General features: G+C 66.0%; 33 protein-coding genes. 17 read left to right on the forward strand and 16 right to left on the reverse strand.

Going from position 1 to position 41,461, the window contains the following annotated elements; all coding sequences use genetic code 11:
* From AC07VI_RS28435 to AC07VI_RS28460, 6 genes are all read right to left on the reverse strand, one after another.
* A partial coding sequence (locus AC07VI_RS28435) for a sensor histidine kinase (protein WP_494808832.1) occupies positions 1-1,796 on the reverse strand: 1,796 nt, incomplete at its 3' end.
* Entirely contained in the window at positions 1,793-2,155 is a 363-nt protein-coding gene (locus AC07VI_RS28440; RefSeq protein WP_086148540.1) for an Hpt domain-containing protein, read from the reverse strand. The genes AC07VI_RS28440 and AC07VI_RS28435, both read right to left, overlap by 4 nt.
* 27 nt (positions 2,156-2,182) lie before the next feature.
* The gene (locus AC07VI_RS28445; RefSeq protein WP_086148541.1) at positions 2,183-2,809 is read right to left on the reverse strand and encodes a response regulator; all 627 of its coding nucleotides are present in this window, start codon (positions 2,807-2,809) and stop codon (positions 2,183-2,185) included.
* Positions 2,810-2,882: 73 nt separating this feature from the next.
* Positions 2,883-3,797 carry an HDOD domain-containing protein gene (locus AC07VI_RS28450; RefSeq protein ID WP_099375412.1) on the reverse strand — a complete coding sequence of 305 codons (915 nt, stop codon included), beginning with the start codon at positions 3,795-3,797 and terminating at the stop codon, positions 2,883-2,885.
* On the reverse strand, positions 3,794-4,435 hold the full coding sequence (locus AC07VI_RS28455) for a hypothetical protein (protein ID WP_086148573.1): 642 nt from the start codon (positions 4,433-4,435) through the stop codon (positions 3,794-3,796). Before AC07VI_RS28455 ends, AC07VI_RS28450 begins: the two co-directional genes overlap by 4 nt.
* A 58-nt stretch (positions 4,436-4,493) precedes the next feature.
* Positions 4,494-6,203, reverse strand: coding sequence for a methyl-accepting chemotaxis protein (locus tag AC07VI_RS28460; protein ID WP_492993901.1), 1,710 nt, complete (start codon positions 6,201-6,203; stop codon positions 4,494-4,496).
* Between AC07VI_RS28460 and AC07VI_RS28465 the strand changes: the two genes are divergently transcribed.
* Positions 6,202-6,480, forward strand: coding sequence for a hypothetical protein (locus AC07VI_RS28465; RefSeq protein ID WP_099375414.1), 279 nt, complete (start codon positions 6,202-6,204; stop codon positions 6,478-6,480). The genes AC07VI_RS28460 and AC07VI_RS28465 overlap by 2 nt on opposite strands.
* A gap of 58 nt (positions 6,481-6,538) precedes the next feature.
* Positions 6,539-8,989: a membrane-bound PQQ-dependent dehydrogenase, glucose/quinate/shikimate family gene (locus AC07VI_RS28470; RefSeq protein ID WP_492993903.1), complete on the forward strand. Its 2,451-nt coding sequence runs from the start codon at positions 6,539-6,541 to the stop codon at positions 8,987-8,989.
* A gap of 75 nt (positions 8,990-9,064) precedes the next feature.
* Here the strand turns inward: AC07VI_RS28470 and AC07VI_RS28475 are convergent, their stop codons facing one another.
* Together AC07VI_RS28475 and AC07VI_RS28480 are read right to left on the reverse strand one after the other, a co-directional pair.
* A complete protein-coding gene (locus AC07VI_RS28475) occupies positions 9,065-10,156 on the reverse strand; it encodes a hypothetical protein (RefSeq protein WP_492993905.1) in 1,092 nt (363 codons plus the stop codon).
* Positions 10,157-10,177: 21 nt separating this feature from the next.
* Entirely contained in the window at positions 10,178-13,630 is a 3,453-nt protein-coding gene (locus AC07VI_RS28480; protein ID WP_492993907.1) for a DUF748 domain-containing protein, read from the reverse strand.
* Between the two features lie 255 nt (positions 13,631-13,885).
* Between AC07VI_RS28480 and AC07VI_RS28485 the strand changes: the two genes are divergently transcribed.
* The 4 genes from AC07VI_RS28485 to AC07VI_RS28500 all read left to right on the forward strand — a co-directional run bounded on the left by AC07VI_RS28485 (position 13,886) and on the right by AC07VI_RS28500 (position 19,238).
* Positions 13,886-16,021, forward strand: coding sequence for a TonB-dependent siderophore receptor (locus AC07VI_RS28485; RefSeq protein ID WP_492996311.1), 2,136 nt, complete (start codon positions 13,886-13,888; stop codon positions 16,019-16,021).
* A 193-nt stretch (positions 16,022-16,214) separates the two neighbouring features.
* Positions 16,215-16,613, forward strand: a complete 399-nt coding sequence (locus AC07VI_RS28490; RefSeq protein WP_086148241.1) for a DUF2946 domain-containing protein — start codon at positions 16,215-16,217, stop codon at positions 16,611-16,613.
* A 92-nt stretch (positions 16,614-16,705) separates the two neighbouring features.
* Positions 16,706-18,793, forward strand: coding sequence for a TonB-dependent receptor (locus tag AC07VI_RS28495; RefSeq protein WP_492993909.1), 2,088 nt, complete (start codon positions 16,706-16,708; stop codon positions 18,791-18,793).
* Positions 18,794-19,016: 223 nt separating this feature from the next.
* Complete coding sequence (locus AC07VI_RS28500; RefSeq protein ID WP_492993911.1) at positions 19,017-19,238, forward strand: hypothetical protein; 222 nt, start codon at positions 19,017-19,019, stop codon at positions 19,236-19,238.
* A 92-nt stretch (positions 19,239-19,330) separates the two neighbouring features.
* On the opposite strand, the gene AC07VI_RS28505 is transcribed toward AC07VI_RS28500, so the two are convergent.
* The gene (locus AC07VI_RS28505) at positions 19,331-19,513 is read right to left on the reverse strand and encodes a hypothetical protein (protein WP_143450718.1); all 183 of its coding nucleotides are present in this window, start codon (positions 19,511-19,513) and stop codon (positions 19,331-19,333) included.
* Positions 19,514-19,934: 421 nt separating this feature from the next.
* Here AC07VI_RS28505 and AC07VI_RS28510 point away from each other — a divergent pair, with 421 nt between their 5' ends.
* The 4 genes from AC07VI_RS28510 to AC07VI_RS28525 all read left to right on the forward strand — a co-directional run bounded on the left by AC07VI_RS28510 (position 19,935) and on the right by AC07VI_RS28525 (position 23,558).
* The gene (locus AC07VI_RS28510) at positions 19,935-20,216 is read left to right on the forward strand and encodes a hypothetical protein (protein WP_086148238.1); all 282 of its coding nucleotides are present in this window, start codon (positions 19,935-19,937) and stop codon (positions 20,214-20,216) included.
* Positions 20,217-20,444: 228 nt separating this feature from the next.
* Positions 20,445-21,764, forward strand: coding sequence for a D-serine ammonia-lyase (dsdA, locus tag AC07VI_RS28515; protein WP_492993914.1), 1,320 nt, complete (start codon positions 20,445-20,447; stop codon positions 21,762-21,764).
* 20 nt (positions 21,765-21,784) lie between these two features.
* The gene (gene dsdC / locus AC07VI_RS28520) at positions 21,785-22,699 is read left to right on the forward strand and encodes a DNA-binding transcriptional regulator DsdC (RefSeq protein WP_494808833.1); all 915 of its coding nucleotides are present in this window, start codon (positions 21,785-21,787) and stop codon (positions 22,697-22,699) included.
* Between the two features lie 43 nt (positions 22,700-22,742).
* Positions 22,743-23,558, forward strand: a complete 816-nt coding sequence (locus tag AC07VI_RS28525) for a ferritin-like domain-containing protein (protein WP_099375450.1) — start codon at positions 22,743-22,745, stop codon at positions 23,556-23,558.
* A gap of 6 nt (positions 23,559-23,564) precedes the next feature.
* Here the strand turns inward: AC07VI_RS28525 and AC07VI_RS28530 are convergent, their stop codons facing one another.
* Positions 23,565-26,945 carry a hypothetical protein gene (locus tag AC07VI_RS28530; protein WP_492993916.1) on the reverse strand — a complete coding sequence of 1,127 codons (3,381 nt, stop codon included), beginning with the start codon at positions 26,943-26,945 and terminating at the stop codon, positions 23,565-23,567.
* 257 nt (positions 26,946-27,202) lie between these two features.
* Here AC07VI_RS28530 and AC07VI_RS28535 point away from each other — a divergent pair, with 257 nt between their 5' ends.
* Positions 27,203-27,433 (forward strand): hypothetical protein, encoded by a 231-nt coding sequence (locus AC07VI_RS28535; protein ID WP_099420663.1) that lies wholly within the window; start codon positions 27,203-27,205, stop codon positions 27,431-27,433.
* Here the strand turns inward: AC07VI_RS28535 and AC07VI_RS28540 are convergent.
* Entirely contained in the window at positions 27,387-28,484 is a 1,098-nt protein-coding gene (locus AC07VI_RS28540; protein WP_492993918.1) for a DNA topoisomerase IB, read from the reverse strand. The genes AC07VI_RS28535 and AC07VI_RS28540 overlap by 47 nt on opposite strands.
* A 102-nt stretch (positions 28,485-28,586) precedes the next feature.
* Between AC07VI_RS28540 and AC07VI_RS28545 the strand changes: the two genes are divergently transcribed.
* Entirely contained in the window at positions 28,587-28,970 is a 384-nt protein-coding gene (locus AC07VI_RS28545; protein WP_086148342.1) for a YkvA family protein, read from the forward strand.
* On the opposite strand, the gene AC07VI_RS28550 is transcribed toward AC07VI_RS28545, so the two are convergent.
* The 4 genes from AC07VI_RS28550 to AC07VI_RS28565 form a co-directional block, all read right to left on the reverse strand.
* Positions 28,967-29,137 carry a hypothetical protein gene (locus AC07VI_RS28550; RefSeq protein ID WP_172404909.1) on the reverse strand — a complete coding sequence of 57 codons (171 nt, stop codon included), beginning with the start codon at positions 29,135-29,137 and terminating at the stop codon, positions 28,967-28,969. The genes AC07VI_RS28545 and AC07VI_RS28550 overlap by 4 nt on opposite strands.
* A gap of 94 nt (positions 29,138-29,231) precedes the next feature.
* A complete protein-coding gene (locus AC07VI_RS28555) occupies positions 29,232-30,446 on the reverse strand; it encodes a serine hydrolase domain-containing protein (protein WP_492993921.1) in 1,215 nt (404 codons plus the stop codon).
* A gap of 107 nt (positions 30,447-30,553) precedes the next feature.
* Positions 30,554-31,849 carry a cation:proton antiporter gene (locus tag AC07VI_RS28560; protein ID WP_086148344.1) on the reverse strand — a complete coding sequence of 432 codons (1,296 nt, stop codon included), beginning with the start codon at positions 31,847-31,849 and terminating at the stop codon, positions 30,554-30,556.
* 50 nt (positions 31,850-31,899) lie between these two features.
* Positions 31,900-33,033, reverse strand: a complete 1,134-nt coding sequence (locus AC07VI_RS28565; protein ID WP_086148345.1) for a mechanosensitive ion channel family protein — start codon at positions 33,031-33,033, stop codon at positions 31,900-31,902.
* 231 nt (positions 33,034-33,264) lie between these two features.
* On the opposite strand from AC07VI_RS28565, the gene AC07VI_RS28570 reads away from it, so the two are divergent.
* From AC07VI_RS28570 to AC07VI_RS28580, 3 genes are read left to right on the forward strand one after another with little or no spacing between them, the layout of a single operon-like run.
* A complete protein-coding gene (locus AC07VI_RS28570) occupies positions 33,265-35,556 on the forward strand; it encodes an alpha,alpha-trehalose-phosphate synthase (UDP-forming) (RefSeq protein ID WP_492993924.1) in 2,292 nt (763 codons plus the stop codon).
* Positions 35,553-36,317 (forward strand): trehalose-phosphatase, encoded by a 765-nt coding sequence (gene otsB / locus AC07VI_RS28575; RefSeq protein ID WP_492993926.1) that lies wholly within the window; start codon positions 35,553-35,555, stop codon positions 36,315-36,317. The genes AC07VI_RS28570 and otsB overlap by 4 nt, the downstream gene beginning before the upstream one ends.
* 3 nt (positions 36,318-36,320) lie before the next feature.
* Complete coding sequence (locus AC07VI_RS28580) at positions 36,321-38,141, forward strand: glycoside hydrolase family 15 protein (protein WP_492993928.1); 1,821 nt, start codon at positions 36,321-36,323, stop codon at positions 38,139-38,141.
* Between the two features lie 176 nt (positions 38,142-38,317).
* Here AC07VI_RS28580 and AC07VI_RS28585 read toward each other — a convergent pair whose 3' ends face one another.
* Entirely contained in the window at positions 38,318-39,250 is a 933-nt protein-coding gene (locus AC07VI_RS28585) for a LysR family transcriptional regulator (protein WP_086148349.1), read from the reverse strand.
* A 119-nt stretch (positions 39,251-39,369) separates the two neighbouring features.
* On the opposite strand from AC07VI_RS28585, the gene mdcA reads away from it, so the two are divergent.
* Positions 39,370-41,043 carry a malonate decarboxylase subunit alpha gene (gene mdcA / locus AC07VI_RS28590; RefSeq protein WP_494808834.1) on the forward strand — a complete coding sequence of 558 codons (1,674 nt, stop codon included), beginning with the start codon at positions 39,370-39,372 and terminating at the stop codon, positions 41,041-41,043.
* A gap of 8 nt (positions 41,044-41,051) precedes the next feature.
* A partial coding sequence (locus tag AC07VI_RS28595; RefSeq protein ID WP_494808835.1) for a triphosphoribosyl-dephospho-CoA synthase occupies positions 41,052-41,461 on the forward strand: 410 nt, incomplete at its 3' end.

Here is a 41,461-nt window from a genome sequence, read left to right on the forward strand (position 1 = left end):
GCGTCCGGGAGGGGGGGCTGCGGCGCGGCGGCCGGGGCGGCGGCGCCGCACGGGATGCGCACGGTGAAGCGGGAGCCGGCGCCGGGCGCGCTGTCGCAGCCGATCTCGCCGCCCAGCAGTCCGACCAGCTGCTGGCAGATGGCCAGCCCCAGTCCCGTGCCGCCATACGCGCCGCTGATGCTGGCGTCGGCCTGGCAGTAGGGCTGGAAGACGCGGCCCAGCTGCTCGGGCGTCATGCCGATGCCGCCGTCGCTGACCTGGAACAGCAGCGTGGCCGTGTCCGGGCGCTCCGGCGCGCCGGGCGCCAGCTGCAAGCCCACCGTCACCGGGCCCGACGCCGTGAACTTGATGGCGTTGCCCACCAGGTTGCCCAGTATCTGCGCGATGCGCGTGCGGTCCGAGCAGACCTGCCGCGGCACGCGCGGGTCCACCTCGGCCACCAGCTGCAAGCCTTTGCGGTCCGCCTGTGCGCGGTGCAGCACCAGCAGGTCGTCGAGCAGCAGGCGCGGGTCGAAGTCGCGCAGCTCCACGCCCATCTGGCCCGCTTCGGCCTTGGACAGGTCGAGGATGTCGTTGAGTATGTGCATGAGGTCATGCACGCCGTTGCTGACGTTGCCCGCATAGTGGCGCTGCGTCGCATCGAGCGGGGTTTCCAGCAGCAGTTCGGCCATGCCGGCGATGCCGGCGATCGGCGTGCGGATTTCATGGCTCATGATGGCCAGGAAGCGCGACTTGGCGGCGTTCGCCGCTTCCGCGTGCGCCTGCAGCGCCAGCGCCTTGGCCGTGTCGCGCTCGCGGCGCCGCAGCAGGCCCATGATCAGCGCCACGGCCAGCGCCACCACCAGCAGGCTGACCAGCGCCGCGCCGCCCATGGTGCGCAGCATGCGGCGCCAGCCCGCCAGGTAGACCGCGTCCGTGACGGTGACGTTGATGGCCAGCGGATAGTCGCGCACCAGGCGGATGCCGGCCAGGCGGTCGACCGGGCGGCCCTGTTCCGCCGTGCGCGGCAAGTCCACCTGCAGCACGCCGTGCGTCTTGCCCTGTTCCAGCAGGCGGTAGGTGCTGCCCGTCAGGTTGCGCTTGCCCATCATGGCCGGGACGGCAGGCCAGCGCGCCAGCAGCGTGTAGTCGCTGCGGTACAGGGAAAAGGCCGTATGTTCGCCGATGCTCGTGTTCTGGAAGAATTTGCTGAAGAAGTCGCACGACAGGCCGACCAGCACCACGCCCAGGAAGCGCCCGTCCGGCCCGCTGATGCGCCGGCTGATATAGAAGGTCCAGGCGCCGTTGCCCTTGTTTTGCACGGGGGCGCTGACATGCATGCCGCCCTCCGGGTGGCGGCGGTGGTAATCGAAGTAATCGCGCTCGTCGAGGCGGATGGGCGGCGCCGGGTAGGCGCGGCTGAAGACCAGCACGGCGCCGTCGCCGCCGACGATGGACACCACGTCCACTTGCGGCACGCCGCCGATCTTGTGCCGCAGCAGCTGGTGCATGGCCGGATTGCCGGCGGCAGCGGCCAGCGCGGCCGCGTTGGCCGGGGCGGCCGCCTGCACCTCGTTGCTGACGCTGTCGAGCACGAGGCGGGCCGCCGTCATGCTTTGCGCCGTGTTCTCCGCCAGCAGCAGCGACAGGTTGGACAGGTCCTGTTTCCAGTCTTCGACGGCTTCGCGGTGCAGCAGCACGCCGGAGACGATGATGCACAGCGCCAGCAGGACCACCAGCGCCAGGCCGGCCACGGCTGCCGTGGCGCGCGGCGGATAGCGGTGCACCAGGCGCAGGATGGCCCGGCGCGCGTTCATGTCTGCGCGCCCGTGTAGTCAAGCATGCTGCGGCGTACCTCCTGCTCCACTGCGCCGAGCAGCGCCGCTGTTTCATCGAGCCAGCCGGGCGGCGCCACGCCCTGGTGGCGCACCAGCTGCTCCAGTTCGGCCAGGCGCGCCGTCAGCGCGCGGGCGCCCAGCAGGGTCACGGTGCCGCGCAAGGTATGACAGCCATGCACGATGGCCTGCATCGCGCCGCTGCGCACGGCCTGCTCCACGCGCGCATACATGGCCGGGGAGGTATCCAGGTAGGTCTGGGACAGGGCGCGGAACATCTCCAGGTCATGGCCGGTGGCCTGGAACAGCACGGCTGGATCGATGTGGCGATAAGCTGGCATGCTGGACTCCCGGACGAAGGTGGTGGACTAGGCGGCCAGGCTGTTGCGCCGCGCATGGCCGGCGCAGCAGGCGCGCAGATAGCCGCGCAGCTCGTCGTAATTGACCGGTTTGGCAAAGAACACCACGCCGGGCGGCACGCCGCCCCGTTCTGCCAGCTCTTCCGACGTCAGGCTCGACAGCATGGCGATGTGCATTTCCGCCAGCAGCGGGTCGGCCAGGATGGTGCGGATCACCTCGTAGCCGTCGATGCCTTCCATGACGATGTCGGCCAGCAGGATGTCGGGCTGGTCGCGGGCGATTTCCATCAGCGCCTGGTAGCCGTTTTCGCAAAAGCGCAATGCCGCCTGCAAGCCCCAGGAACCGATCTGCTTTTCATACAGCGCGCGCTCCATCGGATTGTCCTCGATGACGAGGATGGAGGGCGGACGGCCCGTCGGCGCCGGACGGGCCGGGCGCGCCGTGCGCTGTTCCTGGCCATGCTGGCCCGGATTGCCCTTGTAGGCTTCCACTGCCGCGAGGGGAATGCGGCGGTGACCGCCCTTGGTCTTCCAGGCTTCGATAACGCCGGCCTCGACCAGTTGTTGCACCGATGTGACCGAGATGCCGAGGATTTCGGCGGCCTTTTGTGTAGTGCAAACGTCGGCTGTATGCATGATGAGCTTTAGGGGCGAATAAGAGTTGAAGGGAATGATACGCAATCGCGCTCAAAAAATCAATTTCAACAAATTATATGAATTCACTAAAGGCCATGCGGGCGGCGCGCCGCGACCTGGTCCGCATGCGGCTGGCGGCGCCAGGTTCGGCCAAGGCGAGTATATCGCGCCATTCGCTCCACTCGGCGCTGCTGTGGCGCAGCAGCGTTTCCATGTGTTGCGCATCGAGTCCCAGCGCCCGCGCTGCCGTCATCGACGGTCCGCGCGGACCCGCGCCGTTGATCAGTATCAGGTCGGCGAAGCCGCTGGCCAGCTTCAGCAGCCAGGCCAGGTCCGTCATGCGTCCCGCCTGGCCGAAGCCGGGCGGCGCGGCATGGCAGCGCACGGCGTCGCACAGGATGTCCGGCATGCCCCAGCCGCGCATGAGGATGGCCGACAGCGCCAGCTCGTGGTGGCCGAAGCGGCGCGACTGTTCGCACAGCAGCAGGGAGGTGGCGCCGCCGCCGTGCAGGGCCAGCAACTGACCGTACGCCTGCGGACGCAAGGTGGCCAGGGCCAGCTGGCCGAGGCTGGCGAGCAGACCGCAACTGAACAGCTCATCGGCGGGCGCCAGTTGCAGCGCCTCGCCCGCCACGCGGGCCGCGCAAGCCATGGCCAGCGCGTGCGCCGCGTGGCGCGCGCCGTCGAAGGGGGCGCACGCGGCCGCCGGCGCGGGCGGGGCGGCGAACGCGCGCTGCAGGGCGGGCCGCCCGATGGCCGCCAGCATCGCCGCGTTGACGGCCGCGTGCCGGCGCCCGTCCGCTGGCACGGCGCCGTTGGCCAGGCCGATGACCTGGCCGCACAGGGCGGGATCGCTGCGTATCTGCTCGGCCAGTTCATCGAGCGGCGCCTGCTGCTGGCACATGGCCGCCAGCCGCTGGCGCCGCCATTCGGGCGAGGGCAGGACGGCGCCGCCCCGCAGCAGCGCCAGGTCGATGCGCGCGCTCATGACAGGCTCCCCATGTCGCTGCGGTCGTCCGCTTCGGCCGCGCTGGTCTGCAGGGCCGTGACGGCCTGGGACAGCGCGTCGAGCGCCATCAGCAGGTCGGCGTGCAGGCGGCGCTGGGCGGCGATATCGTTGGAAAACCCCGCATGCACGGCTTGCCGCGCCAGCGCCTGCAAGGGCATCAGGCCCATGGCATGGCTGCCGTCGAGGATTTCCTGCGCCAGGATGCGGGCCGGGGCTGCGCGTTCGCAGCGCAGCGCATGGGCGATGCCGGCCAGGCGGTCGCGCGTTTCGGACACGAACAGGGCCAGGATCTCGCCCTGCAGGCGCCGGTCGTGGCCGAACATGGCGTCCAGGCGGGCCTGCTCGAAGGGCGGTGCGGCGCGTTCCTGCGGCTCCAGCGGCAACGCGGGCGCTTCCTGCGCCCTGGCCGGGGCGGCGGTCTTGCGCGTCTGCAGTAGTTGATGCAGATCAACATGTGCCTGCGTGGCGTCCGGCGCGCGGCTGGCCTGGCGCCAGCGGATGCGGCGCCAGAGCAGGGCGGCCAGCACGAGCGCCAGGCCAGCCATGGCCAGGGCCGGCCGCATCAGCGAAAGGTCTTCGCAGCGTATGAAGGGATAAGTGAGAAAAAGGGCGTTCATGGCGGTGCTCCGGTGCGGTGTATGCCAGTGGTCGTGCGTCATTCGTGCAATCGATGGTTCAGAAAACTTCCCAGTCGCCGTCGTCGGCGGCGGCCGTGCTCCTGGCCGGGGCCGCGCCGCGCGTGACCACCAGCTTGAGCGGCGCCGCCTTGCGCGCTGCGGGCGGCCGTGCGGCAGGCGCACGGGGCGCATGGGACGCCCGCGGCTGCGCTGGCCGGGACGGGGCGCCAGCCGGGCCGTGCGCCAGCTTGAAGGCGCTTACCACGGCGGCCAGCTTGCCCGCCTGCTCCTGCAGCGATTGCGATGCCGCCGCCGCTTCCTCGACCAGGGCCGCATTCTGCTGCGTGGCTTCATCCATCTGCGTGATGGCGCGGTTGATTTCCTCGATGCCCGTGCTTTGCTCCACGCTGGCGGCCGAGATTTCGCTGACGATGTCGGTGACGCTGCGCACCGTGTCGACCACTTCCGTCATGGCCGCGCCGGCCTGCTGGACCAGCTTGCCGCCTTGCCCCACCTGTTCCACGGAGTCGCTGATGAGGGCCTTGATTTCCTTGGCGGCGGCCGCCGAGCGGTGCGCCAGGTTGCGCACCTCGGTGGCGACGACGGCGAAGCCGCGTCCCTGTTCGCCGGCGCGCGCCGCTTCCACGGCCGCATTCAGGGCCAAAATGTTGGTCTGGAAGGCGATGCCGTCGATGACGCCGATGATGTCGGCGATCCTGTTGGACGAGCCGTCGATCGCTTCCATCGTGCGTATCACGTCGCCCATCACCTGGCCGCCGTGCGCCGCCTTGTCCGAGGCGCTGACGGCCATTTGCTGGGCCTGGCGTGCATTGTCGGCGTTCTGCCGCACCGTGGCTGTCAGCTCTTCCATGGCCGAAGCGGTTTCCTCCAGCGAGCCGGCCTGTTGTTCCGTGCGCGCCGACAGGTCCAGGTTGCCCGCCGCGATCTCGGTCGAGGCCGTGCTGATGGTGTCCGTGCCGGAGCGTACTTCGGCCACGATGCGCACCAGGCTGTCGCTCATTTCCGCCAGGGCCGTCATCAGCTGGCCCACCTCGTCCTTCGAGGCGACGGGTACCTGTACGCTGAGGTCGCCGCCGGCGATGGCGCGGGCCACGCCGATGGCGCCCGCCAGCGAGGCGACGATGCGGCGCGCCAGCAGCAGGCCCATGCCGGCCACCAGCGCCGTCACGGCCAGCGCCAGGCCGAGCGAAATCCAGCGCGCGCTGGCGATGGCGGCGGCGCCGTCGGCCGCGCCCTTGTTGCCCAGATTTTCGTTGTAGCGGTGGTGGGCGGCGAGGGCGTCGACCAGTTCCTTGATGATGGGCTGGTTTTCCATCAGCAGGTCGCGCGCCGCGTCGAGCTCTCCCGCCTTCGACAACGCCAGCACCTTGTCGCGCACGGCGTCGTAGCGCAGCAGCACGGCGCGGTCCGTGGCCAGCAGCGCCTTGTCCTGTTCGTCGGACAGGTTTTCCTGCTCATACTTGTCGAGCGCCTTGCCGACGGCCGCGCGCGCCTCGCGGATGCCCGCTTCCAGCGCGTCGCGCCTGGCCGCATCCTTGCTGGCCATGTGCTGCCAGACCGCCGTGCGCATCTGCGCGAACGGCACGAAAGCCTGGTTCAGGGTCAGCAGGCTGGGCACCGTGTTGACGGTGGCATAGCTGGCCGCCGTGTACACGCGGTCCATCTGGTAAATGCCGAAGCCCGTCAGGGCGGCCAGGCCCAGGACGACGGAGAGGATCAATGCGTACAGCCGTTTGGCGATGGTCATGATGGGCGCCGCTCCAAAGGAAGATGAAAATCAGGAAAACCGGTTTGCCAGGTGCATGATTTTCATTTTACGATATAAATTTGGTTTATTCGAGATATTTGTTGTGAATTTATTTTATTTTATGTTTTTCGTCAAAATCGCACTACAGAAGAGCGCGGCTGGCAGTGTTGCGGACGGGAAGCGGGTGTTGGCTTGTGGCGAAAAGCAACACTGCGCGCATATTCGCGCTCGCGTGTGCCACGCTTTGCCAATTAGTGAAAAAATGGAATTGCCTTGATTGCCATCAACACGGTGCGCAGGCGCGTGCCGCCGACTGACTCTTGTAAAGGAGCATCATGACTGCCTCTGCCCGGCCTGGACCCTTGTTCGCAATCACCGCAGTCATCTTTCTCCTGCTGGGACTGGCGCTCGTCGGCGGCGGCGCCTGGCTCGTCAGCCTTGGCGGTTCCTGGTATTACGTCGTGGCCGGCATCGGCATGCTGCTGGCCGGCGCGCTGGTCTGGCAAGGACGGCGCAGCGCGCAGCTTTGCCTGGCGCTGCTGCTGTTCGCCAGCCTGATCTGGTCCGTCATCGAAGTGAAGTTCGACTGGTGGCAATTGCTGCCGCGTCTCGACATCTGGTTCGCCGCCGCCGTCTGGCTGCTGCTGCCGTTCGTCGACCGCCGCCTGGCGCCGGCCCTGGCCCGCGGCGCCAAACCGCGCGACGCGGGCAGGAGCGCGCTGGCCGCCGCCGTGGTGGCCACGGCCGCCGTGGGCATATTTTCCCTGTTCCAGGATTACTACACCCTGCACGGCGAAGTGCCGGCAGACAGCATGGCGGCCGCGCCGCAAGGCGATTATGCGCCCGGCGTGGCGCCCAACGACTGGGCCGCCTACGGCCGCTCCGGCTATGGCGACCGCTACGCGCCGGCCGCGCAGATCACGCCGGCCAACGCCGCGCAGCTGCAACAGGCGTGGGTGTATCACACGGGCGACTTCAAGGGACCGAACGACCCGGGCGAGATCGCCAACGAAGTCACGCCGCTGAAAGTAAACGGCATGCTGTACCTGTGCACGCCGCATAACATCGTCATCGCGCTGGACCCGGACACGGGCAAGGAGCTGTGGCGCCACGATCCGCAGATCAACCGCGATGCGTCGAGCTACCAGCACATGATCTGCCGCGGCGTGGCCTACTGGGACGTGAACGCGGGCCGCGCCAAGGGTGACCCGGCGCCCGAGGCGGCCGGCATGGAATGCCCGCGCCGCATCTTCGCGCCCACCATGGATGCGACCTTGATCGCCGTCAATGCCGATACGGGCGCGGCGTGCAAAAGCTTCGGAGAAAACGGCGTGATCGGCCTGTACCACGGCATGGCCATGAAAAAACGGGGCTTTCTGATGCCGACGTCGCCGCCGGCCGTGGCGCAGAACGTGGTGGTGATGGCCGCCAGCGTGACGGACAACGATTCCACCGAGGAGCCTTCCGGCGTGATCCGCGGCTACGACCCCGTCACGGGCAAGCTGCTGTGGAACTGGGATGCCTCGAACCCGGACGACACGGCGCCCATCGCCGATGGCAAAACCTATACGAACAACTCGCCCAATTCCTGGGGCGTGTCGAGCATCGATGAAAAGCTGGGCATGGTGTACGTGCCGATGGGCAATGAAACGCCCGATACCTGGGGCGGCATGCGCAACCCGAACGGCGAGAAATACAACAGTGCCATCGTCGCGCTGGACCTGGCGACCGGGAAAGTGCGCTGGGTCTACCAGACCGTGCACCATGACATCTGGGACATGGATATCGGCGGCCAGCCCACCCTGGTCGACATCGACACGCCGAAAGGCAAGGTGCCGTCCGTCGTGGCTACGACGAAGCGGGGCGACATCTACGTGATCGACCGCCGCGACGGCAGCCTGGTCGTGCCGGCGCCGGAAAAACCCGTGCCGACGGCCAACGCGGCCCCCGGCGACCGCTTGTCGCCCACGCAGCCGTTCTCGGCCCTCACTTTCCTGCCCGAGAAGCACATCAGCGAGACGGATATGTGGGGCACGACGCCATTCGACCAGCTGGCTTGCCGCATCATCTTCCGCCAGCACCGCTACGAAGGGCCGTTCACGCCGCAGACCGTGGCGCAGGGCAAGATCAAGGGGGCCATCATCTCGCCGGGCCCGCTGGGCATCTTCGAGTGGGGCGGGGCGGCCGTCGATCCGGGGCGCCAGTTGCTGCTGGTCAACCCCGACTACATGGGCTTTCTGGAACGCCTGGTGCCGCGCGCGCAAGCCAATGTGAAGGGCGGTTCCGGCACGGAAATGGGCTTGCAGCCGCAGACGGGCACGCCGTTCGCCGTGGAAATCAAGCCTTTCCTGTCGCCGCTGGGTTTTCCTTGCCAGGCGCCGCCCTGGGGCTATGTGGCCGCCGTCGACTTGCGCACCATGAAAAAAGTGTGGATGCACAAGAACGGCACCACGCGCGACAGCGCCCCCGTGCCCATCGCCTTGCCGCTGGGCGTGCCCAGCCTGGGCGGCATGAGCACGACGGGCGGCGGCGTGGCATTTCTCAGCAGCACGCTCGACTACACCATCCGCGGCTACGACGTGCGCAACGGCAAAACCGTCTGGAAAGCCCGCTTGCCGGCCGGCGGCCAGGCCACGCCGATGAGTTATGTCTCCGACAAGACGGGCAAGCAATATGTGGTGGTCATGGCCGGCGGCCACGGTTCGCTGGGCACGAAGATGGGCGACAGCCTGGTGGCGTTTGCCTTGCCGGACGAGGCGGTGAAGGGGGCGGGGAAAGGGAAGTAAGAAGAGAAGTAAGTGAAGCGCATCCGAGGCATGGTCTGGCCATGCCTCGGATGCGCCGCCATAAGGGCCCCGACGCTATGGCAAGCGGCGATTCAAGATGATGAGTTCGGCATTATCCGCAGTATCGTCCGCCAGCGGGTAGAGCACGACCGCATAAGCACGCTCCGTGGTCTTGTTGATGCTGGAAATGATCAATTTGTCACCGGGTATCGACAGAACCTCGTTGGTCAGCAGGTTCCGGTAGCCTTGCACGCCTTTGCTATAGAATATTTCCAGTAATTTATCATTTTGCGTGGTCAGCCAGCCGTTTCCAAACTCGGTATTGAACCGCGTGACAAAAGTATCGTCTGCGATGTCGACTGGCTGCCATGTATTGAACAGCGGATCGGCAAAGTCCACCAATTCAATGATCTCGCTTGCCCCGGACGCAGCTATTTTTTCGATAATGATTTTATCGTTTTCTTGCGCCAGCAGATAAGAATCCTTGTCGAAGGAGGCGCTCAATATCTGCAAAACCGGGATATCCTTCGCCTCAATCTCCCGCGAGCGCGTGACGTTGCCTTTTTCATCGATCTCCCGGTGCAGCAGGATGCTGCCGTCATTGGCCAGCAAGTGGATCGCCTTGTTGCAAATGGCAATGCGGTTATTTGCGGGCAAGGGGACCTTGCTATTGTGTTTCTTCCTCAGCTTCCCATTGATAAACTCGATGGCCAGGATTTTGTCCGGTTTCTTATCGTCAAAATCCACATCGTGAAATATCGAATGTGAGTCCGTCGTTCCAATGAAGTCTCCTGTACATGGACGGTTACCCTTTGGTAATTCCACATCTTCACGATGAAAGATGGGAATGCTGATTTCCAGTTCTTTATCAGGATGATAGGGAATGACGGAAACATAATTTTCCTGATCCGGACTCAGGAACAGTGTCGGCAAAATGCCGTCATCCTCGACGTAGTTTTCAATACTGCCGTCAACCCCGACAGTTGTATACATCAGCTTGTACGTGCCATTTTTTTCATACACATAGTTAGCCAGCAGCGTCTTTTCAGCACATGACATGCTGGTTTTGGCTGATACGGCTGTCTCAGCAAGCAGTGTTGTCATTGTGCCCCAGTCGCCCTGCGTGACAGACGATGTATAGGGCGCTACTTTGTCGAGGTTTTTCATGCGTCAGATGCTCTCCGTATTTTATTGTGCCGCCAATCCCAGTTTCAAGCCCACCGGCTTGCCCGGTACGGCCTGCGTTTTTTCCGGCGCGCCCGCACTGACCCTGGCCGCCGGCGTGCCGTCTTGCTGCAAGGCCGCCAGGATGGCCGCGCTGCGCTGGGCGCCCAGCTTGTTCAAGGCATCGGCAGGCAGCGGCTGCCTGGCTTCCAGCTGCTCGCGCAAGCCGTTATAAAAAGCGCCCGTGTCGGCCACTTGCGGTTCGCCCTCGATCAGCTTGCCCAGGCGCTGCAGGACGGGGATCTTGGCCGCCGCCGGCGCGGAGGCGCTGGCGGAGGCTGCCGCCGCTGTGGCTGGTACGGCCGACTCCGCCGCCTTCTTCTGCTTGTCCAGCTCGGCCTTGCCGAAGCGCTCGCCGTACAGCTCGCGCAGGGCGCCCCGTATCTTGCGTTCACCCAGGCTCAACGGTCCTGGCTCTTCGCCCGCTTCCAGCTTGATGCCGGCCTTGGCGGCGACGGCGCGGCGCACGGCCTGGGCGCGCAGGGCGGCCCCGTCCGTGTCGCTGTACTGGCCCGGCACGGCCAGCTTCAGCTGTTCGCGCTTGGCCAGGATCTGCGCCACCTGCTTGAGTTTTTCCCGTTCGGGCGGCAGCAGCACGGCGCTGCCCGCGTCGAAGTCGATGGCTTCCAGCTTGTCGGCGCTGATGCCCAGCAAGTTGCCCAGGGCGCGGAACGGCGCCGTGACGATTTTCGTCAGCACATTGCCGACGGCTTTCCAGATCAGCGCGCCATAGCTGAATTGCGGGTCGTTCATGTCGCCCGACACGGGCAAACCGAGGTCGATGCGCCCGTCGCTGTCCTTGAGGATGGCCAGCGCCAGTTCCAATGGCAGTTTCAGGGCGTCCGGGCTGTCGATGCGCTCGCCCAGGGTCAGCTTGTCGAGCACGACCTGATTGGTGCCGTCGAGCTGGCGGTTGCGCACCTTGTATTGCAAGTCCAGCGAAATCTTGCCTTCCGCCACTTTGTAGCCGGCGAACTTCATCGTGTACGGCGAGGCGGACACCATGTCGACGTTCTTGAAGACCACGTTCAAGTCCGTGTTGTCGGTGGGGGCGAAGGGATTTAATTGTCCGCGCACGCGCGCCAGGCCGAATTCGTCGATGCGCCCATCGAGCTCGATCTGGCTGCGCGCATCGCGTTTCGTCGACAGGCCCGTGACGACGCCGTTCAATTCATAGATTTTCGCCGCAAACTGGGGCCGCAGGCTCAGGTCGGCAAAGTCCAGCTTGGCGTTCTGCAGGCGCACGCGGCGCACGCGCACGGGGAAGGCGGCGTCCGGCGCCGATGCGGCAGGGGCGGCTGGCTGCGCCGGTTCCGGCGCCTTGACCAGCAGGCGCTGCGCATTGAGGCTGCGGTCGTTTTCGATGATCAGCTGGGCGTTCGGTTCCACCACGCGCAATTCCGCGATGTCGAGCAAGTCCGGCCCCACGCCGGCCGTCAGCTTGTCGGCGCGTACGCTTTTCCAAGAGGCAAAACGCTTGCCATCCATTTCATTGAGCACGAGGCCGGCGATATCCACGCCGCCCACATAGCGCACTTTCGGCGCTTTCGGCGCGCCGCCGCCCGTCGTCAGGCGGCCGCTGCCGGACACGGCGCCGCCCGCCAGCTTCAGTTTCAAGTGTTGCGCCAGCAATGGTTGCACGGGCGCCAGGGCCAGCTGCTTCAGGTCGAGCTGCGCATCGACGGCGCCCGTGCCCGGCACGAACTTGCCGTTGGCCGTGAGCACGCCGCCTTCGCGCAGGCCCACGCCCAGTTCGAACGGCAGCGCCTGCTTCATGTCGTTGCTGGCGTTGTGCAGCGACAGGCGCGCATCCTGCACATTGACCTTGATGCCCGTGCCCGCATCGTCGAAACGGGCGCCGAACTTGCTTAGCTCCACCTTGTCTACCGTGGTGGACCACGGCGCGGAAGGGGGTTCCTTGCCCGCGTCAGCCTTGCTGGAAGCAAATACGGGCAGCTTTTGCGCAATCGCAAACTCTCCCTGGCGGTTGCGCGCCAGGTCGATCTGCGCGCCGCTGGCCGTCACGGCGCCCAGGTGGACGGTATGCGCCGCCAGGTCGATCTTGCCTTCCGTAAAGCCCAGCTGGGCCAGCTTGAACGGCGTTTGCGCGCCCCGCTGCATGGCCAGATCGGCCACTGCAAAGCTGGCGCCGTCGATGACGGTGGCCATGCCCGATGGTGCTTGCTGCATGCCCAGCTGCAGCTGCAGTTGCAGCTGCCTGGCGCTCAATTGCAGGGCAGGGGAGACGGTTTCATCGATGACGGACACGTCCACGTTGGCCAGGGCCACTTGTTTCAAGTCCACTTTCCACTTGCCAGGCTTGGCTGGCGCGGCGGAAGCCGCCGCTGCGGGGTTGCCAGGCAACATCAGGTTTGCCACGTCGATCTCGCCCTTGCCGTCACGCCGCACGGCCACCTTGCCGCCGTCGAGGCTGATCTTTTCCACCGTGACGTTCTGGCGCGCCAGATCCACGTCGGCGCCCGTGACGGCCAGGGTGGTCATCGCCGTGAACGGTTCTCCCTTGCCGTCGCGCACCAGCGCCAGGTCGCGCAGGGCCAGTCCCGCACCTTTGACTGCCGCTTCCAGCGTGCCGTCCGCATAGGAAAAAGCGTAGGGCAGGCGCGCCGACAGCTTGCCGCTGGTCACTTGCGCACGCGTGTAGGCTTTCAGGTAGGCGGCCAGGCCGGGCAGGGAAGCGTCGGTCAGGATCAGCTCGCCTTCGCCACGGATGGGGTTCAGCGAGGCCGTGCCGCGCCAGTGCAGCTTGCCGCCGCGCGCCGCATCGGCGCTGAAGGTATAGCTGCCATTGGCGTCAGGCAAGGTCGAAATATTGTCGAGCGAAAAGGCGATGGGCGTGAAATTGTCCGCGTAGCCCGCCTTCTGGTCTTGCCATTCCACTTTGCCTTGTTCCAGCGCAAAGCGGGCGATGACGAGGCGCGGCATGCCGCCCTCGCTCTTCTCCGGATGCTTGCGTTGCCAGGTGGCCAGCACCTCGGCCAGGTTGAACTTGCCGTCCGGCGTGATGGTCAAATGCGCCTGCGGCGCCGTGATGCGGATTTCGGCCAGGCTCCAGGCGCGGCGCACGATGGATTTCCATTCCAGTTGCACGGCCAGCGCGCCGATGGCCAGCAGCGGCGCACCGCTCTGGCCATCCGCGCCGGGCGCCTCCCTGAAGGCGATCTGCTCCGCTTCCAGCCGCAGGGTAAACGGGTTGAAGCGCACGTCGGCGATGCTGGCCTGGCGCGCGAGTTCTTTTTCGGCAAATTTGGGCAGCTGGTTTTTAATGACGTAGGGCACCAGCCAGAAGCCGGCCGCGCTGTAGGCGGCGAGGGCGCAGCCGGTGCCGACGGCCCAGCGCTGCCAGCGTTTCCAGCGAAATGTTTTCGTCTGCACGCTTTTCTTGTCGATTGTGTTCACGAACTTACCTTTAGTATCTTGTTGGGCGGCGCGTCCTGCGCGCCGTGACTGTCAGTATGCCTCTTTGCGGCCTCGTCTGCAAAATTCAAACGTGTTCAAGTGACAACAGGCGCCTTAAGCACCTGTTTATCCCGTGAAACTCCTACAATCTCACGGATTGTCATTCATTCATTGCGAATGATTCTCGTTACGGATATCATGCCGCGTAACCCGAAGTTTCCCTTTGTCATCGTTTCTGTCGAAAGTCCCGTCTTTATGCGCGTCGTTTTTCCTTCCTTGCAACTACTTCCAGTGGCCGCCGCCTTGTCGCTGGCCTTCGCTTCCCACGCGGCCAAGGCCGCCAGCGGCCAGGACGACCTGACGGCCGGCGATGAGAAAGTCATGCAAGCCGTGCGAGTGACGGGCGCGCGGGCACAAGGCCTGGTGCCCGTGACCACGGAGGCGGGCAGCTTTCGCGGCGCCAACATCATGGACGTGCCGTCGACCGTCAACGTGATCACGCGCGCATTGCTGGAACAGCAAGCCGTGTCCGGCCTGTACGACGCCGTGCGCAACACGGCCGGCGTGACGCGCCAGCAAAACGGCGGCGAAACGTGGGATCAGCTGGTGATACGCGGCATCGCCGTGGAAAACCGCACGAATTACCGCCTCAACGGCTCCATGCCCATCATGAACTTCTCGCAAGTGCCCATGGAAAACAAGGAGCGCGTGGAAGTGCTGAAGGGCGCCTCGGCCCTGTACTACGGCTTTACGTCGCCGGCCGGCGTCGTCAATTTTGTTACCAAGCGGGCCGGCGGCACGCCCGTCACCAGCATGGGACTGAGCCTCGACGACCGTGGCAGTGCCGTGGCGAATGTCGACGTGGGCCGCCGCTTCGGCGCGCAGCAGGAATTCGGCGTGCGCGTGAACGCCGCCGGCGGCGCCCTGGGTTCCTGGCTGAACAATGTCGGCAACGGCAACCGCCGCTTCCTGTCCGCCGCGCTGGACTGGCGCGCGACAAATAAACTGCTGCTGAAGGCGGACCTCGAATACGACCGCCGCAAAGTGACGGAGCAGGCGGGCGTGGCCTTGCCGGCCGCCGTGAAAGGCGTGATCAGCCTGCCGCGCGCCGTCGATCCGCGCCAGCTGATCGGCCCTGACTGGTCGCATTTCGAGGCGCAGACGAAAAACGCGCAATTGCGCGCCGACTACGCCATCACGGATGGCTGGGCCCTGACGGTGGAGGCGGGCCACTCGGAAACGGCGCGCGACCGCCGCCTGGCCATCTTTCGCCTGAACAACACGGCCGCGCTGGCCACGGGCGCGGGCCGCATCACGGGCAATATCCAGCACAGCGTGACGGCGTCGGACTTGCTGCGCGCGGAACTGGCCGGCAATTTCAATACGGGTTTGATTGCCCACGAGCTGACCCTGGGCGCCTCGCGCACGGACAAGTCGCAAGATCCTGTCTACCAGAGCAATTACACGATCGCGTCGCAAAACCTGTACAGCCCCGTCCCCGTGACGAATGTCGTGTTCGGCCCCAGGCCGACGGCGCCCACGACGGCCGCGCTGGAGACGCGCGACACGGGCTTGTACGCGCTCGACCGCATGGTCTTCAGCCCGCAATGGCAAAGCGTCATCGGCGTGCGCCGCAGCAGTTATCAGAGCGACCAGGGCGCCAGCCATTACGACGTCAGCAAGACGACGCCGATGGCCTCGCTGATCTACAAGGCCACGCCCCAGCTGTCGTTGTACGCGTCGACGGCGCGGGGACTGGAAGAGGGCGAAACGGGCCCGACGGGCACCGTCAACCAGGGCGTCAAGATGGCGCCCGGCGTCAGCAAACAGAAGGAACTGGGCGCGCGCTGGCTGGCGCCGGGCGGCACCTTGCTGTCGGCCGCGCTGTTCGACATCACGCGCCCCGGCTACTACACGAATGCCAGCAATATATTTACGTCGGACGGCGAACAGCGCTACCGCGGCCTGGAAATCTCGACGCAGGGCAAGCTGACGCGCCAGCTGTCGTGGCAGACGTCGGCCCAGCTGCTCGACCCCAGGTTCGCCAACATCAACGCCGATTACAACGGCAAGGCGCCCGAAAACGCGTCGAAACGCACGGCCAGCGCCTTTCTCGCCTACGCGTTCGACGCCGTGCCTGGCCTGTCCGTCAACGGCGGCGCATATTACTACAGCGCCCGTCCCGTCAACGACCTGAACCAGGCCTTCCTCGGCGGCGTGAGCCTGTTCAGCGCGGGCGCCCGCTATGCGAGCCGCGTGCTGGACAAGGCCGTCGTGTGGCAACTGAACGTGGAAAATCTTGCCGACAAGCGCTACTGGGCCGGTGCCGGCACGCGGCTGGCCTCGGGCGCGCCGCGCGCTGTCAAGTTGTCGATGAAGGTGGATTTGTAAGAACGCCTATCAAAACCTACTGCGCGTCGTGATCTGCGGCCTGCGATGCTCACTGCCTCGGCGGCCCCGTGCCAAGCACAGTTCCGCTTCTCAGCCACAGCTCCCTTCCGCTCGCTACGGTTTTGTTAGGCGTTGTAAGCAAGGCTTGACCTGCGCCCTGTGCGCAGGGGCCTTGCCCTGATACAATATTGCCATGTTCATCAGCAAAGGCAAGGCCGGCATCGTCCTGTGGATCGCGTGTATCGCCATCTTCCTGGCCACGCTCGCCCCTACGGTGTCGCGCGCGCTGACGGTCGCCAGCGGCCTGGCCGTGCCCAGCCTGGAAATCTGCTCGGTGGCGGGCGGCATGCAAGCCGTGCCCGCCCGCTACGATGCGCAAGAGCCTTCCGCGCCCGAAAAACCGGGCATGCGCATGGGCGACTGCCCCTGCTGCAGCATGCATGCGGACACCTTGTCGATTCCGCCCACCTCCCTCGTGCTCGCGTCAGGCGAGCTCATCACGGGCTTGCTGCCCGTGCTGTTCTACCAGTCCGCCACGCCCCTGTTCGCCTGGACGCCCGTCCAGCCCCGCGGTCCGCCCGCCGCTTTCTGACCTGTCCCTTTCCTGAACTGCCTGGCGCCGCGCGGCAATGTGCTGCGCTTGCGGCTGTTCGTCTTACCTATACAGAATCTGAAAGCAGCACCATGAAACATTTACCGTTCTTGATTTCCCTCGCCATCGCCATGCCCGCCGTGGCGCAATCCCGCAGTGAGGCAGACAGCACCATTTTGCCGGAAATGAAAGTCATCGTCACGGCCATAGGCGACGGCTACCGTCCGGCCGCCGACACGGCGCAGATGCTCAGCGGCACGCCCGGCTACAGCGTGGCGGCCGGCGGCGGCGTGTCCGGCTTGCCTGTCGTCAATGGTTTTGCCGATGACCGCCTCAAGATTCGCATCGACGGCATGGAATTGACGTCCGCCTGCGCCAATCATATGAATGCGCCGCTGTCCTACATTGATCCGCAACAAGTGCAGCGCATCCGCCTGATCGCGGGCGTGACCCCCGTCAGCGTGGGCGGCGACAGCATAGGCGGCACCATCGAGGTGCAGTCGAACGCGCCCGTCTTCGCCCGGCCGGGCGCGGGCCTGCTCACGCAAGGCAGCTTTGCCGTGTCGGGGCGCAGCGTCAACAACAGCGTGGCGACCAGCGTGAACGCCTCGGCCGCCAGCGACAGCCTGAGCATCGGCTACAGCGGCGCCACCACGCGCGGCCACAGCTATGAAGATGGCCACGGCAACAAGGTGCTGGGCAGCATGTACGAAAGCATCAACCAGGCCATCGTGCTGGCGGCGAAGGGCGATGGCCAGCAGCTGACCCTGCGCGCCGGCGTGCAGCACATCCCGTACCAGGGTTTCCCCAACCAGTACATGGACATGACGGACAACCATGGCCGGTTTGCCAACCTGGCCTACCAGGGCACATTTGCCTGGGGCGTGCTGGACGCGCGCGCATACTGGCAGCAGACGGACCACGAGATGGGCTTCTTCTCGCCCGAGCGCAAGGGCTCGATGCCGATGATCACGCACGGGCGCAACACGGGCTACGCGCTGATGGCCAGCGTGCCGACGGCGGCGGGCGAGTTGCGCCTGGGCCAGGAATGGCACGGTTTCCGCCTCGACGACTACTGGCCGGCCGTGCCCGGTTCCATGATGATGGGGCCGCGCACCTACCTGAACATCAATGACGGCAAGCGCGACCGCACCGTGCTGTTCGGCGAACTGGAAACGCGCCACGATGGTCGCTGGACGAGCGTGCTGGGCCTGCGCGGCGAATCCGTGCGCATGGAGTCGGGCGACGTGCAATCGTACGGCACCAATATGATGAACATGCCGGACCTGATGGCCGCCAGGGCCTTCAATGCGCGCAGCCGCAGCCAGCGCGACACGAATATCGATGCCACGGCGCAAGCGACGTTTGCGCCGGACGCCGCCAGCAGCTATGCATTCGCACTGGCGCGCAAGGTGCGCTCGCCGAATCTGTACGAGCGCTACTCGTGGGGCCGCGGCTCGATGGCCATGACCATGACCAACTGGTTTGGCGACGGCAACGGCTATGTGGGCGATATCGACCTGAAACCCGAGACGGCTTACACGGCCGCGTTCACGGCCGACTGGCATGGCGGCGGCGAAGACGGCTGGTTCCTGCGCGTTAATCCCTATTACAGCAAGGTCGACAATTACATCGACGTCGACGTGCTGGCATCTTTTCATCCGTACATGAAAATGGGCGCGAACGGCAACTTGCTGCGCTTTGCCAACCACGACGCCAGATTGTACGGCGCCAACGTGGCGTGGCAGCTGCCTTTGGTGCGCAGCGCGCGCTGGGGGCGCTTCATGGTGACGGGCAATGCGGCCTACACGCGGGGCAAGCGCAGCGATGGCGGCGACCTGTACCGCATGATGCCGTTCAACGCCTTGCTGGCCGTCGAGCACAAGCTGGGCGCCTGGAGCAGCCGCATCGAAACGAAGATCGTGGCCCGCAAGGACAAGGTCGATGCGCGCCGTTTTGAGCCGGAAACAGGCGGCTATGCCCTCGTCAACCTGCGCAGCAGCGTGGCATTGAGCAAAATGGCCAGCCTGAGCGCCGGCGTGAGCAATCTGTTCAACCGCGCCTATGCAGACCCGCTGGGCGGCGTCTACCTGTCTGGCTTGAAAGCGAACGGCGGGGCGCTGCAAGCCTTGCCGGCCGAGGGCAGGTCGATTGATCTGGGGCTGCAGCTGAAGTTCTAAGACTGGCCATCAGCAAGGGCGCCTTTTGACGATGCGGGAAGCGGAAGGCGCCCGCTGGTATCGCGGCAGCAGCGAGCGCCATGTGCGTGACAATGTGTGCATGTTTCTTCCCAGTAATTTGTTATCCTGCATGCCGTCCTGTTTCCGGCCTGCCCGCACATATGCGCGATAGCGAGGCCGGTTGCCGTCGCCGGATGGCAGGCTGACTCATATAAAGGTGTACATGATCGCGTTTAAAGATTTTCGTTCGACCACCCCGGGCAGTCCGCTCTCTGACGGCATGGAACGGTCGCTGCTACTGGCCAATGAATGGCTGCTGAAAACGGGCGTTCGTCCCGTCAATATCGAAACCATCGCCGAATCCGGGGGCTGGATGGCCATCATCCGGGTAGAGCGGGGCTTACGGGTGTGGTATGAAGTGGCGGCTCCCCCTTTGAAGTCCTGAACTGTTCAAGCGGGCCATGTCAGCGTGCGCTCCCCACGCCGCCTTCCAGGGCATGCGGCGGGCGCCGGCCCGGGCAATCCGGCACAGGGCCGTCAATTGCCGCTCTTTTTTCGCCGCGTGCCCGTCAGCACGCGCAGCGCGGTGGCGATCGGCACCTTGTTCTTGGCCAGGTAGGCGGCGGCCGTCGCCGTATCGAGCATTTCCTGGAAGATAATGCCGACCTCGACCTTTTGGGCCGTCAAATCGTCCTGTCTTGCGCAGTCGGGGGTATCCATCGTAGCGGTAACTTTGTCGTTCTTGGAGCGCATTCTTGCCTCGGTAGAAAAGAGAAAAAATGTCTCTTGCCTTAAAGATAACTTATTTTTTCCTGTTGTGGAAACTTTTCTTTAACAAATAGTGCATTTAAGAATTAAATTCAGCTGTCGGCGGGGATCCGGGTTGGCGGTTCGGATATTGCTCAATGGAACTTCTCATTACAGGCCATGTTCTGCCCTTGGCCGATGAAAATTTCCTGCAGGAACCGAGGAGCAAGGTCCGCCGGGCCAACGGCGGCGACACGGCGTCCGCGGCCAGGAATTGCTGTTCTGACATACGCTGGAAATGCGGTCAATAATGTGGTCAATAATGTGGTCAATACTGGAATAGAGGAGAAGAGCATGAGCGAGCGTATGGCACGGGGATTTGCCGGTGTCTGCAATGCATAAGGAACCCGGCGATCTGCTGACAGGAGGTATCGCCATTGTCGCCATAGCCGGCCTTTCCGCTTGGGCGGCAGACATGCCGGCTCTGGTGCGTCTGGCATTGGCGGTCGGTATTGGCATGCTGGTGTTCTTTCTACTTGGCTTGCGGCGGGAAGGCGCGACCGTGCTGGTGATATTGTTGTTACCCTGCATCTTACTCAGCCACCTTTTGCCAAAGAAGTTGCGCAGGCAGTTGATGACATCGAGGCGCAAGGACGATGACGCGTCCCAGTCATAGATGGCCAGTGTCGGGCATTGATCTCTGAGGCCATCGACGCACAAGCGGAAGTCAGTGGGGCGGGCGCGTGCTGCGGGCGCACTGTCGCCATGCGCGGGCGTCGGCTTCGGGCGCGACCGCGATTTGCCGCCATACATGACCTCCCGTCATGCATTGCCTGATCAAGCATCCTTTGCCAGCGGCGCCCGGATGCGGTCTAATCATGGTTTGTTCCTACACGAGCTTGCCATGCTGCCCACTTCCGCCATCGCCGCGCTGCGCGAAAAATTTCCCCTGATTACAGAACTGATGGCCTTGCAGCCGCTGAGCTGGTTCAATCCCGCCATCGCGCCGGCGGCCGAGGCCTTGAAGGACGTGGGCTTGACGGCGGACGACGTGGCCGATGCCAGCGCGCGCCTGGCGCGCTTTGCGCCCTACCTGGCCAGGGCGTTTCCGGAAACGCAGGCCGGCGGCGGCGTCATCGAGTCGCCCGTCGTGCCGCTGCCCGCCATGCAGGCGGCGTTGGGCATGACGAGCGGTCAGCTATGGATCAAGCTGGACAGCCATCTGCCCATTTCCGGCTCGATCAAGGCGCGCGGCGGCATCTATGAAGTGCTGAAACATGCGGAAACGCTGGCGCTGGACGCCGGCTTGCTGCGGGAGGGCGACGATTACAGCCTGCTGGCCAGCGACGCCGTGCGGGCGTTTTTCGGCCAGCATGCGATCGCCGTCGGCTCCACGGGCAATCTGGGCTTGTCGATCGGCATCATGAGCGCGCGCCTGGGCTTTCGCGCCACCGTGCACATGTCGGCCGACGCGCGGCAATGGAAAAAGGATAAATTGCGCAGCCATGGCGTGACCGTCGTCGAGTACGCGACCGATTACAGCGTGGCCGTGGAAGAAGGGCGCAGGCAGGCGGAGGGCGACCCGACCTGCCACTTCGTCGACGATGAGAACTCGCACGATCTGTTTCTCGGCTACGCGGTGGCTGGCCGGCGCCTGAAGGCGCAGTTCGACGCATCCGGCGTTGCGGTCGATGCGCAGCATCCGCTGTTCGTCTACCTGCCGTGCGGCGTGGGCGGCGGTCCCGGCGGCGTGGCCTTCGGCCTGAAGCTGGCCTTTGGCGACCATGTCCACTGCGTGTTCGCCGAGCCGACGCATTCGCCGTGCATGCTGCTGGGCGTACACACGGGCTTGCACGAGGGCATCAGCGTGCAGGAGATCGGCATCGACAATGTCACGGCCGCCGACGGCCTGGCCGTGGGACGGCCGTCCGGCTTCGTCGGCCGGGCCATGCAGCGGCTGATCGACGGCTACGCCTCCGTCACGGATGAAGAACTGTACCGGCTGCTGGCGACGCTTGAGCAAACGCAAGGCTTGCGCCTGGAACCGTCGGCCGTGGCCGGTTTCGCGGCCATTCCCGCCGTGCTGGCGGCGCCGCAATACGCGCAGCACCTGGCAACGGCCACGCACCTGGTGTGGGGCACGGGCGGCAGCATGGTGCCGGCGCAGGAAATGGCGGCCTACGTGGCGCGCGGCCGCGCCTTGCTGGCGGCCGGAGCCGCGTGATGCCGCCCGGCGCGCAGAGCATGGCCACGCTTGGGGCCAGGCTGCCGGCCGGCCAGTTCGCCAACCTGCAGACGTTTCGCGTGGCGGCGCGCCACGCCAGCTTTGCGCTGGCCGCGCAGGAACTGGCGCTCACGCCCAGCGCCGTCAGCCACCGCATCGCGCGGCTGGAAAGCAGCCTGGGCTTGCGGCTGTTCCAGCGCCTGACGCGGCAAGTCAGACTGACGGCCGACGGCGAGCGCATCTTCGCCGCCCTGCAAATCGGCTGGGACAGCCTGCAGGCGGCGCTGGCCGGCGGCGATGCGCTGGCGGGCGGCATCACCGTGCATGCGCGCCCGTCCATCGCCCAGTGTTGGCTGGTGCCGCGCCTGGCAGGGTTCGCCGCGCAGTATCCGGACGTGTCGATCGACTTGCGCGTGGGCAATGAAAGCGTGGACTTTCGCGCCGGCCAGGTGGACCTGGCCCTGCATTACGGCGACGGCCACTTTCCCGGCCTGGCCGCGCGCAAGCTGATGGACGAATGGCTGGCGCCCGTGTGCAGTCAGCAATATGCGCGCGAGCACGGCCTGTTTGACGCGCCGCAACACTTTTCCGGCGCGACTGTGCTGCACGACACGCTGGCATGGCCCGCCTGCGCGCCCGACGCCGAGTGGCGGCTGTGGCTGGAAGGGCGGGCGCCCGGCGTGAACTTGCCTGCGCGCAGCCTGCGTTTCGACCGCGCCGACCTGTGCGCGCAGGCGGCCATCCACCACGCGGGCGTGGCCATGGGCCGGCGCCAGCTGGTGCAGCCGTGGATAGCCAGCGGCCAGCTGGTGCTGCCGTTCGGCGGTTTCGACTTGCCCAGCCCGCAGGCGTACTACCTCGTGCACAGCGGGCGCGCCGCGCTGCCGGCGCGCGTGCAGGCGCTGCTCGATTGGCTGGTGGGACAGGCAATTTGATACACTGCGCCCCTTGTTCAAGCACGCGCACGAAGGAAACACCATGCACGCAACATCCCCACTGACCTTCACCGCGCCGCAGGAATTGCGCACGTATGCGCTGGCTTGCCTGCTCGAACCGGACCCGGCCACCAAGGTGGCGATGGTGGCGGCCATGGCCGAGGCGCAACTTTCTCTCGATGCGCAGGCACCGCTGGCGCCATCGGGCGCCGTGCCGGGCCGGCCCGAGCGCCCGGAACTGGTGCCGCCGCGCCTGGTGGGACGGCGCTCGATGATCACGCCGGAAGGGCGCGCCATGCTGGTCCACGCGCTCGCGCATATCGAATTCAACGCCATGAACCTGGCGCTCGACGCCCTGTGGCGCTTCCCGGACTTGCCCCTTGAATACTACACGGACTGGCTGCGCGTGGCGAAGGAGGAAGCGACGCACTTTGCCATGCTGCAGGCGCACCTGCAGGTGCTGGGCCACGCGTATGGCGACTTCCCTGGCCACGACAGCCTGTGGGAAATGGTCGACAAGACGCGCGGCGACGTGCTGGCGCGCATGGCGCTGGTGCCGCGCACGCTGGAAGCGCGGGGCCTGGACGCCATTCCGCCGCTGCGCGCCAAGCTGGCGCAGGCGGGCGACATGGCCGCCGCCGCCATCCTGGACATCATCCTGCGCGACGAGGTGGGCCACGTCGAGATCGGCAACCGCTGGTACGGCTACCTGTGCGAGCAGCGGGGCCTGGAATTGCGCGCCACCTACGCCGACCTGGCCCTGCGCTACGAGGCGCCCACGCTGCGCGGCCCGTTCAACCTGGAGGCGCGGCGCCGGGCCGGCTTTTCGGAGCTGGAACTGGCCGACCTGCCGTCCTGACCCGGCTTACGGATGGGCCGTCAGGCTGATGTGCCAGTGGCTCAGGTGTCCCTTCTCGATCTGCACTTTCGGCGGCTTGAGCCAGGCGCCCGCGCCGGGAATCTTGTCGGCCGGACTGGCGGAAAAGCGCCCGTCGACGAGGGCCAGCTTGACGAAGCCGGGGCCGATATAGATGACGCGCGTGCCGCCCTGCGCCGCTTCCTGCGCCAGCATGGCCCGGTTCGCGGCGATCCACGCCTGCAGGGCGGCCAGTTTCGGCTTTTGCGCGGGATTGGCCGCCACTTCCGTCTGCGCGTCGAGGATCAGCTTGTGGATGGCGGCGCCGTTGCCCTGGCCGCCCAGCGCATCCGCGTAGCCGCCCGCGCCGTCCGCGTAGCGCAAGTCGATCTGCTGGCCGTCGCTGTGGCCGCTGTGGCCGAGGATGGAGCGGCCCGCCGCCGTCTGCGTCACATGCTGGCCGCTGATGTCGTCGAAGCGGTAAGCCTTGCCCGCCAGCCAGGCGATGGCCAGTCGCGTGGCCCAGGAATCGCCGCCGTCATCGCGCGTGCCGTAGCGGCGCGCCGCCAGCGCCGCCTCGTTGTTGGCCAGGTACAGGGGAATGTAGGCCGTGTCGCCCTTGAATTCCACGTGGCCCCCTTCTGCCGGGTCGGAACTGGCGTCGGCATTGTCGAAGCGGCCCTTCAGGCGCAGCGTGACGACGGCCTTCCTGTCGAGCTTGGCCCCAGCAAAGGCGGGCAGCACCAGGCCGGGAAATTTGACCTTGCCGGCGCTGTTGGTATTGGTCTGGGACAATAAATTCTGTGTGCTGAAGGCGGGATCGCCGCCGCCGGACGAGATGCCGATGTTTACTTCCGTAATCGTGGCAGCCGCCGGCGTGTAGTGCACTTCCAGCGGCAGGGTGTGGGTGGCCGTGGCGGCGCCTTGTGGCACGGAAATGTATGGTCCCCGCAGATTGCCCGTCAGCTTGATCGGCTGCAACACGGGGTGGGCGCTCTTGTTGGGCGAAAGGAATTTCGCCAGCGTCACCTTCAAGCCCTTGCAGGCCAAGCCCAGGCGCACCGTCGCCACCGTGGCCAGCGCGTTGTCGCCGATATTCGTCGCGCTGACGGCCCCGCCTACGGTCAGCGGCCCATCTTTGGTTTGCTTGCTGACATCGATGCATTCCGTCCGGACGACGCTGCCCTGCGTATAGTGCGTCTGGTTGACGGCGCCCGCGGCGGCCAGGTTGGCGCCGGGCAAACCGGTGACGGAATACGACCAGGTATCGTTGTACTTGCTTTGCGCCGTCGTGTAGTCGGGATATTCGGCCGTGCTGACGGTGATTTTCACGCCCAGGTTTTTCGTGCCCTTGGGGACCGTGTAGACGATGGGCGTGGTGATGGTCTGGTCTTGCGCGGCGGCCGTGGCCGTGAAAGCCTGGTCGCCCTCGTCATCCTGCGGCGTGGCGTCGGGCAGGGAGCGGGCAGGCGGCGCCGCGTGGCGCGCGGGCGGCCCGGCGCCATCCTGCGCGACCGTGCCCGCCACATAGCTGCGCGCCGGGGCGCGCCCGGCCAGGCCGGCCGCATACGGATACACGATGTCGACGCTGACGCTGGTGCTGCCGTCAAAGACGACGGCGCTGACGCTGACGACGTTCGGGTGGACCAGGTCGTTCAAGGTCAGCTGATACGTATCGGGCAGCACGCCGTCGAAATGGAAGGCGCCCGTAGCGTCGACCTCGGCCACCTGGCGCTGGTGGCTGTTGTAGCCGCTTAATAACATTTTCTTGCCGGCCAGGCCATTGGCGTTGCCGCCGTCCGGCGTGCGCAGCCGGCCTTGCAGCACGGCGCCCGCCTTGATGACGATCAAGGCATAGCTGGCCGTGAATTCACCGTCCCGCGAAACGAAATTGAGGTTCAGGTCGTAGCTGCCGTTGGGCAGGGACGCCAGCAGCTGCTGCATGGCCGTGGCGCTGATGGCAAAGCTGTTGGCGGCCGGCTGGAAGGTCCAGTAGGGCTTCAGGCTGATGGCCACGCCGTCGGCCGAGGAGAGCAGGCCGTCGCTGTCGTCCTGCAGCGCCAGCGGCGGCGCGCCATCGAGGCGGAACGCCAGCGCGCCCGCCTGCAGGCGGTTGTTCGCCCCCAGGCCCGTGATGGCCAGCGCGGGCGCCGTGGCGGGCAGATTGCCGTCGTCGTCCGCTTCCACGCGGGTTTCCACGGCCGTCGGCAGCTCCGTCTGGATCAGCAGGTCCACGGTGGTGACCTTGCCGTCCTTGCTGAGCAGAAACTGCGCATGCTGGTCGGCGCCCGTGTCGCCGGGCGTGGAAAAGCGCAGGCTGCCGCCCTGCAGCAGCACGTCCGTGACGGCGCCGCCGGCCTTGACGCTGTCGGCGCCGTCCGCCAGGCCCAGCTCGGCCAGCGAGAGCACGAGCACTTGCGCGGGCCGCACGGGATCGAGCGTGATGCTGGTGTCGGCGCTGAAGGCCCACGCCAGGCCCGCGCTCTGGAAGGCCACGCTGCGCTCGATGCGCACGGTGATGGTGTCGTCGGGAATGACGGTGGCGCCCGCGTCGATGCTGCCGGCCAGCACGTCGCCATCGATGATGGTGCTGCCTTCAGGCGCGCTGGCCAGCACGGCTTGCACGTTGCTGGCCGCTGCGCCGCTATTGTTGCGGATGTGCACGCGGTAGCTGTAGTCCCAGGCCGTGCGGCTGACGCGCTGCTCGGTCACTTTTTCCAGCAAGGTCACTTCGAAGTCGCCGGCGGCCTGGTCGGTGCTGCCGCTTGCCGCGGCGGCCAGCATGATCTTCGGCGCGGGCGGCTGCGTCGGATCGTCCGGCCCGCCGCAGGCGCACAGGGCGAGCGCCAGGCTCGCGGCCAGCGCGGCGCCCGCCAGTTGCCGGCGCCGCAGGCCGGCCAGGGCCAGTATGCCGGCCAGCAGCAGCCACGGCGTGGACGGCACGGCGACGGCGGCCGGCTGCGTGCTGCCCGAATCGAGTTCGATGAAGGAGACGGGGTCGAGGATGGTGAACGGCTGGGCGCCGGGGCTGCCTGCGCCCAGGTAGTCGAAAGTGACGGAAAATCCCGTGGCAGCGCCGCCGGGCGTGATGCCGCCCGCCAGCGCCAGCGCGTCCACGTAGCCGCTGGCGGGGATGGCGGGATCTGGCTGCACCAGCAGCACGTCCCAGCCCGGCGCCGTGGAAACGTTGCGCAGCCTGGCGTACTGGCCCACGCTGAAGAACAAGGTGAATTCCTCGATGGGGACGGCCAGGGAGGTATTGCTGACCGTGTAGTCGTAGCGCCACTGCGTGCCGCCCAGCGAACTGGCCGCGTAGCCGATGCTGGTGGCGTGCGCGGCGGACATTGCGCACAGCAGCAGCGCCAGCAGCGCGTGTTTGATAAAGCTCATGATCGTTCCCCCCAGACTGGCGCCAAGCGTACCCAGGCTGGAGGGCAAGCAGGAAGCGTTCCTGTCTAACTTATGCTGGTAAAACAAGGGCTTGGAGAGAGGAGGGGCGTTGGCTGTCAAGTTTTCCGACAGCGGCGCCCCAGGCTGAGTCTGTCGGCGCTGTCCTACCCGTTCTGCGGTCGCTGTCCGATTGTATGCTTGGTGGAAACACGCGATGATGATGTCAACGCAATAACAACCGACACACGGAGTCCGCGATGCACAAGCAAGCCAAGCCCAGCCAGTTGAACAAGCCGCTCCTGCTGATCTGCCTGTTTACCTTCGCGACCCTGGCGGCCACGCTGATGCATACGGGCGAGGCACGGCAGGCCGACGGCGCACCGGCGCCCGTGGCGCGCGATGCGGGCCATGGCGCCTTGCCCGTCTGCAGCACCGACGCCCTCACGCTGTCGGCCCATTGCCAGCCCCAGCCGGGGCGCCAGGCTTGACCGCACTCTGCAGCCGCTGCTGCAGCAAGGCCAGCACGGCCGCTTCCTCCGGCGCCAGCGCGGGCAGCTCTTCGCGTAACTGCTGCTGCGCCCGCGCGCGCATGCCTTCCAGCAAACTGCCCTCCAGATACGATTCCAGCACGGCCGGGTGTACATAGCATTTGCGGCAGATGGTCGGCGTGTTGCCCAGTCTTTTCGCTACCGATTCGATCGCCTGCACGATGTTCTTCTTCGCCTGCGCCTGGGAATCGACCTGCTCGAACGCCTGCAGGGCCAGGGCGGCCAGCAGGGTGCCGGACCAGGTGCGGAAGTCCTTGGCCGTGTAGTCTTCGCCCGTCACCTGGCGCAGGTAGTCGTTGACGTCGCCCGAGTCGACGCCGTGGCGCTCGCCCGCCTCATCGACATACTGAAACAGTTCCTGGCCCGGCAGCTCGCGCATGCGCGCAAGCACCCTGGCCAGCTTGCGGTCGCTGAGGCGGATGTCGTGGCGCACGCCGCTCTTGCCCTTGAAGTGGAATTGCACGGCGCTGCCGTCGACCTGCACATGGCGCGTGCGCAAGGTGCTCAGGCCGAACGACTTGTTCGCGCGCGCATATTCTTCGTTGCCGATGCGCATCATCGTCAACTCCAGCAGGTGCACGATGGTGGCCAGCACCTTTTCACGGGGCAAGCCGGGCAGCTGCATGCCGCGCGCGACGGCGGCGCGGATGGCGGGCAGGGCGCGGCCAAAGCTGAGCATGCGCTCGTACTTGACGTCGTCGCGCACCTGGCGCCAGCGGGCATGGTAGCGGTATTGCTTGCGGCCCCGCGCGTCGCGGCCCGTCGCCTGCAGGTGACCGTTGGCGCGCGGACAGATCCACACGTCCGTCCAGGCCGGCGGTATGGCCAGGGCGCGGATGCGCTCCAGGGTGGCGTCGTCGCGCACGGGCTGGCCGTCCGCATCGGCATAGCGGAACTTGCCCGGCGTTCCTGATCGGGCGATGCCGCCCTGGTGGTCGCCCGTGTAGCGCAGGCCGGCCGCGCGGGCCGTGGTGGTGGCGGAGATATCCATGCTTTCCTATAAAGAGCGCGTTGCCGGGGCGCCGCGCGCCTGGCGCGCCGTTATGCTAAGGTGCGCATTCGTAACGCCGTGCGCGGCAGACAGGAGCAGCAGATGTTTGGCAGAAAAAAGAATCTGGAAGAAGACCACGCCCCCCAGGCCGGCAAACAGTATGAAAAAAAGTACACGGAAGACAGCTTCTGGGACAAGGTGGTCAGGTTCGCCAGGACGGCGGGACGCGAAGTCATCGAGAAAGCCCTGTGGCTGTACTACGCGGCCCAGCAGCCGGACACGCCGCTGTGGGCCAGGACGGCCATCTATGGCGCGCTCGGCTACTTCATTTCGCCCATTGACGCGATCCCCGACATCACGCCCGTCGTCGGCTATGCGGACGACCTGGCCGTGCTGGCCGCGGCCGTGGCAACGGTGGCCACCTACATCACGGCCGAGGTCAAGGAACGCGCGGCCGAGAAGCTGCGCGGCTGGTTCGGCGCCTAGCCGGCGGGAGCGGGCTGGCCCGGCCGGCCCTTGACGGCGTTGCGGTACTTGTCCCTGGCCGCGGCCAGCTTCACCGCCTCGCTGGCGATGTTCTGCGCCCTGATGCGGGCTTTTTCACTCTTGCTGCGCTGCTGCGCCACGTCCTTGTTGCCGATGCGCTTGGTCATGCTGGTCTCCTCAAGGGTCGTCAAATCGTCAAAGCCGACCAGCACAGCATACGTTTCTGCCCGCGCGCCACCGTGCGCCCGCACACACAAGCGGCTACCTGGCCGCCGCCAGTTTCGTCACTTTCGCCAGTTTCGCCGGTGCGCCGCTGCCGCCGTGCGCCAGCAGGCGCCGCACGACTTCTTTCTGAAAAGTACGAAATTCCTTGTCGGCGCTGACGTTGGCGAAGGCCAGCACGGCCGTCTTGCTGGCCCGGTCCACGCAGACGATGGAGGCGGCGCCCGGATCGTTGCCGCTCATCGTGGCCAGCGGCGTGCCGTCGACGTCGCGCATGATCCACATCAAGGCCTGGCGGGCGGCCAGTTCGGCCGGCGGCAGGCTGGCCTCCTGGGGCGCGAAAAATAGTTGTAATGTGGAATCCTGCAGGTAGCGGTGGCCATCGACCCGTCCGCCATTGCTGAAAATGGCCAGGAAACGGGCGAAGTCATGCGCGGAACTGCGCAGCAGGCCGGCCGGCCAGTCCGGGTAGCCGACGGGCGGCAGCGCCTGCACGCCCGCTTCCCCGTGCGCATACGGCTGGGCCACGACGGCGCGCCGGGGCAAGCCGGCCAGGCTCCAGGCCGTGTTGTCCATGCCCAGCGGGTCAAACAGCTGCTCCTGCGTGAGCACGTCGAGGCTGTCCGGATTCAAGCGTCCCACGAGGTAGCCGAGCAGGGCCACGCCGACATTGCTGTAGCGCCATTCCGTGCCGGGGCGGCCGGCGAACGACAGCTCCGCGTCATACCAGGCGCCGCCGCGCGACAGATAGCCCTTGACGAAGTCGCGCAGGGGCAATCGCGGGTCGCCCTGCACGGCAAACGCCGTTGTCTTGTCGTACACGGCGTCGGAAATGCCCGAGGTGTGGCTGAGCAGATGGCGGAAGGTGATGGGCACGTCGGGAAACTTCGGGTGCATGAGCGGGAAGTCCAGATAGGCCGCCACCTTGTCGTCGAGCTGGAAGGCGCCCTGTTCCAGCAGCAGCATGGCGGCCGCGGCCGTGACGAGCTTGCTGACGGAGGCGGTGTGGAAGGCCGTGTTGGCGTCGGCCTTCCTGCCCGCGCCGATGTCGGCCCAGCCATAGCCGCGCGCGAACAGCGTTTGCTCGCCGCGCACGACGGCCACGCCCATGCCCGGCGTTTCCGTGCGCGCCAGGCCATCGTGCATGAAGGCGTCGAATTCCCGTTCCCATGCCTGCCTGGCCGGATCGATGGCGCAGCCCGTTTGCAGCAGGGCCAGCGATACGCCCAGTCCCAGCACACTTCTTCGTTTCATTGCTTCTCTCTTTGCCGTTTTTAATTATCTTAACAATATTTCCCGCTTTGCCACGGCTAATTGAGAAAACATTGCTGTACAGCAATGACAATCGCGCCGCGCCGCCCTTATTTGCGCCACAGCCGTTGCAGCAGGGGTTTGACGGTGAGGCCGTGGGCGACGATGGAGAGGATGATGACGACGATGGTGATATTGGCCAGTTCGCGCGCCAGCGCGGGCGGCAAGCCGTGGGCGATGGCGTAGCAGAGGTAATACATGGAACCGATGCCGCGCACGCCGAACCAGGCGGCCAGGCTCCGCAGGCGCACGCCGGTGCCCGAGGCCAGCAAGCCCAGCATCACGCTGGCCGGGCGCGCCACCAGCAGCAGGAACAGCGCCACGCTCCACGCCCGCCAGTTCCAGGCGGCGGCCGTGACGGCACCGCCCAGCAGCAGCACCAGGGTCAGTTCCGACAGGCGCTCCAGGTGTTCCTTGAAGACGAGCGCTTCGCCGCTGACGGTCAGCGGCGCGGCGCTGTCGTGCGGCCTGGCGGCCGAGACGGCATGCGTTTCCTCGGCCTGCAGCAAGCCTTGCCGGTCCTTCGGCGCGCCGGCCAGCACCAGTTCCGTCTGGCGCAGGGCCACGCCGGCGAAGAACACGGCGAGGAAGCCCCAGGCGTGCATGGCGCTGGCCAGGCCGTACACGAGGGCGATCAGGCCCAGTCCCGCCAGGTCGTCGAGCACTTCATGCTTGGGTTCCTTGGCGCGCAGCTGCCAGCCCAGCCAGGCCAGCAGCGTGCCGCCGGCCACGCCCAGGGCGACGGCGCCGGCGCTGGCCCACAGCAGGTCGCGCCATAGCCAGGTGGCGCCGTGCGGCCCCAGTTCATGCAGGCCCAGCCAGCCCAGGCCCAGCATGACGAAGGGAAAGCCGCTGCCGTCGTTCATGCCCGCCTCGCTGGTGAGCACGAAGCGCAATTGCTCGCTGTCGCCCGCATGGCGCAGCTGCACGTCGGTGGCCAGCACGGGGTCGGTGGGCGCGAGGATGGCCCCCAGCAGCACGCCCGCGCCCGGCGGCATGCCCAGCACGAAACAGGCGAAGACGGCCACCAGGGCCACGGAGATGGCCATCGACAGCCAGGCCAGGCGCAGCGATGGCAGCCAGCGCGCCAGGCTGAACGGCACGGGCATCTTGACGCCGGCGGAAAACAGGGAGATGAGGACGGCCACTTCGGCCAGGGTTTCGAGCAGCGGCGCCTGCTTGACGAGGTCGAGCGCAAACAGGCCGAGGAACATGGGCCCCAGCAGCAGGCCCACGCCCAGGTAGGCCATGGCCGAGGTAAACGGCAGGCGCGCGATGCTGTCGGCGCCCAGGCCGCGCGCCAGCATCAGGCAACCGATCAGGATGAACCAGGCGGTGGTGCTCATGCGCCATATTCTAGCGGTGCAAGGCAGCGGGCAGCGCGCCGCAGGTTTTTTTACGCCTTGTGCAGCGACACGCTGTCGTTCTGCGCCTGCATCTCGCGCACTTCGCGCACCTCGTGCAGTTCGATCGGGTCGTGCGTGGAGCGCAGGCGCGGCAAGCCGTGCGGGTAGTTGGCGGTGATAAAGGCCAGCATCTGCTCGCGCACGAGGCAGCGCAGCTCGAAGGCCAGGCCTGAATCTGCCGCGCTGATCAGGAAGCGCACGCGCACGGCCCGTTCGTTCGAATCCGTCGCCTGCACCGTGCAGACGCGGCCATCCCACTGCGGCGCGGACGCGCAGATGCGTGCCAGCTCCGCCCGCAGCGGGGCTAGCGGGATGCTGAAATCGAGCCACAGGAACACCGTGCCCAGCAGGGTGGACGAGCTGTGCGTCCAGTTTTCGAACGGATTTTCGATGAACCACTGCAGCGGCACGATCAGCCGGCGCTCGTCCCACACGCGCACGACGACGTAGGTGCCCTTGATTTCCTCGACCTTGCCCCATTCGCCATTGACGATCAGCACGTCGTCGATGCGGATGGGTTGAGAAAACGCAATTTGCAAACCAGCAATGAAATTGCCGAGCACGGGACGGGCGGCGATACCGGCCACCAGGCCGGCCACGCCGGCCGAGGCCAGCAGGCTGGCGCCGATCTGCCGCGCGCCAGGCAAGGTCAGCAGCACGAAAGCGAGGCCCAGGATGACGACGATGGCGTGCGCGCTGCGCGTGAGTACGCGCGCCTGCGTGATCAGGCGGCGCGCGCGCAGGTTGTCGGCCACGTCGACGGGGTTGATTTCGGAAATCGTGATGGACAGGGCCTCGATGCATTGCATGGCCAGCCAGGTCAGCGCGATGATCAGCGCCACGCTGGCCAGGTGCGACATAGCGACGAGGCCCGGCGTGTCGTCGGGCGCGCCGGCCAGCACCATGCGCAGGCCGAAGACAATCACGCACAGCTGGCTGGCGCGGAAGGCCACGCGCGTGGCGTTGGTGGTGAACGGGCGGCCGTTGGCCAGCCGTTTCAGCAAGCCGATGCCGGCGCGGTGCACGCCGATGGCGACGACCGTGACGAGCAGGGCGGAAACGAGCACGGTCAGCGCCGAGCGCAGCGGGCCGCCCATCAGCGAGTGAAACGTGGTGAGATCCATAGGCGAAAACTCCTTATATAAGTGAAATGGATGTCGGAAGCGGGTATTTTACGGGCAGATGGCGTCACGGGGACGTGCGTTGCCGAACGGATAAGCTTGCTATCAAGGTAGATACTGGGAGGAACTACCTGGCCCGGCCCGCCGCTGGACGTTTCACGGCAGAAAGCAAGGGACCGGCGCCCCACTGGCAACATGGCCATACTTGCCACGTTGTATTTGCAAAGGAAACAGATGATTTTACGATCGCTCCGCATGTCCTTGCGCTTCATCCTGCCGCTGGCCTTGGTGCTGGGACTGTTTGCCTATATCGTCGTACCGTTGCTCGACAATATCACCCTGCGCTGGTATGTGCGCGATCTCGACAGCCGGGCCGAATTGCTCGCTGGAACCCTCCGCCCCTCGCTCATCGATTACCTGCCCGCGCAGGACGCCGCGCGTATCGGTGAACTGTTCCAGGGCGCCACGCGCGACGAACGCCTGATCGCCATCGGCTTTTGCGACAACGGGGGCCATTTGCTGTACCGCTCCGCGCAATATCCGGCCTCCATCGGCTGCTGGAGCACGCCTGGCACGGGCGGCTTGTACAAATCGCTGGCGCAACTGCCGCAAGGGCAAGTCCACCTGAGCGAAACGCCCGTCATGCAGGACGCCTCCCAGCTGGGCCGCCTGGTGCTGGTGCAGGACATGAGCTTTGTCGAGCGCCGCAATACCGATACCAAGCGTTTTATCTTTGCCTTCCTGGCCGTGCTGGCCGTGCTGATTTCGCTGATGACCGTGTTCGTGGCGCACCTGAGCTGGCGCGGCTGGCTGTCGGCCGTGAAGGATATCTTGCGGGGCGAGTTGCTGCCGAAAAGCACTGGCGCAGTGGCCGCCGCCACGGCGCCCGCCGCCGCGCCCGCGCCGCCGCCGGAAATGCAGCCGCTGATCGGCGACTTGCGCGAATTGCTGCAGGAATACCATCTGGAACGCCAGGGCGACAATGGCTGGACGTCGGAATGGACGCCGGAAAAGCTGCGCGGCTTGCTGGAGGCGGACCTTGCGGGAGATCAAGTGCTTGTCGTGTCGAACCGCGAACCGTATATCCACACCAAAACAGAGAGCGGGATCGCCGTGCAGCGCCCCGCCAGCGGCCTCGTGACGGCCGTGGAAGCCGTGATGCGCGCGTGTTCCGGCACGTGGATCGCGCACGGGGCCGGTTCCGCCGACCGCGAAACCGTCGATAAATTCGACCACGTGCCCGTGCCGCCCGATAAGCCCAGCTATACCTTGCGCCGCGTGTGGCTGACGGACGAGGAAGAGCAGGGCTATTATTATGGTTTCGCCAATGAAGGCATGTGGCCGCTATGCCATATCGCCCATGTGCGCCCCGTGTTCCGCTCGTCCGACTGGGAGCAGTACGTGAAGGTCAACCGCCGCTTCGCCGACGCCGTGATCGCCGAGGCGAAGACGGACAACCCCGTCGTGCTGGTGCAGGATTATCACTTTGCCTTGCTGCCGCGCATGGTGCGCGAAGCCTTGCCGAAGGCGACGATCATTACCTTCTGGCATATCCCGTGGCCGAACTCGGAATCGTTCGGTATTTGCCCCTGGCGCGAGGAAATCCTCGACGGCTTGCTGGGCAGCACCATCCTGGGCTTCCACACGCCATTTCACCGCAAGAATTTCCTCGAAACGGTGGACCGCTACCTGGAAACCCGCATCGAGCCGGAAGCGTCCACGATTTCCTACGGCGGCGAGATGACGCAGGTCGAGGATTACCCGATCTCGATCGCCTGGCCGGAGGACGACCCGGCGCAGCCGGACGTGGCCGCGTGCCGCGCACAGATCCGCGCCGAGCTGGGCGTGGCTGCCGATCACTTGCTGGGCATTGGCGTGGACCGCCTCGATTACACGAAAGGCATCGTCGAGCGCTTCCAGGCCGTCGAGCGCATGTTCGAATTGCAGCCCGGCATGGTCGGCAATTTCACGTTCGTGCAGATCGCCGCCCCCAGCCGCGCTTCGCTTGACGAATATCAAAGTTTTGATGCTCGGGTGCGCAAGATGGTCGAACGCATCAACCGCCGCTTCGGCAGCGGAGACTACGTGCCCATCCTGCTGAAAGCCGAGCACCACGGCCAGGACGACTTGCAGCGCTATTTCCGCGCCGCGGAAGTGTGCATGGTGACAAGCTTGCATGACGGCATGAATCTGGTGGCCAAGGAATTCATCGCCGCGCGCGACGACGAGCTGGGTGTCCTTGTTCTAAGTCAATTCACGGGCGCGGCGCGCGAGCTGCATGAAGCGCTGATCATCAATCCCTACCACATCGAGCAGGGTGCCGAGGCCCTGTACCGCGCCCTCGTGATGCCGCCCGTGGAACAGCGCGAGCGCATGAAGAGCATGCGTGCGCGTGTGAAACATTTCAACGTCTACCGCTGGGCCGGGCGCATGCTGCTGGACGCGGCCCGCTTGCGCCAGCGCGACAAGGTCATGACCAAGATCGACGCCCACAGCCGCATGCAGCGGCGCAAGGGGATGCGATGATGCAAGCTGTTGACGATGATCAAACCGTGCTGCAACTGCTGGGCAATCGCGGCTGGGCCGTCTTTCTCGACTTCGACGGCACCCTGGTCGACCTGGCGCCCACGCCCGACGGCGTGCGCGTGGCGCCTGGCGTCATCGAAGCGCTGGCGCTGCTGGACGAGCGTCATGGCGGCGCGCTGGCCCTCATTTCCGGCCGTCCCGTGGCGCAGATCGACGCCATGCTGGCACCCCTGGTCTTGCCGGTTGCCGGCGTGCATGGCGTGGAGCGGCGCGGCGCCGATGGCCAGTTTCACGTGGCGGCCACGCCCGACGTGGCGCCCGTGCTGGCGCGCGCCCGGGTGCTGGCGGCGATTTACCCCGGCTTGCTGGTGGAGCAGAAGCGGGGCGCCGTGGCCCTGCATTACCGGCTGGCGCCCGAGCTTGAACCGTTATGCCTGCAGGAAATGACCGCGGCCGTGCAAGCGTGCCCCGGGGTATTGCTCTTGCATGGCAAAATGGTCCTGGAAGCCAAGCCGGCCGCCACCGACAAGGGCGGCGCCATCGCCGCTTTCATGCAGGAAAGCCCGTTTGCCGGCCGCCGGCCCGTGTTTGCGGGCGACGACACCACCGACGAGGCAGGCTTTGCCTTTGTACAACAAGCAGGCGGGCAGGGCGTCAAGGTGGGCAGCGGCCCCAGCGCCGCCAGCCTGCGCCTGGCCAGCCCCGGCGCCTTGCGCGCCGCCTTGCTGGCCGCTGCCGTATCCCCGACATCGAAGGAGTAGCCCGTGACGACATCGCATGACACCCGCGCCAGCCAACCGTCCGCGCCAGCATCGCTGAACTGCGGCGTGGTGGGCAATTGCGCCTTCAACGCCCTGATCGACGAGGCCGGGCAGGTCGTCTGGTCCTGCCTGCCCCGATTCGACGGCGACCCCGTTTTCAATAGCTTGCTGGACGGCACGGACAACGGCAGCGTGTGGAGCATCGACATCGAGAACTTTGCGCGCAGCGAGCAGTTCTATGAGCCGAACACGGCCGTGCTGCGCACGCGCCTGTACGACACGCAGGGGCGCGGCGTGGAAATCACGGATTTCGCCCCCCGTTTCCTCAGCCGCGACCGCATGTTCCGCCCGCTGATGCTGATCCGCCGCGTGCGCGCGCTCGACCATGGCGTGCGCATCCGCATGCGGCTGCGCCCCCGCTACGACTGGGGGCGGCTGGCGCCGCAGATCACGCAGGGCAGCCACCACATCCGCTACGTGGGGCCGGAACAGACCTTGCGCCTGAACAGCGATGTGTCGCTCAACTATGTGCTGAACGAAACGTATTTCGTGCTGGGCGGCACCGCCAACTTCCTGCTGGGCCCCGATGAAACCCTGGCCGGCGGCATCGACGAGACGGCGCGCATCTTTGAAAAGGACACCATCAACTACTGGCGCAGCTACACGCGCCGCCTGGCCGTGCCGCTGGAATGGCAGGACGTGGTCATCCGCGCCGCCATCACCCTGAAACTGTCGCTGTATGAAGACACGGGCGCCATCATCGCCGCCATGACGACCAGCATCCCCGAAGCGCCGGGCAGCAGCCGCAACTGGGATTACCGCTATTGCTGGCTGCGCGACGCCTTCTTCGTCGTGCGGGCATTGAACAGCTTGTCCGAAGTGGGCACGATGGAAGAGTATCTGCGCTGGCTGACGAATATCGTCGCCCGCTCGAAAGGCGGCCACATCCAGCCCCTGTACGGCATCGGCCTGGAAGAGCAGTTGCCCGAATCGATACTCGAGCACTTGCCCGGCTACCGGGGCAACGGCCCCGTGCGCGTGGGCAACCAGGCGCAGGAACACTTCCAGCACGACGTCTACGGCAACATTGTACTAGGCGCGGCGCAGGCCTTCCTTGACCACCGATTGTTCCACCGGGCGGGAAAAGCCGAGTTTGCCGCGCTGGAAGCCGTGGGCGACCAGGCGTTCAAATTGCACGCGGAGCCGGACGCGGGCATGTGGGAGCTGCGCACGCGCGCCAGGGTCCATACCTCGTCCATGCTGATGAGCTGGGCCGCCTGCGACCGCCTGGCGAAAGTCGCGCACAAACTGGGCTTGCCGGAGCGCGCCGACCACTGGAACAGCCGCGCCGTGCTGATCCGCGAACGCCTGCTGCGCGAAGCGTGGAGCGAGGAGCGCCAGGCCTTCGCGGAAAGCCTGGGCGGGCGCGACCTCGACGCCTCCGTCCTGCTGATGGCGGAAGTCAACTTCATCGACCCCATGGACCCCCGTTTCATCGCCACCGTCGATGCGCTCGAAGCATCGCTGTGCGACGGCCCCTACATGCGCCGCTACGAAGCGCCCGACGACTTCGGCAAACCGGAAACGGCCTTCAACATCTGCACCTTCTGGCGCATCGACGCCCTGGCGCGCATCGGCAGGAAAGACGAGGCGCGAAAAATCTTCGAAACGATGCTGCTGGCGCGCAACCACCTGGGCCTGCTGTCGGAAGACACGCACCCCGTGACGGGAGAGATGTGGGGCAATTTCCCGCAGACGTATTCGATGGTGGGGTTGATCAACTGCGCGGTGCGGTTGTCGGCGCCTTGGGATAGTGCTATTTAAGTGCGGGCCTGGATCGCGGGCCTGAGAAAATGTCCATGGCTGCGTTGCTTGGGCTTGCCGTACATTCGTACTGTCTGCGCCCGCGCGCCTTGCCCTGGGCATTTTTCAGGCCCGCTGGGCCCGAGGTGCCCGGGCTGGAGACTCGGGCCTTGGTTTGATTTGCCATTGTTTAGATATTAAGTCAAAGTTTTGGGTAAAGCAGGCTCGCCACGCCCATACAACCTGCATTCCGCCGCCAGCGCCAGCAGATTCGGGTCACGCTCGCGGCTGCTCTGCATCAGCAGGGTGATTTGCTGGTGCGAGCCGTAGCGCGCGTCCAGGGGCAGCAGTTCGATGCGCGAGCTGAAGGCGCGCACGCGGCCGGGCAGCAGGCTGTAGCCGATGCCGCCGCTGACCAGGTTGATCAGCGAGAAGATGTCGCCCACGCGCATGGCCGTGTCGGGCACGAATCCCGCCAGCTCAAACGCGTGGTTGAAGCTTTGTGAGGTGACGAAACCTTCGCTGAGCGTGACGAATTTGTCATTGCGCAACTGTTGCAAGTCCACCGATGCCGTTCCCGCGTAGGGCGAGGCAAGCGGCGCGGCCAGGAAGATGTCGTCCTGGAACAGGGGCACGGCCACCAGGCCAGCATGCTGTTCGTCTTCCTGCACGCCGATGATGATGGCGTCTAATCTGCCATCGGCCAGGCTTTGCAGCAGGTCGCGGTTCGAACCCAGGGTCAGGTCGATGTCGAGGCCCGGCCGGCGCAGTTTCAGGGCGATCACCAGCTGCGGGATGCAGTGCAGGGTCAAGGAGTACAGCGAGCCGATCTTCAGGCGCACGGGGTTGATGCCCGACATTTCGCGCACCTTGCGCACGCCTTCCTCGCACTCGGCCAGCGCGCGCCGCGCCGATTCGGCAAAGGTGTAGGCCGCATGCAGGGGGATCAGGCTGCGGCCCTCGCGCTTGAACAGGGGGCAGCGCAAGCCGTCTTCCAGCGAGTGCAGGGCGCGGTGCACGCTGACGGTGCTCTGGCCCAGCGCATCGGCCACGCGCGCCAGGTTGTTCAATTCCATGAAGCTGAGAAAAACTTCCAGCTTTTTCAGGGTAATTTCTTCGTTGATGGCCATGGCTACCCTTTTTAACGGCAGTTCATTAACTTCAAAGTAATGAACATGCTAGCAGGTTGATTGTCGCGCTGGCGCTTTCGTTCTATCGTCTGGATTCGATAGCTCATTCCGGAGGCATGATGTCAACCGCCACAGCAGCGCCAGCGCAGCGGCAAAAACAATGGGACACGCGGCGCACCGAGAAACGCCGCCGCCTCGATGCCGTGCGCCCTTACGCGAACGGTCCCGTGCTGCAACCGGGCGACATGGTCGCCGTGCTCGAAGCGCTGCTTGCGCCGGGCGACCGCGTCGTTCTTGAAGGCAATAACCAGAAGCAGGCCGATTTCCTCGCCCGCATGTTGACCCAGGTCAATCCCGACAAGATCCACCATCTGCACCTGATCATGCCCAGCGTTAGCCTGCCCGAGCACCTGGACCTGTTTGAACGGGGCATCGCCCGCAAGCTGGACTTTTCCTTCGCCGGCACGCAAAGCCTGCGCATCGCCCAGTTCCTGCAGGACGGCTTGCTGGAAGTGGGCGCCATCCACACGTATATCGAGCTGTATGCGCGCCTGTTTGTCGACCTCACGCCCAACGTCGTCATGGTGGCCGGCTACATGGCCGACCGCCAGGGCAATCTGTACACGGGCCCCAGCACGGAAGACACGCCGACGCTGGTGGAATCGGCCGCCTTCCGCGACGGCATCGTCATCGCCCAGGTCAATCAGATCGTCGACGACGTCAGCGACTTGCCGCGCGTCGACGTACCCGGCTCGTGGATCGATTTCGTGGTGCAGTCCGACAAGCCGTTCTTCATCGAACCGCTGTTCACCCGCGACCCGCGCGTGATCAAGCCCGTGCACGTGCTGATGGCCATGATGGCGATCCGCGGCGTGTATGAAAAACACCAGGTGCAGTCGCTCAATCACGGCATCGGCTTCAATACGGCCGCCATCGAGCTGATTTTGCCCACCTATGGCGAGCAGCTGGGCTTGAAGGGCAAGATCTGCCGCAACTGGGTGCTCAATCCCCATCCCACGCTGATCCCCGCCATCGAGACGGGCTGGGTCGAGAGCGTGCACTGCTTCGGCGCGGAGCTGGGCATGGAAGGCTATGCGGCCGCGCGGCCCGACGTGTTCTTCACGGGCCGCGACGGCTCCATGCGCTCGAACCGCGCCCTGTGCCAGCTGGCGGGCCAGTACGCGGTCGACCTGTTCATCGGCGCGACTTTGCAGATGGATGGCCTGGGCAACTCCTCGACCGTCACCAACGGCCGCCTGGCAGGCTTTGGCGGCGCGCCCAATATGGGCCACGACCCGCACGGGCGGCGCCACCCGACGCCGGCCTGGCTGGACCTGATCGAGACGGACGACCCGCTGGCGCGCGGCAGGAAGCTCGTGGTGCAGATGGTCGAGACGTTCCAGGACGGCGGCCAGCCGACGATCGTCGAATCGCTCGACGCCGTCGCCGTGGGCCAGGCCAGCGGCATGCCGCTGGCGCCCGTGATGATCTATGGCGACGACGTCACCCACGTGCTGACGGAAGAGGGCATCGCCTACCTGTACAAGGCCCGTTCGCTTGACGAGCGCAAGGCCATGCTGGCGGCTGTCGCCGGCGTGACGCCCATCGGCCTGCGCCACGACCCGAAGACGACGGCGAAATTGCGCGCCGGCGGCCTGATCGCGCTGCCCGAGGATATCGGCGTGCAGCGCGGCGCGGCCAGCCGCTCGCTGCTGGCCGCGAAAAGCATCGCCGACCTGGTCGAATGGTCGGACGGCCTGTATCAACCCCCCGCCAAATTCAGGAGCTGGTAATGAGCACAATGATGACGACGATGATGAGGACAGTGCCGGTGCGGGAGCGCGCCGCCGCGCTGGCGCGGCAGGTGCTGCAGGCGCTGCTCGACGAAGTGACCCTGACGCCGAAACCGGGCCTGGTCGATTTGCGCAGCCGCGGCGCCCACACGGACTTGAACTGGGCCCTGATGTGCCACTCGGCCTGCGTGCTGCAACCCGTCTTTGAAGCGATGGCGCAGGCCGGCGCGCAGGATGACGATGATGACCGCCTGCGCCAGCGCATCGGCGCCATCGGCCGCGACGGCGAAGCGCTGATGCTGGCGGCCACGGGCGGCGTGAACACGCACCGGGGCGCCATCTGGGCGCTGGGCCTCCTGGCGACGGCGGCGGCGCAGCAGGGCGCGCGCGGCGCGTCGCTGGCGCCGCAGGCCGTGGC

It is taken from the genome of Janthinobacterium sp. GW821-FHT03A03 (assembly GCF_059421435.1).

Excerpts from the sequence above, each read along its gene's own strand:
- AC07VI_RS28440 (WP_086148540.1), bottom strand. The coding sequence starts at position 2,155 with ATGCCAGCTTATCGCCACATCGATCCAGCCGTGCTGTTCCAGGCCACC.
- AC07VI_RS28570 (WP_492993924.1), top strand. The coding sequence starts at position 33,265 with ATGATTTTACGATCGCTCCGCATGTCCTTGCGCTTCATCCTGCCGCTG.
- AC07VI_RS28460 (WP_492993901.1), bottom strand. The coding sequence starts at position 6,203 with ATGACCATCGCCAAACGGCTGTACGCATTGATCCTCTCCGTCGTCCTG.
- AC07VI_RS28535 (WP_099420663.1), top strand. The coding sequence starts at position 27,203 with ATGCACAAGCAAGCCAAGCCCAGCCAGTTGAACAAGCCGCTCCTGCTG.
- AC07VI_RS28455 (WP_086148573.1), bottom strand. The coding sequence starts at position 4,435 with ATGAACGCCCTTTTTCTCACTTATCCCTTCATACGCTGCGAAGACCTT.
- AC07VI_RS28565 (WP_086148345.1), bottom strand. The coding sequence starts at position 33,033 with ATGGATCTCACCACGTTTCACTCGCTGATGGGCGGCCCGCTGCGCTCG.
- AC07VI_RS28485 (WP_492996311.1), top strand. The coding sequence starts at position 13,886 with ATGCGCGTCGTTTTTCCTTCCTTGCAACTACTTCCAGTGGCCGCCGCC.
- dsdC (WP_494808833.1), top strand. The coding sequence starts at position 21,785 with ATGGCCACGCTTGGGGCCAGGCTGCCGGCCGGCCAGTTCGCCAACCTG.
- AC07VI_RS28540 (WP_492993918.1), bottom strand. The coding sequence starts at position 28,484 with ATGGATATCTCCGCCACCACCACGGCCCGCGCGGCCGGCCTGCGCTAC.
- otsB (WP_492993926.1), top strand. The coding sequence starts at position 35,553 with ATGATGCAAGCTGTTGACGATGATCAAACCGTGCTGCAACTGCTGGGC.
- AC07VI_RS28500 (WP_492993911.1), top strand. The coding sequence starts at position 19,017 with ATGATCGCGTTTAAAGATTTTCGTTCGACCACCCCGGGCAGTCCGCTC.
- AC07VI_RS28490 (WP_086148241.1), top strand. The coding sequence starts at position 16,215 with ATGTTCATCAGCAAAGGCAAGGCCGGCATCGTCCTGTGGATCGCGTGT.
- AC07VI_RS28495 (WP_492993909.1), top strand. The coding sequence starts at position 16,706 with ATGAAACATTTACCGTTCTTGATTTCCCTCGCCATCGCCATGCCCGCC.
- dsdA (WP_492993914.1), top strand. The coding sequence starts at position 20,445 with ATGCTGCCCACTTCCGCCATCGCCGCGCTGCGCGAAAAATTTCCCCTG.
- AC07VI_RS28555 (WP_492993921.1), bottom strand. The coding sequence starts at position 30,446 with ATGAAACGAAGAAGTGTGCTGGGACTGGGCGTATCGCTGGCCCTGCTG.
- AC07VI_RS28560 (WP_086148344.1), bottom strand. The coding sequence starts at position 31,849 with ATGAGCACCACCGCCTGGTTCATCCTGATCGGTTGCCTGATGCTGGCG.
- AC07VI_RS28530 (WP_492993916.1), bottom strand. The coding sequence starts at position 26,945 with ATGAGCTTTATCAAACACGCGCTGCTGGCGCTGCTGCTGTGCGCAATG.
- AC07VI_RS28525 (WP_099375450.1), top strand. The coding sequence starts at position 22,743 with ATGCACGCAACATCCCCACTGACCTTCACCGCGCCGCAGGAATTGCGC.
- AC07VI_RS28450 (WP_099375412.1), bottom strand. The coding sequence starts at position 3,797 with ATGAGCGCGCGCATCGACCTGGCGCTGCTGCGGGGCGGCGCCGTCCTG.
- AC07VI_RS28510 (WP_086148238.1), top strand. The coding sequence starts at position 19,935 with ATGCATAAGGAACCCGGCGATCTGCTGACAGGAGGTATCGCCATTGTC.
- AC07VI_RS28465 (WP_099375414.1), top strand. The coding sequence starts at position 6,202 with ATGATGGGCGCCGCTCCAAAGGAAGATGAAAATCAGGAAAACCGGTTT.
- AC07VI_RS28470 (WP_492993903.1), top strand. The coding sequence starts at position 6,539 with ATGACTGCCTCTGCCCGGCCTGGACCCTTGTTCGCAATCACCGCAGTC.
- AC07VI_RS28445 (WP_086148541.1), bottom strand. The coding sequence starts at position 2,809 with ATGCATACAGCCGACGTTTGCACTACACAAAAGGCCGCCGAAATCCTC.
- AC07VI_RS28550 (WP_172404909.1), bottom strand. The coding sequence starts at position 29,137 with ATGACCAAGCGCATCGGCAACAAGGACGTGGCGCAGCAGCGCAGCAAG.
- AC07VI_RS28545 (WP_086148342.1), top strand. The coding sequence starts at position 28,587 with ATGTTTGGCAGAAAAAAGAATCTGGAAGAAGACCACGCCCCCCAGGCC.
- AC07VI_RS28585 (WP_086148349.1), bottom strand. The coding sequence starts at position 39,250 with ATGGCCATCAACGAAGAAATTACCCTGAAAAAGCTGGAAGTTTTTCTC.
- mdcA (WP_494808834.1), top strand. The coding sequence starts at position 39,370 with ATGTCAACCGCCACAGCAGCGCCAGCGCAGCGGCAAAAACAATGGGAC.
- AC07VI_RS28475 (WP_492993905.1), bottom strand. The coding sequence starts at position 10,156 with ATGAAAAACCTCGACAAAGTAGCGCCCTATACATCGTCTGTCACGCAG.
- AC07VI_RS28505 (WP_143450718.1), bottom strand. The coding sequence starts at position 19,513 with ATGGATACCCCCGACTGCGCAAGACAGGACGATTTGACGGCCCAAAAG.